Source organism: Pseudomonas sp. GV105 (genome assembly GCF_003058185.1).
In the GTDB taxonomy this organism is placed as follows: domain Bacteria; phylum Pseudomonadota; class Gammaproteobacteria; order Pseudomonadales; family Pseudomonadaceae; genus Aquipseudomonas; species Aquipseudomonas veronii.
On sequence record NZ_QBUF01000023.1, the window covers coordinates 1 to 57,671 of the forward strand.

Annotated in this window: 48 protein-coding genes and 2 pseudogenes (1 of these 50 running past the window's edge); 29 read left to right on the forward strand and 21 right to left on the reverse strand. The window is 63.0% G+C overall.

Annotation, left to right across the window (positions count from 1 at the left end; all coding sequences use genetic code 11):
- Positions 1-181 precede the first annotated feature (181 nt).
- Together C8K66_RS29410 and C8K66_RS29415 are read right to left on the reverse strand one after the other, a co-directional pair.
- Positions 182-1,675 (reverse strand): CoA-acylating methylmalonate-semialdehyde dehydrogenase, encoded by a 1,494-nt coding sequence (locus C8K66_RS29410; protein WP_017849625.1) that lies wholly within the window; start codon positions 1,673-1,675, stop codon positions 182-184.
- A 39-nt stretch (positions 1,676-1,714) separates the two neighbouring features.
- Positions 1,715-3,064 (reverse strand): aspartate aminotransferase family protein, encoded by a 1,350-nt coding sequence (locus C8K66_RS29415; protein WP_017849626.1) that lies wholly within the window; start codon positions 3,062-3,064, stop codon positions 1,715-1,717.
- A gap of 125 nt (positions 3,065-3,189) precedes the next feature.
- On the opposite strand from C8K66_RS29415, the gene C8K66_RS29420 reads away from it, so the two are divergent.
- The 6 genes from C8K66_RS29420 (at position 3,190) to C8K66_RS29445 (ending at position 9,205) form a co-directional block, all read left to right on the forward strand.
- Positions 3,190-4,110 carry a LysR family transcriptional regulator gene (locus C8K66_RS29420; protein ID WP_017849627.1) on the forward strand — a complete coding sequence of 307 codons (921 nt, stop codon included), beginning with the start codon at positions 3,190-3,192 and terminating at the stop codon, positions 4,108-4,110.
- Between the two features lie 88 nt (positions 4,111-4,198).
- Positions 4,199-5,590: a uracil-xanthine permease family protein gene (locus C8K66_RS29425; protein ID WP_046384831.1), complete on the forward strand. Its 1,392-nt coding sequence runs from the start codon at positions 4,199-4,201 to the stop codon at positions 5,588-5,590.
- Between the two features lie 87 nt (positions 5,591-5,677).
- The gene (locus tag C8K66_RS29430) at positions 5,678-6,337 is read left to right on the forward strand and encodes a TetR/AcrR family transcriptional regulator (RefSeq protein ID WP_017849629.1); all 660 of its coding nucleotides are present in this window, start codon (positions 5,678-5,680) and stop codon (positions 6,335-6,337) included.
- Between the two features lie 12 nt (positions 6,338-6,349).
- Positions 6,350-6,931, forward strand: coding sequence for a YigZ family protein (locus tag C8K66_RS29435; RefSeq protein ID WP_017849630.1), 582 nt, complete (start codon positions 6,350-6,352; stop codon positions 6,929-6,931).
- A 56-nt stretch (positions 6,932-6,987) separates the two neighbouring features.
- A complete protein-coding gene (locus C8K66_RS29440; RefSeq protein WP_079442758.1) occupies positions 6,988-7,674 on the forward strand; it encodes an SDR family oxidoreductase in 687 nt (228 codons plus the stop codon).
- 172 nt (positions 7,675-7,846) lie between these two features.
- Positions 7,847-9,205, forward strand: a complete 1,359-nt coding sequence (locus C8K66_RS29445) for an 8-oxoguanine deaminase (protein WP_108526662.1) — start codon at positions 7,847-7,849, stop codon at positions 9,203-9,205.
- Between the two features lie 89 nt (positions 9,206-9,294).
- Here the strand turns inward: C8K66_RS29445 and C8K66_RS29450 are convergent, their stop codons facing one another.
- On the reverse strand, positions 9,295-10,383 hold the full coding sequence (locus tag C8K66_RS29450) for a calcium:proton antiporter (RefSeq protein WP_108526663.1): 1,089 nt from the start codon (positions 10,381-10,383) through the stop codon (positions 9,295-9,297).
- Positions 10,384-10,575: 192 nt separating this feature from the next.
- Here C8K66_RS29450 and C8K66_RS29455 point away from each other — a divergent pair, with 192 nt between their 5' ends.
- Complete coding sequence (locus tag C8K66_RS29455; protein WP_017849634.1) at positions 10,576-11,529, forward strand: adenosine deaminase; 954 nt, start codon at positions 10,576-10,578, stop codon at positions 11,527-11,529.
- A gap of 64 nt (positions 11,530-11,593) precedes the next feature.
- Here the strand turns inward: C8K66_RS29455 and C8K66_RS29460 are convergent, their stop codons facing one another.
- From C8K66_RS29460 to C8K66_RS29470, 3 genes are all read right to left on the reverse strand, one after another.
- Positions 11,594-12,964: an MFS transporter gene (locus C8K66_RS29460; protein ID WP_046485746.1), complete on the reverse strand. Its 1,371-nt coding sequence runs from the start codon at positions 12,962-12,964 to the stop codon at positions 11,594-11,596.
- Positions 12,965-13,069: 105 nt separating this feature from the next.
- Positions 13,070-13,765 (reverse strand): helix-turn-helix transcriptional regulator, encoded by a 696-nt coding sequence (locus C8K66_RS29465; RefSeq protein ID WP_017849636.1) that lies wholly within the window; start codon positions 13,763-13,765, stop codon positions 13,070-13,072.
- 137 nt (positions 13,766-13,902) lie between these two features.
- Positions 13,903-14,829, reverse strand: a complete 927-nt coding sequence (locus C8K66_RS29470) for a LysR family transcriptional regulator (RefSeq protein WP_108526664.1) — start codon at positions 14,827-14,829, stop codon at positions 13,903-13,905.
- Between the two features lie 118 nt (positions 14,830-14,947).
- Here C8K66_RS29470 and C8K66_RS29475 point away from each other — a divergent pair, with 118 nt between their 5' ends.
- The 3 genes from C8K66_RS29475 (at position 14,948) to C8K66_RS29485 (ending at position 16,726) form a co-directional block, all read left to right on the forward strand.
- Positions 14,948-15,241 carry a putative quinol monooxygenase gene (locus tag C8K66_RS29475; protein WP_017849638.1) on the forward strand — a complete coding sequence of 98 codons (294 nt, stop codon included), beginning with the start codon at positions 14,948-14,950 and terminating at the stop codon, positions 15,239-15,241.
- 140 nt (positions 15,242-15,381) lie between these two features.
- Positions 15,382-16,395 carry a zinc-binding alcohol dehydrogenase family protein gene (locus tag C8K66_RS29480; protein ID WP_108526665.1) on the forward strand — a complete coding sequence of 338 codons (1,014 nt, stop codon included), beginning with the start codon at positions 15,382-15,384 and terminating at the stop codon, positions 16,393-16,395.
- Positions 16,396-16,540: 145 nt separating this feature from the next.
- Entirely contained in the window at positions 16,541-16,726 is a 186-nt protein-coding gene (locus tag C8K66_RS29485; RefSeq protein WP_017849641.1) for a hypothetical protein, read from the forward strand.
- Between the two features lie 6 nt (positions 16,727-16,732).
- On the opposite strand, the gene C8K66_RS29490 is transcribed toward C8K66_RS29485, so the two are convergent.
- Together C8K66_RS29490 and C8K66_RS29495 are read right to left on the reverse strand one after the other, a co-directional pair.
- Entirely contained in the window at positions 16,733-17,926 is a 1,194-nt protein-coding gene (locus C8K66_RS29490; RefSeq protein ID WP_017849642.1) for a multidrug effflux MFS transporter, read from the reverse strand.
- Between the two features lie 83 nt (positions 17,927-18,009).
- The gene (locus C8K66_RS29495) at positions 18,010-18,201 is read right to left on the reverse strand and encodes a heavy-metal-associated domain-containing protein (RefSeq protein ID WP_017849643.1); all 192 of its coding nucleotides are present in this window, start codon (positions 18,199-18,201) and stop codon (positions 18,010-18,012) included.
- 147 nt (positions 18,202-18,348) lie between these two features.
- Between C8K66_RS29495 and C8K66_RS29500 the strand changes: the two genes are divergently transcribed.
- The 3 genes from C8K66_RS29500 to cueR all read left to right on the forward strand — a co-directional run bounded on the left by C8K66_RS29500 (position 18,349) and on the right by cueR (position 21,401).
- Positions 18,349-18,729, forward strand: coding sequence for a hypothetical protein (locus tag C8K66_RS29500; RefSeq protein WP_046384837.1), 381 nt, complete (start codon positions 18,349-18,351; stop codon positions 18,727-18,729).
- A gap of 66 nt (positions 18,730-18,795) precedes the next feature.
- Positions 18,796-20,997 (forward strand): cation-translocating P-type ATPase, encoded by a 2,202-nt coding sequence (locus tag C8K66_RS29505; protein WP_108526666.1) that lies wholly within the window; start codon positions 18,796-18,798, stop codon positions 20,995-20,997.
- Between the two features lie 2 nt (positions 20,998-20,999).
- Positions 21,000-21,401 carry a Cu(I)-responsive transcriptional regulator gene (gene cueR / locus C8K66_RS29510; protein WP_026140370.1) on the forward strand — a complete coding sequence of 134 codons (402 nt, stop codon included), beginning with the start codon at positions 21,000-21,002 and terminating at the stop codon, positions 21,399-21,401.
- A gap of 395 nt (positions 21,402-21,796) precedes the next feature.
- Here cueR and C8K66_RS29515 read toward each other — a convergent pair whose 3' ends face one another.
- Both C8K66_RS29515 and C8K66_RS29520 read right to left on the reverse strand, forming a co-directional pair.
- The gene (locus C8K66_RS29515; protein ID WP_108526667.1) at positions 21,797-22,696 is read right to left on the reverse strand and encodes a PA4780 family RIO1-like protein kinase; all 900 of its coding nucleotides are present in this window, start codon (positions 22,694-22,696) and stop codon (positions 21,797-21,799) included.
- Positions 22,697-22,831: 135 nt separating this feature from the next.
- Complete coding sequence (locus tag C8K66_RS29520) at positions 22,832-24,109, reverse strand: acetyl-CoA C-acetyltransferase (protein ID WP_017849648.1); 1,278 nt, start codon at positions 24,107-24,109, stop codon at positions 22,832-22,834.
- Between the two features lie 114 nt (positions 24,110-24,223).
- Between C8K66_RS29520 and C8K66_RS29525 the strand changes: the two genes are divergently transcribed.
- Both C8K66_RS29525 and C8K66_RS29530 read left to right on the forward strand, forming a co-directional pair.
- Positions 24,224-25,576 carry a 3-oxoacyl-ACP reductase gene (locus C8K66_RS29525; protein WP_108526668.1) on the forward strand — a complete coding sequence of 451 codons (1,353 nt, stop codon included), beginning with the start codon at positions 24,224-24,226 and terminating at the stop codon, positions 25,574-25,576.
- Between the two features lie 2 nt (positions 25,577-25,578).
- A complete protein-coding gene (locus tag C8K66_RS29530) occupies positions 25,579-26,427 on the forward strand; it encodes a MaoC family dehydratase (protein ID WP_079442754.1) in 849 nt (282 codons plus the stop codon).
- A 35-nt stretch (positions 26,428-26,462) separates the two neighbouring features.
- Here the strand turns inward: C8K66_RS29530 and C8K66_RS29535 are convergent, their stop codons facing one another.
- From C8K66_RS29535 to pbpC, 5 genes are all read right to left on the reverse strand, one after another.
- A complete protein-coding gene (locus C8K66_RS29535) occupies positions 26,463-27,020 on the reverse strand; it encodes a DUF4136 domain-containing protein (RefSeq protein WP_046485731.1) in 558 nt (185 codons plus the stop codon).
- A 45-nt stretch (positions 27,021-27,065) separates the two neighbouring features.
- Entirely contained in the window at positions 27,066-27,668 is a 603-nt protein-coding gene (locus tag C8K66_RS29540; RefSeq protein WP_046384841.1) for a DUF4136 domain-containing protein, read from the reverse strand.
- Positions 27,669-27,692: 24 nt separating this feature from the next.
- Positions 27,693-28,442, reverse strand: a complete 750-nt coding sequence (locus C8K66_RS29545) for a methyltransferase (protein WP_017849653.1) — start codon at positions 28,440-28,442, stop codon at positions 27,693-27,695.
- Positions 28,435-28,743, reverse strand: coding sequence for a MazG-like family protein (locus C8K66_RS29550; protein WP_017849654.1), 309 nt, complete (start codon positions 28,741-28,743; stop codon positions 28,435-28,437). Before C8K66_RS29550 ends, C8K66_RS29545 begins: the two co-directional genes overlap by 8 nt.
- Before the next feature lie 158 nt (positions 28,744-28,901).
- Positions 28,902-31,232, reverse strand: coding sequence for a peptidoglycan glycosyltransferase PbpC (pbpC, locus tag C8K66_RS29555; RefSeq protein ID WP_108526669.1), 2,331 nt, complete (start codon positions 31,230-31,232; stop codon positions 28,902-28,904).
- Positions 31,233-31,322: 90 nt separating this feature from the next.
- Between pbpC and C8K66_RS29560 the strand changes: the two genes are divergently transcribed.
- Positions 31,323-31,616: a hypothetical protein gene (locus C8K66_RS29560; RefSeq protein WP_017849656.1), complete on the forward strand. Its 294-nt coding sequence runs from the start codon at positions 31,323-31,325 to the stop codon at positions 31,614-31,616.
- A 194-nt stretch (positions 31,617-31,810) separates the two neighbouring features.
- Here C8K66_RS29560 and C8K66_RS29565 read toward each other — a convergent pair whose 3' ends face one another.
- The gene (locus C8K66_RS29565) at positions 31,811-36,712 is read right to left on the reverse strand and encodes an alpha-2-macroglobulin (RefSeq protein ID WP_046384843.1); all 4,902 of its coding nucleotides are present in this window, start codon (positions 36,710-36,712) and stop codon (positions 31,811-31,813) included.
- A 501-nt stretch (positions 36,713-37,213) separates the two neighbouring features.
- On the opposite strand from C8K66_RS29565, the gene C8K66_RS29570 reads away from it, so the two are divergent.
- Positions 37,214-38,551 (forward strand): MATE family efflux transporter, encoded by a 1,338-nt coding sequence (locus tag C8K66_RS29570; protein ID WP_108526670.1) that lies wholly within the window; start codon positions 37,214-37,216, stop codon positions 38,549-38,551.
- A gap of 134 nt (positions 38,552-38,685) precedes the next feature.
- Here C8K66_RS29570 and speA read toward each other — a convergent pair whose 3' ends face one another.
- From speA to C8K66_RS29595, 4 genes are all read right to left on the reverse strand, one after another.
- Positions 38,686-40,599, reverse strand: a complete 1,914-nt coding sequence (speA, locus tag C8K66_RS29575) for an arginine decarboxylase (RefSeq protein WP_057005974.1) — start codon at positions 40,597-40,599, stop codon at positions 38,686-38,688.
- Between the two features lie 144 nt (positions 40,600-40,743).
- Positions 40,744-41,115: a translation initiation factor Sui1 gene (locus C8K66_RS29580; protein ID WP_017849660.1), complete on the reverse strand. Its 372-nt coding sequence runs from the start codon at positions 41,113-41,115 to the stop codon at positions 40,744-40,746.
- 322 nt (positions 41,116-41,437) lie between these two features.
- The gene (locus C8K66_RS29590) at positions 41,438-41,974 is read right to left on the reverse strand and encodes an NUDIX hydrolase (RefSeq protein ID WP_046384846.1); all 537 of its coding nucleotides are present in this window, start codon (positions 41,972-41,974) and stop codon (positions 41,438-41,440) included.
- Between the two features lie 2 nt (positions 41,975-41,976).
- Complete coding sequence (locus C8K66_RS29595; RefSeq protein ID WP_371928174.1) at positions 41,977-42,954, reverse strand: DUF2333 family protein; 978 nt, start codon at positions 42,952-42,954, stop codon at positions 41,977-41,979.
- Between the two features lie 402 nt (positions 42,955-43,356).
- Here C8K66_RS29595 and C8K66_RS29600 point away from each other — a divergent pair, with 402 nt between their 5' ends.
- The 10 genes and pseudogenes from C8K66_RS29600 (at position 43,357) to purH (ending at position 55,292) form a co-directional block, all read left to right on the forward strand.
- On the forward strand, positions 43,357-45,027 hold the full coding sequence (locus C8K66_RS29600) for a PleD family two-component system response regulator (protein WP_057005975.1): 1,671 nt from the start codon (positions 43,357-43,359) through the stop codon (positions 45,025-45,027).
- 1,499 nt (positions 45,028-46,526) lie between these two features.
- Positions 46,527-47,042 (forward strand): annotated as a pseudogene (locus C8K66_RS31780) (methyl-accepting chemotaxis protein); the annotation flags it as partial.
- Between the two features lie 296 nt (positions 47,043-47,338).
- A complete protein-coding gene (aroQ, locus tag C8K66_RS29610; RefSeq protein WP_017849665.1) occupies positions 47,339-47,794 on the forward strand; it encodes a type II 3-dehydroquinate dehydratase in 456 nt (151 codons plus the stop codon).
- 24 nt (positions 47,795-47,818) lie between these two features.
- On the forward strand, positions 47,819-48,277 hold the full coding sequence (gene accB, locus C8K66_RS29615) for an acetyl-CoA carboxylase biotin carboxyl carrier protein (protein ID WP_017849666.1): 459 nt from the start codon (positions 47,819-47,821) through the stop codon (positions 48,275-48,277).
- A 17-nt stretch (positions 48,278-48,294) separates the two neighbouring features.
- On the forward strand, positions 48,295-49,656 hold the full coding sequence (gene accC / locus C8K66_RS29620) for an acetyl-CoA carboxylase biotin carboxylase subunit (protein WP_017849667.1): 1,362 nt from the start codon (positions 48,295-48,297) through the stop codon (positions 49,654-49,656).
- A 277-nt stretch (positions 49,657-49,933) separates the two neighbouring features.
- Entirely contained in the window at positions 49,934-50,812 is an 879-nt protein-coding gene (gene prmA, locus C8K66_RS29625) for a 50S ribosomal protein L11 methyltransferase (protein ID WP_046384850.1), read from the forward strand.
- 30 nt (positions 50,813-50,842) lie between these two features.
- Positions 50,843-52,087 carry a DUF3426 domain-containing protein gene (locus C8K66_RS29630; protein ID WP_046384851.1) on the forward strand — a complete coding sequence of 415 codons (1,245 nt, stop codon included), beginning with the start codon at positions 50,843-50,845 and terminating at the stop codon, positions 52,085-52,087.
- Positions 52,088-52,272: 185 nt separating this feature from the next.
- Positions 52,273-53,286 (forward strand): tRNA dihydrouridine synthase DusB, encoded by a 1,014-nt coding sequence (gene dusB, locus C8K66_RS29640; protein ID WP_017849670.1) that lies wholly within the window; start codon positions 52,273-52,275, stop codon positions 53,284-53,286.
- The gene (gene fis / locus C8K66_RS29645) at positions 53,283-53,603 is read left to right on the forward strand and encodes a DNA-binding transcriptional regulator Fis (RefSeq protein ID WP_002555375.1); all 321 of its coding nucleotides are present in this window, start codon (positions 53,283-53,285) and stop codon (positions 53,601-53,603) included. The genes dusB and fis overlap by 4 nt, the downstream gene beginning before the upstream one ends.
- Positions 53,604-53,684: 81 nt before the next feature.
- A complete protein-coding gene (gene purH, locus C8K66_RS29650) occupies positions 53,685-55,292 on the forward strand; it encodes a bifunctional phosphoribosylaminoimidazolecarboxamide formyltransferase/IMP cyclohydrolase (RefSeq protein ID WP_046384852.1) in 1,608 nt (535 codons plus the stop codon).
- Positions 55,293-55,307: 15 nt separating this feature from the next.
- Here the strand turns inward: purH and C8K66_RS31435 are convergent.
- Positions 55,308-55,421, reverse strand: a pseudogene (locus C8K66_RS31435) (outer membrane lipoprotein carrier protein LolA); the annotation flags it as partial.
- A 21-nt stretch (positions 55,422-55,442) separates the two neighbouring features.
- Here C8K66_RS31435 and purD point away from each other — a divergent pair.
- Together purD and C8K66_RS29660 are read left to right on the forward strand one after the other, a co-directional pair.
- On the forward strand, positions 55,443-56,735 hold the full coding sequence (purD, locus tag C8K66_RS29655; RefSeq protein WP_017849672.1) for a phosphoribosylamine--glycine ligase: 1,293 nt from the start codon (positions 55,443-55,445) through the stop codon (positions 56,733-56,735).
- Between the two features lie 101 nt (positions 56,736-56,836).
- Positions 56,837-57,671 carry the beginning of a hybrid sensor histidine kinase/response regulator gene (locus C8K66_RS29660; protein ID WP_017849673.1) on the forward strand. The gene runs 1,937 nt beyond the window's last position, so 835 of the gene's 2,772 nt are visible here — the first part of the coding sequence; its start codon is at positions 56,837-56,839; the stop codon falls past the right edge of the window.

The following is a 57,671-nucleotide window of genomic DNA, read 5'->3' on the forward strand; positions in this document are numbered from 1 at the left end:
TCGAATCTTGCGTAACTCTTTGTTTACCAAGGAGTTTTCCGTTTCGACTGCGCCGGAAGTGGGGCGAATTATAGACGTCCAGGATTTGCCGTCAACACCTTTCTTCACAATTCTGTCATATCGGTCAAAAAGGCCGCAAAAACGCGAAAGCCGGCCCCAAGGGGCCGGCTTTCAACGCGTCTTACAAGCTAGGGAAGGCAAACTGTGACGCTTCATGACTGGCCCGTTGCGGCCAGCGCTGGGTAATGGCCTTGCGCCGGGTATAGAAACGCACGCCATCCGGCCCGTAAGCATGCAAGTCGCCAAACAGCGAGCGCTTCCAGCCGCCAAAGCTGTGGTAGGCCACCGGCACCGGCAGTGGAACGTTCACGCCGACCATGCCCACTTCAATCTCGTCACAGAACAGACGCGCCGCTTCACCGTCACGGGTGAAGATGCATGTGCCGTTGCCATACTCGTGATCGTTGATCAGTTGCATCGCCGCTTCCAGGCTATTGACCCGCACCACGCACAACACTGGCCCGAAGATCTCTTCTTTATAGATACGCATCTGCGGCGTCACGCGGTCAAACAAACTGCCACCGAGGAAGAACCCCTGCTCATGCCCGGCAACGCTCAAGCCACGACCATCGACCACCAGCTCAGCGCCCGCGGCCACACCGTCTTCTATATAGCCGCTGACCTTATCCCGCGCCTGGCCGGTGACCAGCGGCCCCATATCCAGGCCGCACGAGGTGCCCGCGCCAATCTTCAGCGCCTTGACCTGCGGCACCAACTTGGCGATCAATGCATCCGCCACCTGGTCACCCACACACACCGCCACCGAGATCGCCATGCAACGCTCGCCGCAGGAACCGTAGGCCGCGCCCATCAAGGCACTGACCGCATTATCCAGATCGGCATCCGGCATCAGCACCGCATGGTTCTTCGCGCCGCCCAGCGCTTGCACGCGTTTGCCGCGCTTGGTCGCTTCGGCGTAGATGTACTCGGCAATCGGCGTCGAACCCACAAAGCTCAAGGCCTTGACCTCCGGCGCTTCGATCAGCGCATCCACCGCGCCCTTGTCGCCATGCACCACGCTCAGCACGCCCTTAGGCAGGCCGGCCTCCTGCAGCAATTGCGCGATCAGCAGCGTCGAACTCGGATCACGCTCCGACGGCTTGAGGATAAAGCAGTTGCCGCAGACGATCGCCAGCGGGTACATCCACAACGGCACCATCGCCGGGAAGTTGAACGGGGTAATCCCGGCCACTACGCCCAACGGCTGGAAATCCGACCAGGCATCGATGTTCGGCCCCACATTGCGGCTGTACTCGCCCTTGAGAATTTCCGGCGCCGAGCACGCATACTCCACGTTCTCGATGCCACGCTTCAATTCCCCCGCCGCGTCTTCCAGGGTCTTGCCGTGCTCCTCGCTGATCAACTGCGAGATGCGCGCTTCGTTCTGCTCCAGCAACTGCTTGAAACGGTACATCACCTGGGCACGCCTGGCCGCCGGCGTATTACGCCAGGCCGGGAATGCGGCCTTGGCCGAGTCGATCGCGCGCTGGATAGTTTCGCGACTGGCCAGCGGCACCTGGTGAATCACCTGGCCGGTGGACGGGTTGTACACATCGGCGGTGCGACCGGATTCGCTGACCAATTGGCCGTCGATCAAATGCTGGATAAGGCTCATGCAGGGCTCCTGAAAAGTTGTTCTATATAGAAGGAGAAATCAGTCGATCTTGTTCAGCACTTCGCCGACGGCATCGAACAGGCGATCCAGGTCCTGCGGCTTGCTGTTGAAGGTTGGCCCGAACTGCAGGGTGTCGCCGCCAAAACGCACGTAGAAACCGGCTTTCCACAAGGCCATGCCAGCCTCGAACGGACGCACGATGGCATCACCGTCACGCGGGGCAATCTGGATCGCGCCGGCCAGACCGTAGTTGCGGATGTCGATCACGTTCTTGCTGCCCTTCAAACCATGCAGCGCATTCTCAAAGTGCGGAGCGACTTCGGCTACGCTCTGCACCAGGTTTTCCTTCTGCAGCAGGTCCAATGCCGCCAGGCCAGCCGCGCAGGCTACCGGATGTGCCGAGTAGGTGTAGCCGTGGGGGAATTCCACCGCGTATTCCGGCGTCGCCTGGTTCATGAAGGTCTGATAGATCTCGCTGCTGGCAATCACCGCGCCCATCGGGATCGCACCGTTGGTGACTTGCTTGGCGATGCACATCAGGTCCGGGGTCACGCCGAAGCTGTCGGCGCCGAACATCGAGCCGGTACGGCCGAAACCGGTGATCACTTCGTCGAACACCAACAGGATGTTGTGCTGGTCGCAGATTTCACGCAGACGCTTGAGGTAACCCTGTGGCGGCACCAGCACGCCAGCGGAGCCGGCCATCGGCTCGACAAAAACGGCAGCGATGTTCGACGCGTCGTGCAACTCGATCAACTTGAGCAGTTCATCGGCCAGGGCAATACCGCCCTGCTCCGGCATGCCGCGCGAGAACGCATTGCTCGCCAGCAAGGTGTGAGGCAGATGGTCAACATCCATCATCGCCTGACCAAACATCTTACGGTTGCCGTTGACGCCGCCCAGGCTGGTGCCGGCGATGTTCACCCCGTGATAGCCACGGGCGCGGCCGATCATCTTGGTCTTGGTAGACTGGCCTTTTAGGCGCCAGTACGCACGCACCATCTTCACCGCCGTATCGGCGCACTCGGAACCGGAGTCGGTGAAGAACACATGGTTGAGGTTACCCGGGGTCAGGTCGGTGATTTTTTCCGCCAGTTGAAACGACAGCGGATGACCGTATTGGAAGCCCGGCGAGTAGTCCAGCGTGCCCAGTTGCTTGGCGACCGCTTCCTGGATTTCCTTGCGGGTGTGCCCGGCGCCGCAGGTCCACAGCCCCGACAACGAATCGTAGACCTTGCGGCCCTTGTCATCGGTCAACCAGCTGCCTTCGGCGGCCACGATCAGGCGCGGGTCACGCTGGAAGTTACGGTTGGCGGTGTAAGGCATCCAGTGAGCGTCCAACTTCAGTTGGCTGGCCAGGGACGAAGGGGCGTTTTCGGACATGTTCATCAGCAAAACCTCGCAAGGCAAAAAGCAGCGCCGGGATTGAAAAGCGTTCTTGCAGCTAAATTGCCACGGGGATAAAGTCTGTGAAATCCAACTCTTCTAACCTTCAGTCAGGCCCTGACTAAACTATGAGCATCCGTCGACCCGACCCCCTGGCCCAAGTCAGCGACTTCGATATTCGCCTGCTGCGCATCTTTCGCAGCGTGGTGGAGTGTGGCGGCTTCTCGGCGGCGGAGACCGTGCTCGGCATCGGCCGCTCGGCCATCAGCCAGCAAATGAGCGATCTGGAGCAACGCCTGGGATTGCGCCTGTGCCAGCGCGGGCGTGCCGGATTCTCGCTGACCGAGGAAGGCCGCGAGGTCTATCAGTCGGCACTGCAACTCTTGAGCGCCCTGGAAAGCTTTCGCACCGAGGTCAACGGCCTGCACCAGCATTTGCGCGGCGAACTGATCATCGGCCTCACCGACAACCTCGTCACCCTGCCCCACATGCGTATCACCCATGCCCTGGCGCAATTGAAGGAACGCGGCCCGGACGTGCAGATCCAGATCCGCATGATTGCCCCCAATGAAGTGGAACAAGGCGTGCTCGACGGCCGCCTGCATGTCGGCGTGGTGCCCCAGGCCAGCGCGCTGTCCGGCCTGGAATACCAGGCGCTGTACAGCGAACGCTCGCTGCTCTACTGCGCCGTCGGCCACCCGCTGTTCTATGCCGACGACAAGCAGTTGGAGGATGGACGCATCGACGACCAGGATGCGATCGCCCCCACCTTCCGCCTGCCCGCCGAGATCCAGGCCCACTACCAGGCCCTCAACTGCACCGCCAGCGCTTCGGACCGCGAAGGCATGGCGTTCCTGATCCTCACCGGCCGCTACATCGGCTACCTGCCCGATCACTACGCCAGCCTGTGGGTGCAACAAGGCCGACTACGCGCGCTGAAACCGGCTACACGTTTTTACGATTTAAGCCTGGCATCGGTCACGCGCAAGGGGCGGCGCCCTCATTTGGTGCTGGAAAGTTTCCTCGACAGCCTGGCGGCAACCCGCTAATTCGGGCCTCGCACAAAAAGCTGAGCAAGTGGACAGCTTTTTGCAAGAGCACAAGGACCTAGAACCGTCCGACTCGAGTTTGCCCGCCATGCCACCAGAAACGTCCAGCCCCAGCGACCTGATCTACGGCCTCAACGACCGCCCAAAACCCCTGCCCGCCCTACTGGCCGCCCTGCAACATGTATTGGCCGCCTTCGTCGGCATCATCACGCCGCCGCTGATCATCGGCTCGACCCTGGGCCTGGCGGCTCACCTGCCGTACCTGATCAGCATGGCGCTGATGGTGTCCGGTGTCGGCACCTTCATCCAGGCGCGTAGGCCGTTTGGCATCGGCGCCGGCATGATCTGCCTGCAGGGCACCAGCTTTGCGTTTCTCGGCGCCGTGCTGTCGGCGGGCTTCCTGGTCAAGCAACGCGGCGGCAGCCCGGAAGACATCCTGGCGATGATCTTCGGCGTGTGCTTTTTCGGCGCCGCCGTACAAATCGTGCTGAGCCGTTTTATCGGGCAACTGCGCCGGGTGATCACGCCGCTGGTCACCGGGATCGTGATTACCCTGATCGGCATCAGCCTGATCAAAGTGGGTATCACCGACCTCGGCGGTGGGTTCAATGCCGCCGATTTCGGCGCGCCCATCAACCTGGCACTGGGCCTGTTCGTGGTGTTGACGATCATCCTGCTCAACCGCTCGAACACACCCTGGGTACGCCTCTCGGCGATCATCATCGGCCTGGCCCTCGGCAGCCTCGCGGCCTGGTTCAGCGGCAAACTGGTGCCCCAGGCCCTGCCCGACCTGCCGTTGATCAGCCTGCCGATGCCGTTTCGTTATGGTTTCAACTTCGACTGGAGCGCCTTCCTACCCATCGCGCTGATTTATCTGATCAGCAGCATCGAAACCGTGGGTGACCTCACCGCCAACTGCATGATCGCCCGCCAGCCCATCAGCGGCCCGTCTTATATAAACCGGCTCAAGGGCGGCGTACTCGGCGACGGGGTGAGCTGCATGATCGCCGCCACCTTCAGCGCGTTCCCCAACACCACGTTCGCCCAGAACAATGGCGTGATCCAACTCACCGGTGTGGCCAGCCGCTATGTCGGCCTGTACATCGGCGTGGTGCTGTTTTGCCTCGGCTTGTTTCCATCGATCGGCGCGGTGCTGCAGCAAATCCCCAAACCGGTATTGGGCGGCGCGACCCTGGTGATGTTCGGCAGCGTGGCGGCGGCCGGCGTGCGTATTCTCGCCCAGGCGCCGCTGGACCGACGCAGCATGCTGATCATCGCCACCTCGTTCGGCGTCGGCCTGGGCATTGCCGCCCAACCGAACCTGCTGCACTTGATGCCGACGCTGGTGCAAAACCTGTTCGACTCGGCCATCACCAGCGGCGGGCTGACCGCAATCGCGTTGTGCCTGTTACTGCCGGAAGCCAAAGCGAGCCCCGCAGCAAACGGCGCGCCACATGGCGATACGCTGGAACCGCTTTGAGGGTTTTATTGCATCAGGACTTGTCTGAGGCTTGAGGGTGGGTTATCTGTGCATACATCGTCTCTATCGATCAGCACGGAAACCTCCATGAGCCTCGAAGTTCCTGCCCACAGCACCCACGCCGGGAAGCCCGCCAGCCGCATTCGGCAAAAGAACGAGCAAGCGATTCTTCAAGCGGCCGAAGACGAGTTCGCGCGTCACGGCTACAAGGGCACCAGCATGAACACCATCGCTGCCAGCGCCGGGTTGCCGAAGGCCAACTTGCACTACTACTTCACCAACAAGATGGGCCTGTACGTCGCGGTGCTCAGCAATATCCTCGAACTGTGGGACAGCACCTTCAACGCGCTGACCGCCGAGGACGACCCGGCCGTAGCCCTCACCCGCTACATCCGCACCAAGATGGAGTTTTCCCGACGACAGCCCCAGGCCTCGCGGATCTTCGCCATGGAGATCATCAGCGGCGGCGAATGCCTTACCGAATACTTCGGCCAGGACTACCGCGCCTGGTTCAGCGGCCGGGCGGCCGTGTTCCAGGCCTGGATCGATGCCGGCAAGATGGACCCCATCGACCCCGTCCACCTGATCTTCCTGCTGTGGGGCAGCACCCAGCACTATGCCGACTTCGCCAGCCAGATCTGCCGCGTCACCGGGCGCACCAAGTTGACCAAACAAGATATGGAAGACGCCGGCACCAACCTGATCCACATCATTCTCAAAGGCTGTGGCATCAAGCCCGCCCTCTAGACGACACCGCCTATGCCTTTCACCCTCACCGGCCTTTGCGAATTCCGCGAAGAAATTCGCAAAAGCCGCTTCATTACCCTGGCCGCACCGATCACCAGCGCGCAAGAAGCCCAGGCGTTCATCGAGCAGCACAGCGACCTGAACGCCACGCACAATTGCTGGGCCTGGAAACTCGCCGACCAGTACCGCAGCAACGACGACGGCGAACCTGGCGGCACCGCCGGGCGACCGATCCTCGCCGCCATCGAGGCCCAGGGCTTCGATCAGGTGGTGGTGCTGGTGATTCGCTGGTACGGCGGCATCCAACTGGGCACCGGCGGGCTGGCGCGGGCGTATGGCGGCGGCGCGAACAAATGCCTGCAAACCGCCGAGCGCATCGAGCTGATCAGCCGCGTGCCGTTGAGCTGCGACTGCGGGTTTTCCGAACTGAACCTGGTCAAGTTGCGGGTCGCCGAACTCGGCGGGCTGGTGCTGGAGGAACACTTCACCGCCAACGGCGTGGAGCTGCAACTGGCCCTGGGCGAAGCACACATCGACACCCTGCAAAACCAGCTTGCCGACCTGAGCCGGGGGCGTATCCTGCTGCAACGTTGAAACTGCTAATGTTGTTCGCTGAACGCCCTGAACCGCGACGTCAAAGGAAGCTCTGCATGTCTACGCCAAAAACCGCACTGATCATCGGCGCCTCACGCGGGCTGGGCCTTGGCCTGGTCAAGCAATTGCTCAAGGATGGCTGGGACGTGACCGCCACCGTGCGTGACCCGAACAAGGCCGACGCCCTGAAAGCCGTGGGCCCGGTACAGATCGAGAAACTCGACATGGACGATCAGCAAGCTGTGATCGCCCTGAGCCAGCGCCTCAAGGAACGGACATTCGACCTGCTGTTCGTCAACGCCGGCGTCAAGGGCCCGGCGAACCAGGAACCTGGCCACGCCACCCTGGCGGAAGTCGGCCAGTTGTTCTTCACCAACGCCGTGGCGCCGATCAACCTGGCCCAGCGCTTTGTCGGGCAGATCCGCAAAGATTCCGGCGTGCTGGCGTTCATGAGTTCAGTCCTGGGCAGCGTGACCATCCCTGACGGTTCCGAGCTGGCGCTCTACAAGGCGAGCAAGGCCGCCCTCAACTCGATGACCAACAGCTTCATCACCCAACTCGGCGAGCAAAAAATGACCGTGCTTTCCCTGCACCCGGGTTGGGTGAAGACCGACATGGGCGGCGAAAACGCACTCATCGACGTCGAGACCAGCGTGCGCGGCCTGCTCGATCAGGTAAATGCCTACACCGGCAAAGGCGGCCACCACTTCGTGGACTACCGAGGCCATACCATTCCCTGGTAAGCCGCCATCAAAGGTGGGAACACGCTTCTCGAAAGCAGCGCGTTCCTACCGGTAGACCGGATCTAGAACTACACGTAATCTAGCCACCTCGCCTTCACTGGCGACCCTGGATCAGCAGACAGGGCAACACTGAGCTGGCAAACCTGAACCCATCATTCAGAGGAGCCGGCCCATGCCTGCGACCCGTATCTGGTTAAAAAACCCCCTCGCGATTTTCACTGCCAATGGCCTCGATGCCCGTGGCGGCCTGGTGCTGCAAGACGGTGTGATCAGCGAACTGCTGGGCATCGGGCAAGCGCCTGCACAGCCCTGTACGCAGGTGTTCGACGCCCGCGAACATGTGGTCCTGCCGGGGCTGATCAATACCCATCATCACTTCTACCAGACCCTGACTCGCGCCTGGGCGCCGGTGGTCAATCAGCCGTTGTTCCCGTGGCTGAAGACCCTGTACCCGGTGTGGGCGCGGCTGACCCCGGAAAAACTCGCCCTGGCCAGCAAAGTCGCGTTGGCGGAATTGCTGCTCTCGGGCTGCACCACGGCGGCAGACCACCACTACCTGTTCCCGGACGGCCTGGAACATGCCATCGACGTGCAAGTCGACGTGGTGCGCGAACTGGGCATGCGCACCATGCTCACTCGCGGCTCCATGAGCCTGGGCGAAGCCGACGGTGGCTTGCCGCCGCAGCAAACCGTGCAACAGGGCGCGGTGATTCTGGACGATAGCCAGCGCCTGATCCGCCAGTACCACGAACGCGGCGACGGCGCGCAGATCCAGATCGCCCTGGCGCCCTGCTCGCCGTTTTCCGTCACCCCGCAAATCATGCAAGCCAGCGCCGAACTGGCCGCGAGCCTCGACGTGCGCCTGCACACGCACCTGGCGGAAACCCTCGACGAGGAAGACTTCTGCTTGCAACGCTTCGGCCTGCGCACCGTGGACTACCTCGACAGCGTCGGCTGGCTCGGCCCGCGCACCTGGCTGGCCCACGGCATTCACTTCAACCCGGATGAAATCGCCCGCCTGGGCGCCGCCGGCACCGGGATCTGCCATTGCCCAAGCTCGAACATGCGCCTGGCCTCCGGCATCTGCCCGACCCTGGACCTGCTCGCCGCCGGTGCCCCGATCGGCCTGGGCGTGGACGGTTCGGCCTCCAACGATGCGTCGAACATGATCCTCGAAGCCCGCCAGGCGCTGTACATCCAGCGCCTGCGTTATGGCGCGGAAAAAATCACCCCGCAAGGCGTGCTGGGCTGGGCGACCAAAGGCTCGGCGCAGTTGCTCGGTCGTTCGGATATCGGTGAGTTAGCCGTAGGAAAGCAGGCCGATCTGGCGCTGTTCAAGCTGGACGAACTGCGCTTCTCCGGCAGTCACGATCCGATTTCGGCGCTGCTGTTGTGCGGCGCCGACCGGGCCGACCGGGTGATGATCGGCGGGCAATGGCGGGTGATCGACGGCCAGGTCGAGGGCCTCGACCTCAAAGGCTTGATTGCCGATCACAGCCAGGCCGCCCGTAACCTGATCAACCCTTTGTAGGAGCGAGCTCGCTCGCGAAAAACATCAACGCTAACGCAGGTGTTCTGATTCACACGGCGCTCTCAGATTGTTCGCGAGCAAGCTCACGCCTACACCCCTAACAGCGACAACATGATAAAGGTCGCAAACAACACAAAGTGGGTCATCCCTTCGATGGCGTTGGTTTCGCCATCGTTGAGGTTGATCGCACTGACGATCAGCGTGATCAACACCATCACGCTTTGCACCGGCGTCATCGCCATCTGGAACGGCTGGCCGGTGTAGAGCGCCATCGCTTCCATCACCGGCACCGTCAGGATCACCGTCGACAACGATGCGCCCAGTGCAATGTTCACCACCGACTGCATGCGGTTGGCCAGGGCGGCGCGCAAGGCGGTCAGAATCTCCGGTGCCGCCGAGATGGCCGCGACCACAATCGCCGTCACCACCGGCGGCGCGCCCGTGCCTTCCAGGCCCAGGTCGAGGGTCTTGGACATCACCTCGGCCAGCGCGCCAATCACAATCACCCCGAACACCAGCGTACCGATGGAAAATGCCAGGTTCACCGGCGGCGCCTGTTCTTCCGGCAACGTCTTGCGGCGTTTATCCGGGTAGCTGTAGCTGAAGAAATAACTGTGCGGGCCCACCTGCATGCGCAGGAACAGGGTGTAGAGCACCACCATCGCGCCGATGGTGAAGGCCGAGTAAATCTTCCAGTCCGCTTCGGGGATGAATTCCGGCACCACCATCGACACGCCCATGGCGGTGAGGATCATCACGCTGTAGGTGCGCGCCGAGTCGTCATTGTAGGACTGTTCGCCGTGCTTGATGCCCCCCATCAGCGCGGCCAGGCCGAGGATGCCATTGATATCGAGCATCACCGCCGAGTAGATGGTGTCGCGCACCAGGGTCGGCGACGGTTCGTTGCTCATCATGATCGCCAGGATCACCACTTCCACCAGCACGGCGGCCAGGGTCAGGATCATGGTGCCGTAGGGGTCGCCGACCTTTTCCGCCAACTGCTCGGCATGGTGAGCGACGCGCATCGACGCCACCACGATAAAGCCGATCAGCGCCAGGCCGGCCAGCAGCGCGACCATTTGCCCGTTGTGGAGCATCCAGTGCTCCAGCGGGTACGCGGCGACGGCGGCGATCAGCGCCAGCAGCATGAATTTTTCTTGCTTGAGAGAGGTGAGCATTGCGGGCCTTTTGTGCGGCAAATCAGTCATTGACGGGGTACAGACTGCAGTACATCGCTAACGTTTCGTTACATCTTAGTTCGCAGCGCCCCTGCGCGAATAGAACCAATACTCTCCTCTTGGTCAGGTTTTGCCGATTATTTCAGTCATGGCCTGTAGAATGCCGCCATTGCACCCGATGAGATTTTAGACATGTACGATTGGCTCAACGCCCTGCCCAAGGCTGAACTGCACCTGCACCTGGAAGGCTCGCTGGAGCCTGAGCTGCTGTTCGCCCTGGCCGAGCGCAACAAGATTGCGCTGCCATGGAACGACGTCGACACCCTGCGCAAGGCCTACGCCTTCAACAACCTGCAAGAGTTTCTCGACCTGTATTACCAGGGCGCCGATGTATTGCGCACCTCCCAGGATTTCTACGACCTGACCTGGGCCTACCTGCTGCGCTGCAAAGCGCAGAACGTGATCCACACCGAACCCTTCTTCGACCCGCAAACCCACACCGACCGTGGCGTGCCGTTCGAAGTAGTGCTCAACGGCATCGCCGCCGCGCTCAAAGATGGCGAGCAGCAACTGGGCATCACCAGCGGCTTGATCCTCAGCTTCCTGCGCCACTTGAGCGAAGCCGAAGCCGAGAAAACCCTCGACCAGGCGCTGCCGTTTCGCGATGCGTTCGTGGCCGTGGGCCTGGACAGTTCGGAAATGGGCCACCCGCCGAGCAAGTTCCAACGCGTGTTCGACCGTGCCCGCAATGAAGGCTTCTTCACCGTGGCCCACGCCGGCGAAGAAGGCCCGCCCGAGTACATCTGGGAAGCCCTCGACCTGCTGAAAGTCCAGCGTATCGACCATGGCGTGCGCGCCATCGAAGACGAGCGCCTGATGCAACGGATCATCGACGAACAGATCCCGCTGACCGTGTGCCCGCTGTCCAACACCAAGCTGCGCGTGTTCGACGACATGGCCCAGCACAACATCCTCGACATGCTCGAGCGTGGGGTGAAGGTGACGGTGAACTCGGACGACCCGGCGTACTTCGGCGGCTACGTCACCGAGAACTTCCATGCGCTGTACACCGCCCTGGGCATGACCCAGGACCAGGCCAAACGCCTGGCGCAAAACAGCCTGGATGCGCGGCTGGTGAAGCCCTGACGGCGTAAACCGCGACTGACAATGTGGGAGCCAGCGCGCTCCCACATTCGTTGTGGATTGCCGGTTAAATCTCGCTCAACTCTTCCAGGGTCTTGCCCTTCGTCTCCATCCCAAACACCCACACCACCAGCGCCGCCACCGCAAAGCACAATGCGCCCAGGGCAAACACCCCGCCCTGCCCGGTAATCGGGAACACCAGCCCGGTCACCAACGGCCCGAGCAACGACCCGACCCGCCCGATCGCCGAAGCGAACCCGGCCCCCGTCGCTCGCGCCGAGGTGGGGTACAACTCCGGCGTGTAGGTGTACAGCACCGCCCACATGCCAAACAGAAAGAACTGCATCAACAACCCCGAGGCGATCAGCAGGCCGACATTGCCGCCAAACACCGCGCTTTGCCCATACAGAAACGCCATCACCCCGCCGCCGAGCAAGGTCACGACGCATACCGGCTTGCGCCCCCAACGCTCCACCAGCCAGGCCGCCATCAGGAAGCCGGGAATCCCGCCCAGGGAAATGATCACCGTGTAATACACCGACTGGGTCACCGCAAACCCCGACTGCTGCAGCAAGGCACTCAACCAGGAAGTGAGCCCATAAAAGCCGAGCAAGGCGAAGAACCACACACTCCAGATCATCATCGTGCGCTGGCGATACTGCGCCGACCATAATTGCTGGAACGCCGAGAAGAAGTTGCCCGGCACACTCTCCACCCGCGGCAGGCGAATCGGCTGCGGCAACTCGGCGCGGCCCAGGGAGTCGCGCACTTTCGCCTCGATCCCCAGCAACACCTTATCCGCCGCCGCATGCCGCCCGGCCTGCTCCAGCCAGCGCGGCGACTCCGGGATAAAAAACCGGATCGCCAACACAAACACCGCCGGCACCGCCAGCACCAGGAAGATGTCGCGCCAGCCGATCAGCGGCAGCAAAAAGTACGACAGCACCCCCGCCGCCACAAAACCCAACGGCCAGAAGCCATCCATCAACGCGATATAGCGCCCGCGCCCCTTGGCCGGAATCAGCTCCGAGAGCATCGACTGCGCGATCGGAAACTCCATGCCCATGCCAATGCCGAGCAGGATGCGAAACAACGTCAGCGTCTCCACCGTCTGCGCCGTGGAACATAAGTAGCTGGCGATCCCCCACAACACGATGCTCCACTGGAACACCGGCTTGCGCCCGAAGCGATCGGCGAGCATCCCGGACAACGACGCGCCCACCACCATGCCGAAAAAACTCGAACTGGCCAGCAAGCCAGCCTGGGCCGTGCTCAGGCCGAACTCGGCTTTGATCGAGCCGAGCAGGAAAGTCATCATCGCCAGATCCATGGAGTCGAAGAAAAACGCCAGGGCGATGATGATAAAAATGACTCGGTGGTAACCGCTGATGGGCAACCGTTCCAGCCGTTCTGCCGCGCTATAGCCGTGCGTACCCATGCCCCATCCCCTGTGTGAATAATCCCCTCTGGGAGTGTGGGCCATGGTTTTTCCGGGTTATTGCTGGGTGCGACCTGATCGCAACTCTGAACGACGTCATCCAGGTCAGAGCGCGTCGGGCACGGCCAACCGGGTGATTTCCGCCAACCCGGTGTCGCTGACGAGCAAGGCGCGGGACTCGTTGACCGCACGGATCCAGTTCGACTGCAAAAACAGTTGCAATAGCCCGGCTCCCAGCGCGCCGCCCAGGTGCGGTTGCTGCTGGCTCCAATCGAAACAGTCGCACACCAGCGGCAAGGCCAGCGCCTGGGTGAAAATGCCCAGGCCGGCCAGGTGCTGCGCGCCTTTGACCGTGACTTGGGTGCGGAGCTCGTGGCGCTCGATCCAGCCGGCCGCGATCATCCGCTGATACAGTTGCGCCGCCAGCTCGCCGCCGAGGTGCCCATGGCATAACCGCGCATGGCGCAGCGGGGCCGGCGCCGCCAGGGTCAGCGGTGAAGCCTGCGGAGAGCTGCGCGCCGCACTGGCCATGGTGGTGCTGGCCAAGGCATCGATGGCGGTGCTGACATCCGCCGCCGCCACACGAAACAACCGCTTGCCGCGACGCGCTTCGACACGCAGCAAACCGCCGCCGGTAAGCCGCGCCAGATGGGCATTCGCCGAGGCCGGCGACAACCCCGTGAGCGTCGCCAGTTCCTGGGAAGACTTGGCCGAGCCGTCCATCAAGGCCCAGAGCATGGCGGTGCGTTTTGGCTCGGCGAGCAAGCTGGCAATCTGACTGATGCAAGGTGCCTGTTCCATGTGTTCACTCCTTGTTAAATCATTTCTCTGCTGTGGTTGGCGCCAAAGTATAGGTGCGCAAGCAGCCAGTTCCCCGGCGTCTGACAGCGCGGATAGGGACAGGATCTGAGTGAAATTTCCGGCTTTAGTGGAGGCTATTACGCACTGGTGAATTGTTCCGACCACTGCGCGGTCAATGTCGCACAACGGGACACGAGCATTTCCCGCAGCAGGTTGATGGGCTTACTCAACTGCGCGCGATGCGCGCATAACAGGTTGAGCGGCGTCCGCTCGCCGCGCAGCTCAGGCAGAATCACGCGCAAGCGTCCGGCGCGGACGTCGCTGCTCACATCCAACCAGGACTTGTAGGCGATGCCCACCCCGGCGACAGCCCATCGCCGTACCACGTCAGCATCGTCACTGAAGCGGTCGCCGCCGACAGTCAGGCTGACTTCGCGTTTGCCGTCATGAAACGTCCAGAGGTCATGCACGCGAGTGCCGAGCATATACAGCAGGCAATTGTGCTGGGCCAGTTGCTCCAGATGCCGCGGTTCGCCGTGGCGCTCGAGATAACTGGGGGCCGCGCACAGCACGCGCACGTTATCCGGCGCGACGGGCAGCGCGACCAGGCTGGAATCCTCCGGTTCGCCATAGCGCAGGGCGATATCCACCGGCTGGCGGAACAGGTCGGCAATGCGGTCGCCCAGCAACAGGCGCACCGTCAGTTGCGTATAGTCACGCTGGAACTCGTCGAGCCAGGGCAACAGCTGGTTGCGACCAAAATCCGAGGGTGCCGACAGTTGCAGCACACCGCTGACATGGTCCTGGCCACTGGCCAATAACCGCCGCCCTTCGTCCAGCGAGCTCAGCGCGGCGCGCGCATATCCGAGAAAACCGTCCCCTTCAGCGGTGAGGCGCAGGCTGCGAGTGGAGCGCGCCAGCAAGCGCGTGCCCAGTTGCTGTTCGATACGCTTCAACGCCGCGCTGGCCACCGCCGGCGACAGGTCCATGACCCGCGCCGCGGCCGACAGACTGCCCAGGTCCGCTGCGCGCACGAACAACTGCAAATCATCAAAGCGCAGCATCCAATTCCACCCATTATCAAAATATTATTGAAACAGACTGCTGTTTTAGCCGCTTTTATCTGCATCGGAAATAGCCAATCATCTGCCCATCTCATACAGCCCGTGTCAGGAGTCGAATATGTCCGCTGCCTTTAACGTCATCGCCACGCTGATCGCCAAACCTGGCCAACAACACACCCTCGAGTCGCTGCTGCGCGGCCTGCTGGAACCGACCCGCCAGGAAGCCGGTTGCGAACAGTACGACCTGCACCAGGACCTGCAACATCCCGAGACGTTCTACATGCTCGAACGCTGGCGCGACGACGCGGCCCTGGCCGACCACGACCAGAGCGCACACATCCAGAGTTTCCGCGCCAAGGCCGCCGACGTACTCGCGCACTTCGAACTCAAGCGCCTGAAATTTCTTGCCTGATCACCGCCCTTTTTTGTAGGAGCGAGCTTGCTCGCGAAAATCGTAAACGATGACGCCGCGCTTTTGATTCAGCGCGGCCCCTGTGAGTTTTTCGCGAGCAAGCTCGCTCCTACAGTCAACTCCCTACTTCTGGAGCCCCCATGAAAGCCATTGCCTACTACACCTCACTGCCGATCACCGATCCGCAATCCCTGCAAGACATCGAGCTGCCGGAACCGGTCGCCGGCCCGCGCGACCTGCTGGTGGAAGTCAAAGCCATCTCGGTCAACCCGGTGGACACCAAGGTCCGCCAGAACGTCGCCCCGGAAAACGGCGCCGCCAAGGTGCTCGGCTGGGACGTGGCCGGTGTGGTCAAGGCCGTCGGCAGTGAAGTGACGCTGTTCAAGGCCGGTGACAAAGTGTTCTACGCCGGCTCCCTGGTACGCCCGGGCGGCAACAGTGAACTGCACACCGTGGACGAGCGCATCGTCGGCCACATGCCCAAGAGCCTGGGTTTTGCCGACGCGGCCGCCTTGCCGCTGACCGCCATCACCGCCTGGGAACTGTTGTTCGAACGCCTGCAAGTGCGCGAGGGTAAAAAGGACGAAGGCCAGAGCCTGCTGATCGTCGGCGCTGCCGGCGGCGTGGGGTCGATCCTGACCCAATTGGCCAGCCAGCTCACCGCACTGAAGGTCATCGGCACCGCGTCGCGCCCGGAAACCCAGGCCTGGGCCAAGGCCCTTGGCGCCGACCTGGTGATCGACCATAGCCAGCCGCTGAGCGAAGCCCTGAAACACGCCGGTGTGGCCCAGGTGACCCACGTCGCTAGCCTGACCCAGACCGACCACCATTTGGATCAACTGGTCGAAGCCCTGCAGCCCCAAGGCAAGCTGGCGCTGATCGACGATCCGAAGGCCCTGGACGTGAGCAAACTCAAGCGCAAGAGCCTGTCGCTGCATTGGGAGTTCATGTACACCCGCTCGATGTTCCAGACGCCGGACATGATCGAGCAACACAACCTGCTCAATCGCGTCGCCGAGCTGATCGATGCCGGCACCCTGAAAACTACCGTGGGCGAGCACTTCGGCGTGATCAACGCCGAGAACCTACGCCGCGCCCACGCGCTGCTCGAAAGCGGCAAGGCCAAGGGTAAGATCGTGCTGGAAGGGTTCTGAAAGAGGTCTGTCAGTGTCGTCCGTCATTCGTGTAAGTGATGGACGACACCACTAGTCAGGGAATTGACCTTTGTCATCATTGTGAACGTATTCGGGTTTATATTGGCGGCCTTTGCCACGATTCTTTTACGTGAGGAAGTCAGCAATGAAGATCCTGATAAAAGCGTTAGCAAAATCCCCGGGCAATAAATGGCAGGTCCGTCTCGACGGCGAAGCCATCACCTTCCGCAGTGAGGCCGAAGCCCGCGCCTTCGCCGAGACCCTGCAAGCGCGCATCCAGGCGCCCCACCGTTTCCCACTCGACCAGCAACGCTCCGCTGCCGCTGGCTGACGTCTTTCAGACCTGCGCCTGTAGGGCACGTGCCCGTTGCAGGCGCTGGGTCGACAGTGCAATCGTCACCGCCAAGACCCCGCACAAGCTGATGACCATCGCCATCGGCATCGCCGTGCCGTCGTGCAACACGCCCACCAACGAAGCCGCCCCCGCTGCCACGCCGAACTGAATGCAACCGAGCATCGCCGAGGCGCTACCGGCTCGCGCGCCCTGCCCGCTCATGGCGCAGGCCGAGGTGTTGGGCAAAATGCAGCCCAGGCTGGCGATGCAGATAAACAGCGGCAGCAGCAACGGCCACAACGCATCGGTGCGCAAGGCCGCGACGCCGAGCAGCGCCAACGCCGCCAGCATGTAGAGCCACACCGTGCGCGACAGCAAGAACGCCGGCCCGCGCTTGGCGAGCAAGCGCGCATTGACTTGGGCCATCAGGATAAAGCCGGCGGCGTTGGAGCCGAATACCCAGCCGAAATGCTCGGCGGGCACGCCATAGAGTTTGATGAATACGAACGGTGAACCGGCAATGTAGGCAAACATCCCGGCAATCGAAATGCCCCCGGTCAGGGCGTAACCGAGGTAGACCCGGTCCGACAACAGGTCGATATAGCGGCGCAGCGACCCGGACAACGGTTGCCGAGGCTGATGGGCCGGAAAGGTTTCCGGCAAACCGACCGCCACCGCGATCGCGGCCATCACGCTGAACACCGTCAGCGCCAGGAAGATCGACTGCCAGCCCCACACCCCGACCATCAGCCCGCCCGCCAATGGCGCAAGGATCGGCGCCAGGCCGGTCACCAGCATCAGTTGCGAATACACCTTGGCCGAAGTCACCACATCACACTTGTCGCTGACCACCGCGCGGGAAATCACCATGCCCGCGCAACCGCCGAGGGCCTGCACGAAGCGTGCGCCGATCAGCCATTCCAAAGACGGCGCGTAGGCGCAGGCGAAGGAGGCCAGCGTAAACAACGTGACCCCGCTGAGCAGCGGCACACGACGACCAAAGCGGTCCGCCAGCGGACCGTAGATCAATTGGCCGATGGCCAGGCCGCCGAAATACACCGCCAAGGTCAGCTGGATATGTTTTTCATCGGTGGCGAACGCCGTCGCCATCGCCGGGAAACCCGGCAGGTAAAAGTCGATCGCCAGCGGCGCGAAGGCGCTCAAGGCGCCCAAAATCAGGAGTATGCGCAGGTTCATCAGGCACCCAAGTATGTCGGCAGCCCGACAGTCTAGCCGCGCTTGGGTGCGTTGAACATTACGATAGCTCGCTAACTATTAAATCAGGCGACGCTGTAGCCTTCTTCACGGATCAAGCCGGCGATCACGTCGCGGCTCAACTGGCTTTGCACGCTGACTTGCTTGGCCGCCAGGTCGACTTTCACTTCGGCTGCCGGGTCCTGATTCTGCACCGCCTGGGTCACTGCCCGGACGCAATGGCCGCAGGTCATTCCTTCAACGTTGAATACTTGCATGACATGACTCCTTTAATGAGGGTGGACGCAGTGTCGACCTTGCCACGATGGCAAGGTCAAGCGGCAAAAATAGCCGCCGGGCTGGTATTCAGTGACGCAGTCGGCCAAGCTTCACCCATCTTTGATGTGAACCACGGAGCATTCGCCATGCGCTGGTCGTTTTTTGGCCTTGTCGGCCTGATGAGTTTGTCTGCCGCTGCGCCCATGGCCAGCGCCGCCGAAGACTACGCGGTGTTGATCATTTCCCGCGAACGCCTGGAAGTACCGACCAACTGCGAGATCGGCCTGTACATCCAGGACCAGTTGGCCGGGCGCCTGTTCCAGGAACAGTCCACCTCGTTCAACCTGCCGGCCGGCAATGTGTCGCTGCGCCTGAAGCTGCTACCGGGCCAATCGTCGGGTTGCCTGCCGGGCCTGTTGGCGCCACCCGCGCAGAACATCACGCTGAAGGCCGGTGACGTGCGCAAGTTGCGCATCGCCCAAGGCCCGGAAGGCATGTACCTCAAACCTGCGGCATTGGAATACTAAAGACGCTTGACCTTCCCCACAGGTCAAGGTTGATCCTAGGGGCAACTTCTTCAGGAGGACTGCCCCATGAATGGAACCACCACGTTTGACCTGCCCATCGGCGGCATGACCTGCGCCAGCTGCGCCGGGCGTGTCGAGCGCGCGCTGGGCAAGGTGCCGGGGGTGCAACGTGTCAGCGTGAACCTGGCCAACGAGCGCGCCCATATCGAGGTGCTCGGCCAGATGGACCCCGCCGTGCTGATCGCCGCCGTCGACAAGGCCGGCTACAGCGCGTCGCTGCCCCAAAGCGAAACCAAGACCGATGCCGATCAAGCCCAGCGCCTGCACCACGAGCGTTGGGCGCTGCTGCTGGCGATTGTGCTCGCGTTGCCGCTGGTGCTGCCGATGCTGGCACAGCCCTTCGGCCTGCACTGGATGCTGCCGGCCTGGGTCCAGTTCGCCCTGGCCACACCGGTGCAGTTCATCTTCGGTGCGCGCTTTTACATCGCCGCGTGGAAAGCCGTGCGCGCCGGCGCCGGCAATATGGACTTGCTGGTCGCGATCGGCACCAGCGCCGGTTACGGTCTGAGCCTGTATGAATGGCTCACCGCGCCCGCCGGCAGCATGCCGCACCTGTATTTCGAAGCCTCGGCGGTGGTGATCGCCCTGGTGCTGCTCGGCAAATACCTGGAAAGCCGCGCCAAACGCCAGACCGCCAGCGCCATCCGGGCCCTGGAAGCCTTGCGCCCGGAGCGCGCGATTCGGGTGGTTGACGGCCGCGAAGAAGACGTCGCGATCAACGCGCTCAAGCTCGGCGACCACGTGCTGGTCAAACCCGGCGAGCGCTTCCCGGTGGACGGGGAAGTGGTGGACGGCCAAAGCCATGCCGACGAAGCGCTGATCAGCGGCGAAAGCCTGCCAGTGCCGAAACAACCGGGCGACAAGGTCACCGGTGGCGCGATCAACGGCGAAGGGCGCTTGCTGGTCCGAACCGTGGCCCTCGGCGCGGAAAGCGTGCTGGCGCGCATCATCCGCCTGGTGGAAGACGCCCAGGCGGCCAAGGCACCGATCCAGAAACTGGTGGATAAAGTCAGCCAGGTGTTCGTGCCGACGGTGCTGGTGCTGGCGTTGCTCACGCTGCTCGGCTGGTGGCTGTACGGCGCTTCGCTGGAGACTGCGATCATCAATGCGGTCGCCGTGCTGGTGATCGCCTGCCCGTGCGCCCTCGGCCTGGCCACACCAACTGCGATCATGGCCGGCACCGGCGTGGCGGCGCGTCACGGCATCCTGATCAAGGATGCCGAAGCGCTGGAGCGCGCCCACGCCGTCAGCGCGGTGGTATTCGACAAAACCGGCACGCTCACTTCCGGCACGCCGAAGATCGCCCACTTGGCGGCAGTCGACGGCAACGAACCGCTGCTGCTGCAACAGGCCGGCGCCTTGCAACGCGGCAGCGAACACCCGCTGGCCAAGGCGGTGCTGGATGCCTGCCACGAACGAGGGCTGAACGTGGCCGATGTGAGCGCCAGCCAGTCCCTGACCGGGCGCGGCATTGCCGGCACCCTCGACGGTCGGCCGCTGGCCCTGGGCAACCGCCGTCTGCTGGAAGACAACGGGCTGGACGCGGGCGCACTGAACGCTTCGGCCAAGGCCTGGGAAGCCGAGGGCCGCACCTTGTCCTGGCTGATCGAGCAAGGCGCGCAACCGCGGGTACTCGGGCTGTTCGCATTCGGCGACACTCTCAAGCCCGGCGCGCTGGAAGCCGTGGCCCAACTCAAGGCGCGGCACATCAGCAGCCATTTGCTCACCGGCGATAATCGCGGCAGTGCGCGGGTAGTCGCCCAGGCGCTGGGCATCGACGACGTCCACGCCGAAGTGCTCCCGGCCGACAAAGCCGCCACCGTCGCCGAACTGAAAAAAACCGGCGTGGTGGCGATGGTCGGCGACGGCATCAACGACGCCCCGGCCCTGGCCGCCGCCGACATCGGCATCGCCATGGGCGGCGGCACCGACGTGGCCATGCACGCTGCCGGCATCACCCTGATGCGCGGCGATCCACGCCTGGTGCCGGCCGCGCTGGAGATCAGCCGCAAGACCTACGCGAAGATCCGCCAGAACCTGTTCTGGGCCTTTGTGTATAACTTGATCGGTATTCCCCTGGCGGCGTTCGGCCTGCTCAACCCGGTGTTGGCCGGCGCGGCGATGGCCTTGTCCAGCGTCAGCGTGGTGAGCAATGCGCTGTTGTTGAAAACCTGGAAACCCAAGGATCTGGAGGACCCACATCCATGAGCATGAACATCGGCCAGGCGGCGCGTTCAAGCGGTTTGAGCGCCAAGATGATTCGCTACTACGAATCCATCGGCCTGCTCAAAGCCGCCCATCGCACCGAGAGCGGCTATCGCGTGTACGGTGCCGACGATTTGCACACCCTGGCGTTCATCAAGCGCTCGCGGGACCTGGGGTTTTCATTGGAAGAAGTCGGCAAGCTGCTGACGTTGTGGCAGGACCGGCAACGGGCCAGCGCCGATGTGAAGGCCTTGGCGCGCCAGCATATCGAGGAGCTGAACCAAAAGATTCTGGAGCTGGGGCAGTTGCGCGATACGTTGCAGGACCTGGTGGAACACTGCCACGGCGATCATCGGCCGGACTGTCCGATTCTCAAGGAATTGGCGTCGGGTGGTTGCTGCGCCTGAAGGGGTAAGGGGTGTACACAAAACCAATGTGGGAGGGGGCTTGCCCCCGATAGCGGTGGACCAGTCAATATACGTATCGACTGACACGGCGCTATCGGGGGCAAGCCCCCTCCCACATTTTTAGATCTTCTATTGCCTGAAGATCACTTCTACACGTCGGGAGGTTGCTGCGCCTGAAGGGGGTAAGGGGTGTACACAAAACCAATGTGGGAGGGGGCTTGCCCCCGATAGCGGTGGATCAGTCAATATACGTATCGACTGACATGGCGCTATCGGGGGCAAGCCCCCTCCCACATTTAGATCTCCAATTACCTGAAGATCACTTCTACACTTTTTAGATCTCCAATTGTTTGAAGATCACTTCCACACTGTTTATATCGACAACAGCTTGGGGGTCACTGCATCCAAGGCGGTGGCGGTGGTTCGTCAGGCGTTTTGCTCGGTGGCGCATCATCCGCCGCGCGAGCCGCCTGGCGCCGCTCTTCGTCCAGTCGCGCCGCTTCGATCTCGCGGATCACGCCGCCCACGTCGGCCAGTTCTTCCGGTTCGTCGAACTCGCCGGTCAAGATGCTGGCCGGGTGCAAGGTGCCGGCTTCGTACAGCGCCCACATTTCCTTGGCGTACTTGGTCTTCTTCAGCTCCGGGGCAAAGCGCCCGAAGTAGGAAGCCATGTTGCCCACATCCCGCTCCAGCATGTTGAACGCGTGGTTGTTGCCCGCCGCATCCACCGCCTGGGGCAGGTCGATGATCACCGGGCCGGTCGGCGTGAGCAGTACGTTGAACTCCGACAGGTCACCATGCACCAGGCCGGTACACAGCATCAGCACGATCTGGGAGATCAGGAACGCGTGGTACTCGCGCGCCTGGTCCGGCTCCAGCGCCACGTCGTTCAGGCGCGGTGCCGCATCGCCGTACTCGTCGGCCACCAGCTCCATCAACAGCACGCCTTCAAGGAAGTCATACGGCTTGGGCACGCGAACGCCCGCGCCGGCCAGGCGGAACAACGCCGCGACTTCGGCGTTCTGCCAAGCATCTTCGGTTTCTTTCTTACCGAATTTGGAGCCCTTGGCCATGGCCCGGGCCTGCCGGCTGTTACGGACCTTTCGGCCTTCCTGGTATTCGGACGCTTGACGAAAACTTCGTTTGTTCGCCTCCTTGTAAACCTTGGCGCAACGCAATTCGTTGCCGCAGCGCACCACATAAACAGCTGCTTCTTTACCACTCATGAGTGGGCGCAGCACTTCGTCGACCAGACCGTCTTCGATCAGGGGTTCAATGCGTTTAGGAGTCTTCATCAGCTTTTATTGTGGGTCCTTTATTACCAAACACGCGTATGGCACTCGTTATACGGCAATCGGCTCGCCTCGGGGAGGGGCTACCGAGCTTTGACCACCGAAGAATGCATCCAATATGCCAGTTTTCCACGCAATTCAGCGTTCAATGATCGCTGTCACGCCCTGCCCTCCGGCGGCACAGATTGAAATCAGCCCGCGCCCCTTGCCCGCGACGTCCAACAGCTTGGCCAGGTTGGCGACGATACGCCCGCCCGTCGCGGCAAACGGATGGCCGGCGGCCAGGGAACTGCCCTTGACGTTGAGGCGGCTGCGGTCGATCGAACCCAGCGGCGCGTCCAGCCCCAGGTGCGTCTTGCAGTAGTCCGCATCTTCCCAGGCCTTGAGCGTGCACAACACTTGGGCAGCGAATGCTTCGTGGATCTCGTAGTAATCGAAGTCCTGCAGTGTCAGGCCATTCCTCGCCAGCAAACGCGGCACGGCGTACACCGGCGCCATCAACAGGCCTTCGGCGCCGTTGACGAAATCCACCGCCGCCGCTTCGCCATCGCGCAGGTAAGCCAGGATCGGCAAGCCGCGCTCCCTGGCCCAGGCTTCGCTGCCGAGCAACACCAGGGAGGCGCCGTCCGTCAGCGGCGTGGAGTTGCCAGCGGTGAGCGTGCCTTTGGCGCTGCGCTCGAAGGCGGGCTTGAGGCCGGCAAGTTTTTCCAGGGTCAGGTCGGGGCGCAGGTTGTGGTCGCGGGTCAGGCCCAGAAACGGGGTGAGCAAATCGTTGTGCCAGCCTTCGGCGTAGGCCGCAGCCATTTTCTGGTGGCTCTCCAGGGCGAGCTGGTCTTGCTCGGCGCGCGGAATCTGCCAGGTCTGCGCCATCAGCTCACAGTGCTGGCCCATGGATAAACCGGTGCGGGGTTCGCCATTGCGCGGCAGCTCCGGCTTGAGGTGATGGGGACGGAGTTGTAACAAAAGTTTTAGTTTGTCCGCCAAGGATTGGCTGCGGTTGGCCTGCAGCAGAATCTTGCGCAGCCCTTCGTTCACCCCGATCGGTGCGTCGGACGTGGTGTCCACCCCACCGGCAATCCCGCATTCGATCTGGCCCAGGGCAATCTTGTTGGCCACCAGCAACGCCGCCTCCAGCCCGGTGCCGCAGGCCTGCTGAATGTCATAGGCCGGGGTTTGCGGCGACAGGCGCGAACCCAGCACGCATTCGCGGGTCAGGTTGAAGTCGCGCGAGTGCTTGAGCACCGCGCCGGCGACCACCTCGCCCAGGCGCAGGCCGTGCAGGTTGTAGCGCTCGATCAGGCCTTCGAGGGTCGCCGTCAGCATCGCCTGGTTGCTCGCCGTGGCATACGGGCCATTGGAGCGGGCGAAAGGAATGCGATTACCGCCAATGATCGCTACACGGCGCAATTGAGTCATGGAAAGCTCCCTGTCGGTTGTGGGGTAAGTCGTTCAGACTAGCCTAGGCTCAATCGAACGACTGCCGCCGCGAGGTGGTCAACCCTTTGAACCCCAGCCTTTGGAGAGCGTTCCATGTCTGACCGTTATATCGACTTCGCCAACTCAAGCCTCGGCCATCGCCTGGTCGCCGCCATTGGCCTGCCGTCACCGGTACGCCTGGAGCGCTGGCAAGCCGGGCGTCTGCGCCCGGTCGACGGCGCGCTGCTGCTCGGCGGCGGGGCACTGGCGGCCAAGGTGCTGGCGTTTGCGCACAAACTCACCGAGGCCATTTATAGCTACGGCGCCGGGCCGCTGGAAGCCCCGGCCTGGATTCCCGGGCATGGCCCCAAGCTCAAGGCGCTGGTGTTCGACGCCAGCGACTTGCAACACACCGACCAGCTCAAGCAATTGCGCGAGTTCTTTCAGCCCCTGCTGAAAAACCTCGATCACAGCGCGCACCTGGTGATCCTCGGCCGCGCGCCGGAAAGTCTCAGCGACCCGTTCGCCGCCAGCGCCCAGCGCGCCCTCGAAGGGTTCAGCCGCTCCCTGGCCAAAGAACTGCGCAACGGCGACGTATTGCAATTGCTGTCGGTCGGCCAAGGTGCCGAGGACCAGTTGGAAGGGGCGCTGCGGTTTTTCCTGTCGCCCAAAAGTGCCTACATCTCGGGCCAGGTGATTCGCCTGGAAGCCTGCGCCACCCCCGTCGAAGACTGGACCCGCCCGCTTGCCGCGCGTAAGGCGCTGGTCACCGGCGCGGCGCGCGGCATTGGCGCCGCCATCGCCGAAACCCTCGCCCGCGACGGCGCCGAGGTGATTCTGCTGGACGTGCCCCAGGCCAAGGCTGACCTCGAAGCCCTGGCGGCGCGCCTGGGAGGGCGCAGCATCGTGCTGGACATCTGTGCCGAAGACGCCGCCCGCCAGTTGATCGAACAACTGCCGGACGGCCTCGACATCCTCGTCCATAACGCCGGCATCACCCGCGACAAAACCCTCGCCAACATGACCCCGGAATACTGGGACGCCGTGCTGGCGGTCAACCTCAATGCGCCGCAAGTGCTGACCAAGGCCCTGCTCGACAGCAGCACCCTGCACGACAACGCACGCGTGGTGCTGCTGGCCTCCATCAGCGGGATTGCCGGCAACCGCGGGCAAACCAACTATGCCGCGAGCAAGGCCGGGCTGATCGGCTTGGCCCAGGCCTGGGCGCCGCTGTTGAAAGCGCGAGGGATCAGCATCAACGCCGTGGCTCCCGGTTTTATCGAAACCCAGATGACCGCGCATATCCCCTTCGCCCTGCGTGAGGCCGGGCGCCGCATGAGCTCCCTGGGCCAGGGCGGCTTGCCGCAGGACGTCGCCGAAGCGGTCGCCTGGCTCGGTCAGCCGGGTTCCGGCGCGGTCAGCGGCCAGGCACTGCGGGTGTGTGGGCAAAGTGTACTGGGAGCGTAAGCATGGACTGGACCACCCTGGACCACCCGCCGCAGCTTATGCCGTTGTACTGGCGCGCGGCGCTCAAGCGCAGGATCACCGGCAGCCATTTGCCCGAGCACGGGTTTCGCTGCCGCGTGAGCGTCAACCCCGAGCAGGTGGCAGCGTATCGCCACGTGTGTGGCTTTGCCGACAGCCCGATGCTGCCGGCGACGTATCCGCAGGTGCTGGCGTTCGGCCTGCAGTTAAAACTGCTGACGGCGCCATCGTTTCCGTTCCCGTTGTTGGGGCTGGTCCACCTGCGCAATCGCATCCGTGTGTATCGGCCCTTGGGGGCGGTGAGTGAGCTGACCATCGCCGTCCACGCACACCATCTCAAACCCCACGCCAAAGGCGCAACGTTTGAGCTGGTGACCACCGCCGAAGATGCCCTCGGCCTGCTGTGGGAAGCGCAGAGCCGCATGCTCTGCCGTGGCGTGAAGCTCGACGGCGCAGCGGCGGACGACGCCTTGCCCACGCCCACCCAGGTCAGCGAACTGACCCGCTGGAAAGCCCCGGCCGATATCGGCCGTCGTTACGCCCGGGTGTCCGGCGACTACAACCCGATCCACTTGAGCGCCCTGACCGCCAGACTATTCGGTTTCCCCCAAGCCATCGCCCACGGCCTGTGGAACAAGGCGCGCACCCTCGCCGCCCTCGGCGAGCACCTGCCTGCGGCGAATATCGAAATAGAGGTCGAATTCAAGAAACCGGTGCGTCTGCCCAGCGAGGTCACCCTGCACGCCAGCGTCGCCGGTTCCAGTGGCCAGTTGTGGTTGAAAGGCGCGGGGGAGATTGAGCACATGGTCGGCCGGTGGCAGCCGATTGGCTGAAACCGGCCGCTCATCCCTCTCGGGGCAACAGCGTGTCAGCGCGGCGGGTAGCTGGAAAGGATTCGCGCGATCGTCTTGCGGATGGCGTTGCTGCGATCCTGCGGCTCGGGCGAGCTGGCCATGATCTGCTCGTCGCTGCCGCGCCAGACGAGTTTGCCGTCCTTGCCGTCGAGCAGATCGATCTGGATGGTCGCCACCTTGTAGGTGATGTTGCGCGTTTCGTTGTACATCGGCGCGCCCCAGTAGCCATTCCACGGCCCGCCCCAGGCGCCGCCGTAGTTGGTGCTGACTTGTTGCTGGCGGTCTTCGACGATCAGGTAGGCCTGCGCATTCAGGTCCGCCCGGGTGCCCGCCGCCGCAGGGCGCAGGCCGCGTTGGTCGAGTTGTTCACCGACGGCCTGGCGGATACGTTGTTCGGTGAGGTCGCTCTTGATCCGCGGATCATCGGGACGGTATTGCAGCGCCGGGTCTTTCCAGGCCCAGCTGCGGTAGGCGCCGAAGTCCCGGCTGGCATCGAAATCGTGGTTGACCTGGCTGGTCTGGCAACCGCCCAGCAGCACGACCAAAGCGAGCGTTGCGATACGTCCAAACATGATGGTTCTCCAACGAGCGACCCGGGCATTAAATGAGAATAGCTGTTAACTGGGAGGATACGCCGTCATTGCCTTTTGCACAGCCTTGCGCAACGCATCCGCTCGCTCACTGAGGCTGCCCTGACTGCCGGTTTCGGCGCTGGCGCTCCACACCGGCTGACCGCTGCGTGCATCGAACAGATTGACCCGCACCACCACGACCTGAACTTCATAGGTACGCACGATCGGCGCCGAGTTGTACATGCCGTAGCCATTGCCATAACGATTGTAGCCACCGTACCCATAGCCGTAGTCATCCTGGACCTGCTTGAGGCGCTTCTCCAGATGCACGTCGGCGCTCACCAGCAGGTCGGGCGCGCGGTTGTCGTGCAGGGGGCGCAAGCCTCGCTGGTCGAGGGCGCCGCTGACCGCTTCGGCAATCTGCGCCGAGTCCGCCCAGGCCGTGCCCGCTGGCAACTGGCCGTTGCGCCAGGCCCAAATGCGGTAGGCGCCGTAGTCACGCACCGGCGCGGGGTAGGCGCTGGCATCAAAGGTCCTGGCCGCCTGGGCCGGAGCCGGCGGCATCGGCGCCGAGGTGGCCACGTAGGGATTGGGGCTGGAGCAGGCGCCCAGCCCAAGGAACAACAGGATTAACCCGAAACGACGCATTTCGACCTCCACTGACTGGGCCGCTTAAACCGGACGGCAGATCCAGTGCAAATAACGCCCAAGTCCGGCAAAGCTTGGGTGACGACGATGGGCGAGCTCCATCTCCAGCACATCCTGCAACGCCACGCGGGCCTGGAATTCCACCGGCATATAATCGTGGAACACCCGCACGCCGCTCTGGCTTTCGACCTGCCAAAGCCCCTCGAGTTGCGCCGCCAGCTCTCGCGGGTCGAGCGGCTGCTGCGGGGTCAGGCTCTGTTTTTCGCCGGCCATGTCGTTCTTGCGCATTTTGCGGAAGTGGCCTTTGAGCAGGTTGCGGTAAATCAGCGCATCGCGATTGTAGAACGCCAGGGACAGCCAGCCGCCAGGCACCGTCAACTGGTGCAGCACGGGCAGGATAGCGTGGGGTTCGGCCAGCCATTCGAGGACCGCGTGGCACAGCACCACATCGTAGGGTTCGGTGAGTTGGCCGAGCAGGTCTTGCCAGGGCGCATGGATGAAGGTCGCGCTCTGCCCCGCCTCGGCGAAGCGTTGGCGCGCACCGCTCAGCATCGGCTCGGCGGGTTCGGCCAGGGTCACCTGATGCCCGCGCTCGGCCAGCCACAGCGACATGTGCCCCAGGCCCGCGCCGATATCCAGCACACGCAACGGCCGTTGCGGCAGGGCTTCGGTGAGGTCGGCCTGCAACACCGCCAGGCGAATCGCGCCCTTGGCGCCGCCGTAGATCTTCTCGGCAAAACGCGTGGCCAGTTGGTCGAAGTGACGATCACTCATGGATAAACCGCCGTTCGCTGTCGGCCAGCTTGGCGCGCACCACCTCGTTCATGTCCAGGCCCAACTCGCTGCACAGCAACAGCAGGTACAGCACGATATCGCCGACTTCCTGGCCGGCATGGGCGAGTGTGTCGGCGGGTAACTGGCGCGACTGGTCTTCGGTGAGCCATTGGAAGATTTCCACCAACTCGGCCATTTCCACGCTGGCGGCCATGGCCAGGTTTTTCGGGCTGTGGAATTGTTTCCAATCGTTGGTATCGCGGATGCGATGCAGGCGTTCGGTGAGGTGTTCGAGGTTCATGAGGGGCTCCTGAAGGGGTATAGCTTCGGGGGGATCAGGGATGAAGGCAAGTGAATCCGGGGGGATGGACTTTAGGGCGCTATCGCAGGCAAGCCTGCTCCCACATTTGAATGGATTCGCAAATCAGAATGTGGGGGCTGGTTTGGCGGTGATGGGGTCTAGTCGACGACGCTGAATTCGATTCGGGCGGTTTGGCCGGCCTCGTCGAGAACGCTGAGCTGGTAGCGGCCCAATTGCTCGAAACTGGCGTTGATGCTGTCCTGGTTGGCGCTGTCGCCCAACGGCGCACCGTTGAGGAACCACCAGCGCCGGCCGCTGCCGCCCAGCGCCGAGATCTTCAGGCGCAGCGCCTGTTGGCTGGCGGCGGGCAGGCGCAGTTGATCGCCTTCGCGCACGCCGACGATCGACAACGGCGAGGACGCCGCCAGGGCCGGCGGCGGACAATCGGGGTCCGCGGCCGGCAAGCGTGCGTCGCGGCGTTCGGCCCGCGGTAGCCAGGGTTCCAACGGCGCGGGCCACAGGGCAATGTTCTTCAACTGCGCGCCCGGGCAATGGGCGTCCACCCTCAAACCCTTGGGGTTGACCCAGACGCTTTCCATCAAGCCCACACCCAGCGGTTGATCCAGTGCCAGCAAGGTCGGCGGTGTGGTGTTGTCCAGCGTCCAGGCGAAACGCTGGCGCCGGCAATTCGGATCGCTGCGGCTCATGGGCTGGCCCAGCGGCCAGCAGATCGCCGCCACGCCGACGTTTGCCGGCACCGGTTTGACCGGCGCGCTGATGCCACGCTGGCTGTCGCGGTTGGTCAACACATCGTGTACCTGCAACATCAAGGGCGCGGCCGAGGCCAAGCCGAACTGCCCCGGCACTGGCGTGCCGTCGGGGCGGCCGATCCACACGCCGATCAAATAGCGCGGCCCCACGCCGATCGCCCAAGCATCGCGGAACCCGTAGCTGGTGCCGGTTTTCCAGGCCAGCACCGGGCGCTGCACCAGTTCAGCACGCGGGTCGCGGTCGGGCCGCGCCTGGCCGCTGAGGATACGCCGCACAATCCAGGCGGACCCTGGCGACAGTAAAGGCCGTTCTTTAAGCGTATCGTCCGGCTGTAATCGAATCGTGGCGCTCCTGCCGTCGCGGGCGAAAGCGCTGTAGCCGCTCACCAGATCTTCCAGCCGACTGCCCGCGCCGCCCAGGATCAGCGCCAGGTTCGGCTCGGCCAACGCCGGCAGCGCCAGCGGCACCCCGCCGATACGCATCTGCGCGGCGAAGCGCTTCGGCCCGTAGGCTTCCAGCAACTGCACCGCCGGCAGGTTGAGCGAACTGGACAACGCCGTGCTCGCCGGCACCGCGCCGGTAAAGCCCATGGAAAAGTTGCCCGGCCGGTAATCGCCATAGCGCCTGGGCACATCCTGCAACAGCGATTCGGAGTGAATCAGCCCGTCGTCCAGGGCCATGCCATACAGGAAGGGCTTGAGGGTCGAGCCCGGCGAACGCAGGGCGCTGATCATGTCCACATGGCCGAAGCGCTTGGCATCATTGATGTCCACCGAGCCGAGGTAGGCGCGCACGGCCATGCTGTCTTCCTCCACCACCAGGATCGCCGCCGAGGTGTATTCCGGCAAACGCGCGCGCCAGCCCAGCAGCAGGTCTTCGAGACGGCGTTGCAGGGTGGCATCCAGGGTGGTGCGGATCAGCGGCGGGCTGTCGGGGCGGTTCAGGCGACGGGCGAGCAAGGGCGCCAGGCTGGGCTCCAGGCGCGGCGCGAGCAGCAACGGTTCTTCCAGCGCTTCGGCCACTGCCGATGACGGCCATACCTGGAACTCGCCGAGGCGGCGCAGCACCTTGTCCCGCGCTTCCTGGGCGCGCTGGGGGTGGCGGTCGGGGCGCAGGCGGCTCGGCGCCTGGGGCAACACCGCGAGCAAGGCGGCTTCGGCGTGGGTCAGTTGCGCCGGCGACTTGCCCAGATACGCCCAACTGGCCGCCGCCACGCCTTGCAAGGTGCCGCCAAACGGTGCGCGGTTCAGGTACAGGTTGAGAATCTCGGCCTTGGACAAATGCCATTCCAACTGCGCAGTGCGCCACAGCTGGCGCAGCTTGCCGTGGAACGTGCGCGAATGGGGATCGAGCAAACGGGCGACCTGCATCGACAAGGTGCTGCCGCCCGACACCACCCGCGCACCGGTCAGGTTCTGCCACGTCGCCCGCGCCAGCGCCAACGGGTTTACGCCGGGGTGCTGGTAGAACCAACGGTCCTCGTAGGTGAGCAACGCATCGAGGTAATACGGCGACACCTCAGCGGTTTGCACCGGGTAACGCCACACGCCATTGGCATCGGCAAACCGCCACAACGGCGTGCCATCCTCGGCCAGCACCACCCGCGCCAGGTCGTCCCTGGGCAGCGGCAGGGGCCAGATGCGGTCGGCCAACCACAGCAGGGCAATCATCAGGAGCAGGCTCGCGAGGGTCCAGCGAGCAACTAAACGCAAACTCAAACGGGCAAACCTCTATGCTTGTAGGGAACTAGCCTGTCGCAATAACAACCAAAGGCACAGACACGCCCACCTTCTCATCAGGACACACACATGCAGGTAGAAAGCTTCTTCGAATGGTTGGGCCAGGCGCTCGGTTCCGTCATCCGTTTTATCGTCGACGGCCTCAGCGGCATCTTCGGTGCCTTGACCCACGCCGGTGGCAACTTTATCGATGGCCTGTCGCGTACCTTGGGCATGGACACTTCCATCATCAGCATCATTACCCTGATCCTCGGCCTGATGCTGCTGTACTCGGCGGTACGCGCCTTCATGCGCGCATCGATCATCATGGGCATCATCTGGCTGATGCTCGGCCTGTGGCTACTCAGCTGGGTAGTCCACTAACCCCAAAAAAACCCCACCAATCCCTGTAGGAGGGGGCTTGCCCCCGATAGCTGTATTTCAGTCAATGCATCAGGTGACTGACCCACCGCCATCGAGGGCAAGCCCCCTCCCACATTTAGCCCTCATTCCACATTTAGCCCCATTCCCAGATTTAGCCTCCACTGCACATTTAGCCCCCATTCCACATCGAGCTTTCAACGCCCCTTGATCACCAGATCCACCGGCGTCTCCCCCACCGCCTGCCAGTTCGGCCGATACATCGACTCCACCTGCGGCGGCGGCACCCGATACGTCCCCGGCGTCACCGCCCGCGCCAGATACAACAAGTGCGTGGTGCCATAGCCATCCAGGTTCATCGCCGCCACGTAGCGGTCATCACGAAACTCCTGATGCTTGAGCGAGGCGTTCTGCATCGACTCGCGCCATTCCTTCACCTGGCTGCTGGCGTTTTCCAGGCTTGCGGCGCTTTGCGCGAGGTTCTGGTTTTCCAGCTCCAGGCCTGCCGGCAGCAGGTCCACCACCAGGGCATCCGGTACACGCTGCTTGGCGCTGACCGCCAGATGCACCAGCACCAGGTCGCCGCTGTTGAGGCTACGCAGGTTCAGCGGCTGGCCGTTCATGCCCAGGTATTCGCGGCGGATGCTCAGGTTGTCGCCGCCAGCGGCCGGTGGCACTTGTGGATAACCCGAGATCGTCAACTGCTGGTACACCGGCGTCTCGCCCTGATTGCGCAGGCTCAGGTCGCTGGACAGCAGCGCGCCCGTCAACGCCAGCGTCGACTGTTGATTATTCAATTCGCGCACGCCGCCGCTGCCGGTGAGCGACACCTGCCAATTCGACTCGGGCTGGGCGAACCCGAGGCGCCCGGCCAGGAACAGCGAGTTGCGTTCCTGGGTCGACAGGTACGGGCTGGCCGCCAATTGATCCGACAAGGTGAACAAGCGCTCTTCACGCTTGCCCTTGGCCAGGTCGTTTTCTTCGAGCAACGCCAGGATCATCGCCTGGTCGCGCAGCGGGCTGCCGTAGTCGGCCAGCCATTCCTTGGCATTGCGCTGCGCCGCCAGCCCTGCGAGCAAGGCTTGATCGGCGCGCGGCTGGTCGCCCATCTTCTGCAAGGCGATGGCCAGTTGCACCAGTGGCAACCCGGAGCGCGCATCGCTGCGCCGCTCGAACAGACTGCGCAACGCGCCCAACGGCGCCTGCTGACTGCGCGCCAGTACCAGGCCGGCGTAGGCCTGCACAGCGAAGCGGGTGTGCTCGGCGTTGTCGCTGTAATCAACTTCGATCAGGTTGCGCTCCTGCACATAACGCAGCAGACGCTCACTGGCTTTCTTCAAGGCTTGCGGCGGCACGGCGAAGCCCTGGTCGCGGGCGCGCAGCAGGAAGTCGGTGACATAGGCGGTCAGCCAGTATTCCTCTTCGCCATCGGCGCCCCACAAGCCAAAGCTGCCGTTGTAGCGCTGCATGCCCAGCAGGCGTTCGATGCCCAGCTCGATCTTGCGTTTGCGCTCGGTGTCCGGCTCACCCTTGATGCCCAGGCGCTTGAGCAAGGCATCGTCGGCATACAGCGACGGGTACAGGCCGCTGGCGGTCTGCTCCAGGCAACCGTAGGGGTAAGCCTTGAGCGCACTGATTTGCGCGCCGAGGTTCAACGGCGGCCGGCTCGACAGGCTCAACAACGCCTCGCGCCCCGCGCTGTCGAATTGATCGAGCGCCCCCGCCGGCAAGCTCCACGGCTGCTCCTTGAGCACCGCACGATAGTGCTTGAGCAAGGCCGGATAGGCCGGGCGCACGCCCAAGGTCCATTCGCGGCTGAACGGCGGCAGGTTTTCACCGGGCAGGTCCAGGCCATTCACCGTGACCTTGAGCTTGCCCTGCCCCAGACCGCCCCAGGCTTTCACCGGGATGCGCAGCGTGGTGCGCTGGCCCTGTTTCAGTTCAAGCGATTGCGCGGCGTTGTCGACCAGTTCCAGTTGCCCTTCGGCGCTCAGTTGCACGTCGAGCTTTTGCGCCTTGCCCGACAGGTTGGACAGGTCCAGCGCCAAGCTGGTCTGGTCGCCGCCCGCGAGGAAGCGCGGCGCCGACAGTTCGGCAATCAGCGGTGCGGCGATCACGGTTTTGGCTTCAGCCATGCCGTAGCGGTCATCGCTCCAGGCCTGGGCCATCAGGCGCAACTCGCCGTTGAAGTCGGGGATATTGACGCTGACTTCACCCTCGCCCTGCGCGTTCAACGTCACCGGTGCGCTTTGCAGGGCGACGATGGTCACGCTGGTGTCCGGGCGTTTGCCGCCCTTGGCCAATGCGGCGTCACCGCCGAAGGCCAGGCTCGCCAGGCGGCCCTGGCCGGCTTCGATCAGTTGACCATAGATGTCGAACTGGTCCACGCCATACGACTTGCGGCCGAACAGGCTGGAGTACGGATCGGGCGTCGGGTATTCGGTGATATTGAGGATGCCCACGTCCACCGCCGCCACCAGCACATGCACCTGCTTGGGCACGCTGCCGTCGGCATTTTTCGCGGTAACTTTCACCGTCAGCGCTTGTTTGGGGCGCATTTTTTCCGGCGCGGTGAGGGTCAGCCCCAGTTTGCGCTGGGTGCGATCCAGCGGCAGGTGCAGCAGGCCCACCGCCCGTTTGGGGGTGATGTTGGCTTTGCGCTCGCCGGGGCGGATCACCAGGGCACTGACGTAGAGGTCATGGCGCGCCCATTTCGGGTCGAGTTTCACGGCGAAGCTTTTGCCCTCGGCCGGCACGTCGATCGCCTGCCACCACAGCGGCCCCTCGGCGGACTCGACCAGCAGGTAGCCTTTACCGGCCGCCGGCGGCGTCACCGTGACGTTGGCGGTATCGCCGTCGCCATAGGCGGGTTTGTCCAGCGCCAGCTTGACCTGATCGGGGCGCACGGCGCCGCCTTCGGTGTTGTCCTGGGCCTGGTAGCCGGCCCAGAAGCGCAGGCTGCTGACCAGCCCGGTCTGCGGGTCTTCGACCTCGACGCGGTACGGGCCCCACTCCACCTGGAAGCTGACTTTGGCGGTGTCGCCGGCCTTGATGTCCAGGCTCTGTTCGTCGAGGTTGAGGAATTTCTCGTTGTAGTGGTAGCTCCAGCCGTCGCTGTCCGAGTAATTCCAGTAGTAGTCACGGCGCTCGCGCACCAGGCGGACCTTGAGGTTTTTCGCGGCGAGTTTCTGCCCGTCCTGGTTGGCCAGCAGCACTTCGAATTCCGCCGGGCCGTCGCCGTTGGTTTCCTTGCCGTCAAACAGCCCGCGCAGGCCCGGCAACTGCTCGGCCGGCCAGATCGGCTGCACCAGGCGCCGGGTGATCGGCCGCCCGCCCGACTCATGCAGGCTGGCTTGCACGATCAGTTGCAGCGGCGACTTGGCGTCGGCCCATTTGCTTTCCAGGGTCAGGGCTTCCTGGCCCTTGGCGTCGAGCACGCTTTCATCCAGTTCGAAATCCTGGCTCAGCTCTTCTTCGGTGACGGAGCCGAACTGGTAACCCGGCAGCGATTTCACCGCCTCGCGCAGCGGACGCACATACACCTGCCCGCTGACCCGGTTGCCCGACGCCGGCGCGCCGTAGAGGTAGCGGCCGTTGACCTGAATGACCGGGTTATCCGCCGGGCTCAATGCCGTGTCGCTGCCCTTGAGTTCGAGCGCCAGGCGCTCGGGCAGGAAGTCTTCGACGAGGAACTCGTACAACTGCGGCTTGCCGTCGCCCAGGTCGAACACCAGTTGCCAACGCCCGGTCGGCGCTTCGCCGGCCAATTGCAGTTGATATTGATAGAGGCCGGAGGCGTCGGCGTCCCAGACGAATTTGCGGCTGACCTGCTCATCCGGGCGGCGCACTTCGACGCTCACTGGCTGCGGCTTGACCGCGTTGCCGTCCTTGTCGCGCAGCAAGGCGTTAAGCAGCACGGTTTCGCCAGGGCGATACAGATCGCGTGGGCCGAACACAAAGAACTGCAGCGGGTGCGACGGTTGGCCGCCGATATCGAACTCCGCCAGATCGAGCGCGGCGCTGTCCAGGCGCAACAGGCTGGTTTGTTCGCCCTGCTTGGCCAGCAGCACCTGGGCCTTTTTCGGCAACGGCAATTCGGCGTGACCGCCCTGCTCGGTCTTGCCCTGCCCCACCACCCGGCCCTCGGCGTCGAGCACTTCGAGGTCGACGCCATCCAGCGCCTTGCCACCGTCCAGCGCCTGGGTAAACACATCCAGGCGATTGGCGTAGCGGTGAACCGACAGGCCGATATCACTCAAGGTGAACAGCGTGGCCGGTTGCGAATAGTTGTAGGTGCCCGACGCCCGCATCACCGCCAGGTATACGCCCGGCTGCTGCAGTTGCTTGAGGCCGGCGATCGGCAGCAACAGGGTTTCGCGGGTATTGCGCGCCGGGTTCAGGTCGAAGCGGCCGCCGTAGACCAGATCGGCCAGCGGCAGCAGTTCGCGCGATTCATAGCTTTGCAGGCTGGTATTGCGCCCCCACTGGGCGAGGAACGATGGCAGGGATTCGGGCTTGATCCGGAAGAATTCGACGTCGATCTTGTCGACATTCAGCGCAATCACCGGCAACCCCTCGGCCAGGCGCGTGGGCAACAGCGTGCCACGGCTGGCGAAACCGACGGTGGCTTGCAGGTCACGGGTTTCCAGGCGGGCGACGTACTCGGCGGGCAACAGGTTGTCATTCACCGCGCGCACGCCCGGGTCGACCGTCAGCACCAACTTGCGCTGCGGCTCCAGGTGGCGCAGGCGCAACTCCATCAGGTTATCCGACAGCTCCCAGGCGCCGTCGACCTTGCCCGACTTGCTGTCCACCAGATGCAGCTTGTCGGCGAACTTCTGCTCCGGATCCAACGGAATGGAAAAGCTCACCGACAAGGTGCTGGCGCCGTCCAACTGCACCTCGGACACGTCCACCACACTCAACTCACGCCCGGCGTAGCGCTGCTTCAGCGCCGCCACATCCACCGCCGCCTTGGCCGGCTTCGGCGCCACGCTGCTCGCGGCTGCCGGCGCGCTCGGCGCAGTCGGTTTATCGGAAGAATCGCAGGCGCTCAGCAGGGCCAGCGCGCAAGCCAGGAACAGTCCTTTGTTAAGCATGGGGCACTCGTCGTCAGAGGGAACCGAGGGATGAACTATATATCAGCGCCAGCCAAGCCGATGTGGCGCTGGTCACATTGACCGACGGAGGGCAGTTTGGTTCTTCGCGTCACGCGATCCAAGCCAAATCCCACAAACACAAAAGATCAAAATCACAAAAAATCAAAATGTGGAATGAGGGCCAAATGTGGAATGAGGCCAAATGTGGAATGAGGCCAAATGTGGAATGAGAGCTAAATGTGGAATGAGGCCAAATGTGGGAGGGGGCTTGCCCCCGATGGCGGTGAGTCAGTCAGCTTATTTGTAGCTGATCCACTGCCATCGGGGGCAAGCCCCCTCCCACATTTGACCCTCCTCATATTTGGCCCTCCTCACATTTGGCCCTCCCCACATTTGGCCCTCCTCACATTTGCCCCCCTCCCACATTTAACCCCCCATTCCACATTGGTTCTGCGGCGTGCTGGGGGGACAGTTACAATGCCGCTCCCCCAAGGAGCCTGCATGTCCACCTTACTGACCGACTGGCGCCACCGCCCCACCCACCGCCGCGTCTGGGCCCTGGCCGCGCCGATGATCCTGTCGAACATCTCGGTACCGCTGGTGGCCCTGGTCGACAGCATGGTCATCGGCCACCTGCCCCACGCCCACCAACTGGGCGCCGTGGCGGTCGGGGGCAGCCTGTATACCTTCCTGGCCTGGGCCATGGGGTTTCTGCGCATGGGCTCCACCGGTTTCGCCGCCCAGGCCGCCGGGCGCAACGATGGCGCGGCGCTGCGGCAAATCCTGCTGCAAGGTCTGTTGCTGGCGCTGGGCCTGGCGATGTTGCTCGGTACAGTGGGCATCCCGCTGAGCCACCTGGCCCTGGAATGGATGCAACCCTCCCCCGAACTCAATCAACTGACCCGCGAGTTCTTCCACACCCGCCTGTTCGGCCTGCCCGCCGCGTTGGCCAGCTATGCCTTGGTCGGCTGGTTCCTCGGCACGCAAAACGCCCGCGCGCCGCTGGCGATCCTGCTGACCACCAACCTGGTCAACATCGCCCTCAACCTGTGGTTCGTCCTCGGCCTGGATTGGGGCGTCGTCGGCTCCGCACGCGCCTCGGTGATCGCCGAATGGACCGGCGCCCTGCTCGGCCTGGCCCTGACGCAAAAAGCCCTGCGCGCCTACCCCGGGCATATCGCCTGGGCCGCCTTGCAACGCTGGCACAGCTGGCGCCCGCTGCTGGCGGTGAACCGCGATATTTTTATCCGCAGCCTGGCATTGCAGTCGGTGTTTTTCATGATCACGGTGCAAGGCGCACGCCTGGGCGACGCCACCGTGGCCGCCAACGCGCTGTTGCTCAACGGCCTACTGCTGACGGCCCACGCCCTGGACGGCCTGGCCCATGCGGTCGAAGCCCTGTGCGGCCATGCCATTGGCGCGCACGACCGTCAGGCGTTGCGCCGCTCATTAGTGGTCGCCTGCGGTTGGTCGCTGATCGCCAGCGTCGGTTTCGCCCTGCTCTTCACCTTCGCCGGCCACCTGTTCATCGCCATGCAGACCGACATTCCCAGCGTGCGCGAAACCGCCGACATCTACCTGCCATACCTGGCGGTGCTGCCGTTGATTGCGGTGTGGAGTTATCTGCTGGACGGGCTGTTCATCGGCGCCACGCGCGCGCGGGAAATGCGCAATGGTATGCTGCTGACGGTGCTGATCCTGCTGCCATTCGCCTGGCTGTTGCAGGGCTACGGCAACCACGGCCTGTGGATCAGCTTCCTGCTGTTCATGGCCCTGCGCAGTCTTACGCTTTGGACGATTGCCTGGCGTTTGAACCGACAGAATCAGTGGCTGGCATAAGCCCCCCTCACTGTCACTGTCACTGTAGGAGCGAGCTTGCTCGCGAAGATCGTCAACGATGACATGGGCTGTCTGGATGCCCGTGTTGCCTGAACGTTTTTCGCGAGCAAGCTCGCTCCTACAAGGATGGGTGCTTAGGAGGACAGGTAAGACGAACGCGTCAGACCCAAGCGCAACGCATCCAGAAACTGCGTGCGCTCGCTGGCACTGATCTTCGCGCTGGCGCACTTGTCACGGTAATGCGTCATCAACTCCTCCGGCGACAAGTGCACATAACGCAGCATGTCTTCAATGGTGTCGTGGGTCTCGATCCCGGCGCTGTACACCGAACCGTCTTCACGCTGATAGATGTTCACCGAGTCGGTGTCACCGAACAGGTTGTGCATGTCACCGAGGATTTCCTGGTAGGCGCCAACCAGGAAGATACCCAGCAGGTAGTCTTCGCCCTCTTTCAGCGCGTGTACCGGCAGGCTGGTCTCGATGCTCTGCTCGTCGACGTATTGCTTGATCTTGCCGTCGGAGTCGCAGGTCAAGTCCTGCAATACCGCGCGGCGCATCGGCTCTTCGTCGAGGCGGTGCAGCGGCAGGATCGGCAATACCTGGCCGATGGCCCAGGTGTCCGGCAGGCTCTGGAACACCGAGAAGTTGCAGATGTATTTATCCGCCAGCTTGTCGTTGAGTTCGTCGAGCACCTGGCGGTGCGAACGCTGGCGCGCTTTCAGCGAGTTATGCAGGCGGCGGCACACGGCGAAGTAGCACTGTTCAGCCAGGGCTTTTTCCGCCAGGGTCAGTTTGCCGTCGGCGTACTGGGTGGCCACGTCGCTCATGTAGTGAGTAGCGCGCCAGTAGGTTTCGGTGACCATCTCGATGTCGGTCGGACCGAGCAGGTCCACCAGCCATTGCACGGTTTCCGGCAGGTTTTCCTTGTTCTCGATCTGCGGCATTTCGTCGTTGTGTTTCTCGACGTCGGTGACTTGCACCACCAGCATGGCGTGGTGGGCGGTCAGGGAACGGCCGCTCTCGGAGAAGATGTTCGGGTGCGGCAGGCTCTGCGCGTCGCAGAACTCCTTGAGCATGCCCACGACGACACCGGCGTAGTCGTCCATGTCGTAGTTGATCGAGCTGGCGTTGCGCGAGTGAGTACCGTCGTAGTCCACGCCCAAGCCGCCGCCGACGTCGATGTGGTCCACCGGCAGGCCGAGGTTGCGCAGTTCGCCGTAGTAACGAATGGCTTCCTTGAACCCGTGCTGGTAGTCGGCCAGGTTGGCGATCTGCGAGCCCATGTGGAAGTGCAGCAGGCGGATGCCCTGGTCCAGGCTGGCGGCGCGGAAGCGCTCGACCACCGACAGCAGTTGCGCCGCCGACAGCCCGAACTTGGATTTCTCACCGCCGGTGTCGGCCCACTTGCTCGACGCCAGGGACGACAGGCGCACGCGCAGGCCGACCTGTGGCTTGACCTTGAGGTTGGCGGCTTCTTCGATCACCAGCTCAACTTCGGACTCTTTCTCGATCACGATGAACACGTTGTGACCCAGCTTCTGGCCCATCAGCGCCAGGCGGATGAATTCGCGGTCCTTGTAACCGTTGCAGACGATGGTCCCGCCTTTCGGCGCCAGGGCCAGCACGGCCAGCAGTTCCGGCTTGGAGCCGGCTTCCAGGCCGATGGACACGTCCTGGGTGGCGATGATGTTTTCGATCACCGCCTCCTGCTGGTTCACCTTGATCGGGTACAGCGCGGTGTATTTGCTCTGGTATTCCAGACGCTCGATGTTCGAATCGAACGCACCGGTCAACTGGCGCACGCGGTCTTGCAGGATGTCAGGAAAACGCACCAGCAGCGGCAAGGACAAGCCGCTTTTGCGCAACTCGTCGACTTGCTCGTACAGGTCGACAGGCGTGCTTTTCGGGCCGTTCGGACGGACTTCAACGCGACCGGCATCATTGATCGCGAAATACCCGGCCCCCCAATGACGAATCCCGTAAACACTGCGGCTGTCCGCAACTGTCCATTGGCTGCCATCGTCTTTGCGTGTGCGTCGTACGGACATTGAAGTCCCCTATAAATGAAGTCGAAGGCGCCGCCCCTCGTTGGAGGCTGGCGCAGTCTAAAGAATGAAAATGACGATTTGCCTGTGAGTAAGGTCAGACCCCACTCGCAGGACAGAGTTTAGACACTGGTTGGAAAGAGGCTGTCAGCCGCCGGACTTCTTGGCCTTGTACCCGAGCTTGATCAGCTCGGCCAACAGCAACTCGACGTGATCGCCCTGGATCTCGATGACCCCGTCTTTCAACGCGCCACCGGTGCCACAGCGCTTTTTCAGCGTGGTGGCGAGTTCCTTCAGCGCGTCTTCGGCCAGCGGTACGCCGGTGATGGTGGTCACCGTCTTGCCGCCACGGCCTTTGCTCTCGCGTCGCACGCGGGCAATGCCGTCGCCTTCGGGGATCAGGGTTTGTTTGCAGGTACAGGCGTCCACGGGCTGACGACAGTCCGGGCAGTGTCGACCTGCGTCGGTGGAAAATACCAGGCCACCGAGGGCGGCGAAGGATGCGGCTTTTTTGGCCACCGGCAATCCTCTTGTGAGGACAAAGACTGATCGGCAAACGCTCAGGCGGTTGCCGACCGCGAAGCCCCACTCAGGCAGGGGCAGCGCTACCGCCCCCCCCATGTCATTGCCCCCGATTCCTGTAGGAGCGAGCTCGCTCGCGAAGATCGCCAACGATGACGCGGACATTCAGGATGCCCACAGCGCGCTTGAGGTTTTCGCGAGCGAGCTCGCTCCTACAGGAATCAGGGGGTGGAACAAGGGTGGTTCGGGTGAAAAGTCGCGCAGTGTAACCACAAAAAGCTCACTTGCTAAGAGCCAAATCGCGCCAATTTATACAACTTTAGCGACGTGAGGCCAGATAGCGCCGCAAGCCCTCTTGCGCGTCAGGGCAGTAGGGCTTTTGTTGCGCTTCCTGCAGGACAATTTCAAGGGGTAAAAAGCGCGCTTCCATGACTTCTTCAGGCTGCAGGCACAGCGCACCGTCCCACACGGCGGAGTAGGATCTGCACCAAAGTCGGCTGTCGCCGTCCTCGAAGTAGAAATGGTCATGCTCGACCAACTCCACCCCGCCCACGCCGAGCTCTTCTTCAAGCTCGCGGGCGGCCGACTCGGCATAACTCTCGCCGTCCGCCACCATCCCGCCTGCCGCCGTGTCCCAGAAACCGGGGTACAGGGCTTTGCTCAGGGTGCGTCGGTGTACGCACAGTTCACCTGCCGAGTTGAACAGGAAGATAAAGGTGCAACGGCCGATCAGGCCGCGCTGGCGCAGGTCGGAGCGCACCAGGGCGCCGAGCGGGTTGTCGTGCTCGTCGACCCAGCAGATCAGTTCCGCATCGGAGGCTGCGCGGTGCGCGGCCTCCTTTTGAGTCACGTCCATCATCACCCTTGGTTAAGCAACTGACGCAAGTCGATCACCGCCGCGTTGGCCCGGGAAATGTAGTTGGCCATCACCAGCGAGTGGTTGGCCAATATGCCAAAGCCGCTGCCGTTGAGGATCATCGGGCTCCAGACCGGCTCTTGCGAAGCCTCCAGTTCACGAATGATCTGGCGCACGCTGACCGTCGCATTCTTCTTGGCCAGCACGTCGGCAAAGTCGACTTCGATGGCGCGCAACAGGTGGGACAAGGCCCAGGCCTGGCCGCGGGCTTCGTAGAACACGTTGTCGATCTGCATCCATGGGGTTTCCACCACTTCTTCATCGAGCTGCGGCACTTCACCCGGCGCCAGCGCTTCGGTTTTCAGTGAGGTGTTCAGCTTGACCCGGCCGACACTGGCCGACAGACGTTGCGACAACGAACCCAGGCGTGTGGCGACATCGCCCAGCCAGTTGTTGAGGTTGTCGGCGCGCGCGTAGAACAGGGCGCCGCGCTGGTTCGGGTCGGACAGGCGCACTTCATAGCGATTCAGGGAGTTGATGCCTTCCTGGTACTCCGACTCGCTGGAAGGCAGCACCCAGCTCTTGTTGTCGAAGTTGAAACGCGGCTCGGCCTTGGCCAGGTCGGCGTCTTCCGCCGACTGCGACTGAGAACGGGCGAAATCCTTACGCAAGGCGCGGGTCAGGTCACGCACCTGCACCAGTACGCCGTATTCCCAGCTTGGCATGTTGTCCATCCACAGGCCCGGCGGGAAACGGTCGTTGGAAATATAGCCCCCGGGCTTGTTGAGCAAGGTGCCGGCCACGGTCTTGAGGGTTTCCACAGTGGTGTAACCCAACACCATCTGCTTGCCTTCCTTTTCAGCGGCAAGCTGGGCGTTCTGCTGGACCGGGAACAGCGCCGGCTCTTCGCTCCAGTACCAACCCAAAGCACCGGTGACCAACAGATACAAGCCGAGTACGCTAAGCACCGCTCGGCTCATCAGCACGCTACGCAAATAGCTGCGGTTGGCCGACTTGGGTTCAGGGGCGGGGCCTTTGGCACTGCCTGCACGGTTTTTCCAGTCCAGCATGGCGATATCCTTTCAATCACTTGAGTTCATGCACTTCAATCGACGGCGTGCGTTCAAACACTCCGACAGCAACCCTACCCCATCGTGCCCGTCAATGCGGGGCTTTTCGCCCTACAACTATGATCCAACGGACGCCCAGGGGGCATTCGACTATAAAGGATGCGCGCGTTTTCCGCTGCACGACCAATTAGTCACTAAATGAATGCCAGGGACTCGCAGTTAATTGACGTATGACACTCATGTAACCGAAAAGAGGTGCTAGCATAGAGCCACCAGTCGACCTCAGCACGCACCTTCACTAGTAGTCAGGATATGACCGAGCCAGAAGACCCCAGCCGTGAGCGTCTCAAGCAGCACTTTGCCCAGCGGGTAATTCATCAGGCACGTCAAATTCTTGAGATCTGGCAGCGCCTGCAACGCAGCGAATGGTCCGACGCCGACTTCTCCGAACTCAGCGAAGCCAACCTGCGCCTGCTGCGCTTCGCCGAACGCTTCGAACAGCCCGAACACGGCCAACTGGCGCAGCACATCGGCGAGTCGCTCAAAGCGGTGGACGCCAATCGCGGCCGCCTGAGCAGTCAACTGATCACCGAAATCAACCGCTTGATGCAACGCCTGTCCCGCACCGGCCTGCGCCAGGGCGATCAGCTTGAGCAAACCTTCCTGCCGCCGATGCGCAAGCCGATCTACGTGATGCTGGCCGATCATGATCGCGCCGAGCGTCTGGCCAAGCAGCTGGAGTTCTTTGGCCTGAGCGCCCAGTCCCTGGACAACGTGGCGGCGTATCGCGTGGCGATGGCCGAGCGCCTGCCGTCGGCGATTGTGATGGACGTGGATTTCTGCGGCCCGGGCCTCGGCCTCCAACTGGCCGCCGAGGCCCAGCAAGGCCTGGAGCAAAAGCTGCCGTTGCTGTTTTTCAGCCTGCATGAAACCGACACCCCGACCCGCCTCGCCGCCGTGCGCGCCGGCGGCGAGGAGTTCCTGACCGGCACGCTGGAAGCCTCGAGCCTGCTGGAAAAGATCGAAGTGCTGACCTGCGTCGCCCAATACGACCCCTATAAAGTGCTGATCATCGACGACTCACGGGCCCAGGCGCTGCACACCGAGCGCCTGCTCAACAGCGCCGGCATCATCACCCGCACGCTGATCGAGCCGATCCAGGCCATGGCCGAGCTGGCGGATTTCCAGCCCGACCTGATCATCCTCGACATGTACATGCCCGCCTGCACCGGCACCGAACTGGCCAAGGTGATTCGTCATAACGACCGGTACGTCAGCGTGCCGATCATCTACCTGTCGGCCGAAGACGACCTGGATAAACAGCTGGACGCCATGAGCGAAGGCGGCGACGACTTCCTCACCAAGCCGATCAAGCCGCGCCACCTGATCACCACCGTGCGCAACCGCGCGGCCCGTGCGCGCAACCTCAAGGCGCGGATGGTGCGCGACAGCCTGACCGGCCTGTACAACCACACCCATATCCTGCAATTGCTCGAAGACTGCACCTTCCGCGCTCGTCGCGAGAACAAGCCGTTGAGCTTTGCCATGCTCGACATCGACCACTTCAAGCGCGTCAACGACAGCCACGGCCACCCCATGGGCGACCGCGTGATCAAGAGCCTGGCGCTGTTCCTCAAACAGCGCTTGCGCAAGACCGACTACATCGGCCGCTACGGCGGTGAAGAGTTTGCGATTGTGATGCCCGATACCGACTTGGAATCGGCCTGCAAGGTGCTGGATGAAATCCGTGGGCGCTTTGCCGAAATTCACTACCCGGCCCAGCCGCATGACTTGTGGTGTACCTTCAGCGCCGGGCTGGTGGAGCTGTGCGACGATTCCGACAGCCTGATGATGGCCGCCCAAGCCGACGAGGCGCTGTACCGCGCCAAGGATGCCGGACGCAATCGGGTTCAAGCCGCGCACACATCAAGTCAAAGTGCCATCTTTTCACCAGAATCCAGCGATTCCGTCATAACTTTGTAATAGAAACGCAATAACTTCAGGCACTTAACTTTTGCTGTCGGTTGAAACCACGCATGCGCCTGAAGCTGCTGACCAATCTCAATACCCTCCTTCTGGTGGCCGTGTGCCTGGCACTCGGGGCGACGCTCTGGTGGTCGCAACGCGCGCTGGAACGGCCTTATTTGCTGATGGAACGCTACCTGGGGTTGTCGCAGACCTTCCAGAACCAGGCCGCACGCAACATCGACGACTACCTGGCCAGCGGCGACGCCCTGCGCTTGAGCAGCGCCAGCCAGAGCCTGGAAAGCCTGCTGCAGCACCTGGACGAATTGCCCGCCGACCTCGCACAAAGCCTGCGCCCCAGCCTGAAGGAGCTGGACACCTTCAGCAAAACCGACCTGCTCGCCGCCGGCAAACTGGCCGGCGACCCGCAAGCGCTGCTGTTGCAGGCCGAGCGAGAACTGGGCGCGAACCTCGAGCAACTGAGCCAGTACGCCATCGGCGTCGATTCGCCCGCCGCGGCGCGCTACCTGCCGCCGCTGCTGGCGGCGTCCCAACACCTGGGCAAGCTGTCCCTGGCCCGCGACAAGCTGGTGAGCAGCGGGCGCGCCGAACTGGCGGATGATGTGGAGCGCGAAGTCAGCAATATCCGCGGCCAGGCCGACCTGCTGGAGCAACTGCCCTTACTTGGAGTCAAGGCCAACGCCGGTTCGAACACCGATGACTTTTCGGCGCTGATGGGCCTGGAAAACAGCGAAAAAACCGAAACACAAGACACCGGCGTCGACCTCAAGCGCGAACTCAACAGCCTGCTGACCCGCTACCCGGCCGAACTCAAGCGTACCCGCGAGCAGATCCAGCGGCGCGCCGACCTCGCCGCCGGCACCCACCTGAAAATCGCCGGTGTGCAACAGGCCATCGCCGGCCTGGAGCCCGTCGTGCGGGCGCAACACGCAAAGATCCAGGGCGAAGTGCGCCTGATGCAAGGGGTGATGATCGGCCTGATCCTGCTGATCGCCCTGCTGATCGATACCCTGCAACGGCGCCTGGCACGGGTGCTGACCAACCTGGCACCGGCCCTGTCGACCTGGGCCGAAGGCGACTTCAGCCAACCGATTGCCTTGGGCAAGACCAACCGCGAACTGCGCGACATCGAAGCCTCCCTCAACCGCTTGCGCGCCTATCTGGTGGACCTGGTGGGCACCATTCGCGGCAATGCCGAGGAAGTCGCCGGCAGCAGCCGTGCCCTGGCCGAGCTGAGCAGCGGCCTGCATGATGGCGCCGAACGGCAGGCCGGGGACACCGCGCAGATCCGCGATTCGTTGGGCGAATTGGAAGCGACCATTCAACAAGTCGCCGGGGACGCCAGCCAGGCCGCCGGCGCCAGCCGCAGCGCGGGCCAGGCGGTGAAGCACGGCCAGCGGGTGATCGGCCTGAGCCTGACCGGGCTGCATGCGCTGGTGGGCGAAGTGCAGCAAAACGCGCAGATGATCGAGAAACTCGCCGAAGAGTCCGCAACCATCGGCGGCGTGTTGACGGTGATTCGCTCGATCGCCGACCAGACCAACCTGCTGGCGCTCAATGCCGCCATTGAAGCCGCCCGCGCCGGAGACGCCGGGCGGGGGTTTGCCGTGGTCGCCGACGAAGTGCGCTCCCTGGCCCAGCGCACCGCTGGCGCCACCGCCGAAATCCAGGGCCTCATCGCCGGCCTGCAAACCGCCGCCCGCCAGTCGGTGGAAGGCATGCGCGCGCAGGTCGAACACGCCGAAGCCACCGCCCAGCAAGCACAAGCGGCCGACGGCGCGCTGGATGAAATCGTCGGGGCGATCCAGACCATTTCCGACACCTCCGTGCGTATCGCCGATGTGACCGCGCAGCAGAGCGGTGCGGTGAGTGAGATTCGCGATAACAGCGAACGGATTCATCAGCTGGGTGAGGACAACCTGCTGCGCATCGGCCAGGGCCGCAGCCAGGGTGAGCACCTGCTGGTGCTGGGCGGCCAACTCAACACCGCCGTCCAAGCCTTCCGCGTCTGACCCGACCTAGCGCCATACGAAGAACCAATGTGGGAGGGGGCTTGCCCCCGATAGCGGTGGATCAGTTGCAGATATTGAGACTGGCACACCGCTATCGGGGGCAAGCCCCCTCCCACATTTGATCGCCACAGGTTTCAAGACGGTATTACCAATGACCGGATCCTGGGCCGCAGTCACAAATTTCGCGCAATCCTCGCTAATCGTGCTGCCTACTGCATAGAACTGGACAGTCATAAACGCTTTGCGGCATAGTCGCCGGGTTCTGCCGTACCCACATCAATAACAAGGAACAGCCGATGGCGACCTTACTGGTTCTTCACGGACCCAACCTGAACCTGCTCGGCACCCGCGAACCGGGCGTCTACGGGGCAGTGACCCTGGAACAGATCAACCTCGATCTGGAGCGACGGGCCCGTGAAGCCGGCCACCATTTGCTGTACCTGCAAAGCAATGCCGAGTACGAATTGATTGATCGCATCCATGCCGCGCGCGGCGAAGGCGTGGACTTTATTCTGATCAATCCCGCCGCTTTTACGCACACAAGTGTTGCATTACGTGACGCGCTGCTGGCGGTGAGCATCCCATTCATCGAAGTGCATTTGTCGAACGTGTACAAACGCGAACCTTTCCGCCATCACTCCTACTTCTCCGACGTAGCGGTAGGTGTGATCTGCGGCCTTGGCGCCAGCGGTTATCGACTGGCCCTGGAGGCCGCCCTGGAACAACTTGAACAACCGGCCAAGCGCCCCTGACCGACCCTTGGGAGTTGACGATTCATGGATATCCGTAAAGTTAAGAAACTGATCGAACTGCTGGAAGAATCCGGCATCGACGAGCTGGAAATCAAGGAAGGCGAAGAGTCTGTACGCATCAGCCGTCACAGCAAGACCCCGGCCCAGCAATTCTACGCGCCGCAGATGCAAGCACCGGCACCTGCCGCTGCCGCTCCGGTCGCCGCTGCGCCTGTCGCCGCCGCCGAGCCTGCTGCGCCCAAGCTGAACGGCTTCGTGGCCAAGTCGCCAATGGTCGGTACGTTCTACCGCACCCCGGCACCGGGTTCGCCAGCCTTCGTTGAAGTCGGCAAAACCGTGAAAGAAGGCGACACCATCTGCATCGTGGAAGCGATGAAAATGATGAACCACATCACGGCCGAAAAAGCCGGTGTCATCGAATCCATTCTGGTAGAAAACGGTCAGCCGGTTGAGTACGACCAGCCGCTGTTCACCATCGTTTGAACCGCGGAGCGCCTTCGATGTTGAAACCTGCGAAGAAACTGCAAAAAGTCCTGATCGCCAACCGCGGCGAGATCGCGCTGCGTATCCTGCGCGCCTGTAAGGAAGAGGGCATCAAGACCGTCGCTGTTTACTCGACGGCCGATACCGAACTGATGCACGTGAAACTGGCGGACGAAAGCATCTGCATCGGCCCGCCACTGGCTGCGAACTCGTACCTGAAAGTCTCGAACATCATCGCCGCTGCGGAAGTGACCGGCGCTGATGGCATCCACCCGGGCTACGGCTTCCTCGCGGAAAACGCCGATTTCGCCGAACAGGTGGAAAAATCCGGGTTTGCCTTCATCGGCCCGAAAGCCGAGACCATTCGCCTGATGGGTGACAAGGTTTCGGCCAAGGACGCCATGATCGCGGCCGGCGTGCCGACCGTTCCAGGCTCCGACGGCCCGCTGCCCGAGGACGAGACCACTGCGCTGCGCATCGGTCGCGAAGTCGGTTACCCGGTGATCATCAAGGCCGCAGGCGGCGGCGGTGGTCGCGGCATGCGCGTGGTACACAAGGAAGAAGACCTGATCGAAGCGGCCAAGCAGACGCGCTCCGAAGCGGCTGCCTGGTTCGGCAACCCGATGGTCTACCTGGAGAAGTACCTGACCAACCCACGTCACGTGGAAGTGCAGGTGCTGTCCGACGGCCAGGGCCACGCCATCCACCTGGGCGACCGCGATTGCTCGCTGCAACGTCGTCACCAGAAGGTATTGGAAGAAGCACCGGCACCGGGCCTCGACGAGAAAGCCCGTGCGGAAGTCCTGGCGCGTTGCGTCAAGGCGTGCATCGACATCAACTACCGTGGCGCCGGCACCTTCGAGTTCCTCTACGAGAACGGCCGTTTCTACTTCATCGAGATGAACACTCGCGTGCAGGTAGAACACCCGGTTTCGGAGATGGTCACCGGTATCGATATCGTCAAGGAGATGCTGAGCATCGCCGCCGGTAACGAGCTGTCCTTCACCCAGGACGACGTGAAGATCCACGGCCACTCCCTGGAGTGCCGGATCAACGCCGAAGACCCGAAAACCTTTATCCCGAGTCCAGGCCTGGTCAAGCATTTCCATGCGCCAGGCGGCAACGGCGTTCGCGTCGATTCGCACCTGTACAGCGGCTACAAGGTTCCGTCCAACTACGACTCGTTGATCGGCAAGCTGATCACCTGGGGCGCCACCCGCGACGAGGCCATGGCCCGCATGCGTAACGCCCTGGACGAAATCGTGGTCGACGGCATCAAGACCAACATCCCGCTGCATCGGGATCTGGTCCGCGATGAAGGCTTCTGCGAAGGTGGTGTGAACATTCACTACCTGGAACACAAACTGGCCAACCAGTAAGTGCTCCACCCAACAAAGCCGCCTTCGGGCGGCTTTGTTGTTTGTGGCCCCTCCATTTTGAAGATGTACACAGTCCAAATGTGGGAGGGGGCTTGCCCCCGATAGCGGTGGGTCAGTCACCTAATCTATGACTGAGCTGCCGCCATCGGGGGCAAGCCCCCTCCCACATTTGGTCGGCGTACTGTCAGTACAGTCGTCTTCTTCTCCACGCTCGCGTAAACTTGCGCGCTTTCGCAGCCCTCCCCGCTGCACACTCATTTTTTCAAAGGTGCCCGCCATGCCTTGGCTGCAAGTCCGTCTCGCCATCAGCCCAGAACAAGCCGAAACCTACGAAGACGCGTTCCTTGAAGTGGGCGCCGTCTCGGTGACCTTCATGGACGCCGAAGACCAGCCGATCTTCGAGCCGGAACTCAACACCACCCCGCTGTGGTCCCACACCCACTTGCTGGCCCTGTTCGAAGACGGCACCGATGCCGCCAGCGTCCTGGCCCATATGGAACTGCTCACCGGCGGCCCGCTGCCCGAGCACCACAGCGAAATCATCGAAGACCAGGACTGGGAACGCAGCTGGATGGACAACTTCCAGCCGATGCGTTTCGGCCAGCGCCTGTGGATCGTGCCGAGCTGGCACGCCGCCCCCGAGCCTGACGCGGTGAACCTGCTGCTGGACCCGGGCCTGGCGTTCGGCACCGGCACGCACCCGACCACCGCGCTGTGCCTGGAATGGCTGGACGGCCAGGACCTGAACGATTGCCACGTGTTGGACTTCGGCTGCGGCTCGGGGATTCTGGCGATTGCCGCCCTGTTGTTGGGCGCCAAGGAAGCCGTCGGCACCGATATCGACGTACAGGCCCTGGAAGCCTCCCGCGATAACGCCGGGCGCAACCACATTGCTGAAGGCAAATTCCCATTGTACCTGCCGGAGCAATTGCCCCAGGTGCAGGCCGATGTGCTGGTCGCCAATATCCTCGCCGGCCCGCTGGTGGCCCTGGCGCCGCAGCTGTCGAGCCTGGTCAAGCCGGGTGGCCGCCTGGCGCTGTCGGGCATCCTCGCCGAACAGGGTGAAGACGTGGCTGCAGCCTACGCCCAGGATTTCGAGCTCGACCCGATCGCCAATCGTGATGGCTGGGTACGCATCAGCGGGCGTCGGCGCTAGAATGAGCGCTTGCCTGAATCGGATGGCCGCATGACCGACAGTTTCGTCACCCAGTGTCCCCATTGCCAAACGCGCTTTCGCGTCAGCCACGCTCAGTTGAACGTGGCGCGCGGCGTGGTGCGCTGCGGCTCGTGCCTGCAAGTGTTCAACGCCGCGCGCCAGTTGCTGGAGCAGCGCGCCCACGCGCAAGCGCCGAAGCCTGAACAGCCGGCCGCAGCGGAGCACGCCGCCGAGGCGCCGCGGGCGATCAGCCAGAAACAGTGGACGGCGCAAGAGCTGGACCTGGACAACCTGGACCTGGACAAAGAACTGGCCAAGCTGGAACGCCGCGAGATTCAACACACCCAGCCGCTGGGCGCGGAACGCCGGCAAGGCAGCGCCGACCGACGCAAAAAGGAAGATGCCCTCAGCGCCAGCCGCGACACGATCAAGGCCGAGGAAGAAAAATGGGCCGCCAGCCTGTTCAGCGAACCGCCTGAAGAACGCGCCAAAGCGCCCGAAGACGAACCTGAACCGGCAAATGCCCCTGCGACTAAACAGCGCACCGAACCGTCGATGTCCCTCGCCACCGACGACATCGACGATGAACCGCCGCTGCGTTCCACACCTGCCGATGAAGACGACGAACTCGACCCACCCGTGAGCGCGGTCAGCGACGACGTGGACGCGCCGGAACCCGACGAGCGCCCCCAAGGCCGCAAGCGCTCGCGCAGCGCCGCCAGCGCCCACGACGAACTGCTGCAGGACCTCGAAGATGACCCGCTGCACTTGTACGCCGGCAAACGCCCGTCAAGCTGGGGCCGTCGCCTGCTCTGGCTGTTGCTGGTGCTGATCGCCGCCGCCGGCCTCGCCGGCCAGTACATTGCCTACCAGTTCGACGACCTGGCGCGCCAGGACGCCTATCGCCCGTGGTTCCAGCAACTGTGCCCGACATTGGGCTGCACGGTGCCGTCACGGGTCGATATCGCGCACATCAAGAGCAGCAACCTGGTGGTGCGCAGCCATCCTGAATTCGCCGGCGCGCTGGTGGTAGATGCAATCATCTATAACCGCGCGACGTTCTCCCAGCCGTTTCCGTTGCTGGAACTGCGCTTTGCCGACCTGAACGGCAACCTGATCGCCAGTCGGCGCTTCAAGCCCGCCGAATACCTGAGCGGTGAGCTGGCCGGGGTCAGTGAAATGCCGTCGCAGACGCCGATCCATATCTCCCTGGACATCCTCGACCCCGGCAACAAAGCGGTGAATTACAGCCTGAGCTTTCATTCGCCCGAGTGAATCGGCGCGGTCATCGAGGTTTGACGACGGATTATTGACTGGACCGCCGGCAACCAAACCGGTGGCGATAAAGAAATAACTGTTCAGATTTTATCCAATTCAGCCTTTATCCAGTCATCGAGAGCGGGTATCATGCCAACCCTTTTTCGAACTCTAATGATCCGGCCCCACAACAGGGAAGTCCTATGTCGGCGGTACGCATCGGCCCATACACATTGCACAATGGTTTGATTCTCGCGCCAATGGCGGGGGTCACCGACCAGCCCTTTCGTCAGCTGTGCAAGCGTTTGGGCGCGGGTCTAGTAGTCTCGGAAATGGTCACCAGCGACATGAGCTTGTGGAACACCCGCAAATCGCGGCTGCGCATGATCCACGAAGGTGATCCCGAGCCCCGCTCGGTACAGATCGCCGGTGGCGACGCACAGATGCTGGCGGAGGCGGCCCGGGCCAACGTGGAGCTGGGCGCGCAGATCATTGACATCAACATGGGCTGTCCGGCCAAGAAGGTCTGCAACAAGGCCGCCGGTTCCGCGCTGTTGAAGGATGAGCAGTTGGTCGCCGAGATCCTGCAGGCCGTTGTCGCCGCAGTGGATGTACCGGTCACCCTGAAGATTCGTACCGGCTGGGACCGGGACAACAAGAATGGCCTGACGGTGGCGAAGATCGCCGAACAGGCGGGTATTTCAGCGCTGGCGGTGCATGGCCGCACCCGCGCCGATCTTTACACCGGCGAAGCCGAGTACGACACCATTGCCGCGATCAAGCAGGCCGTGTCGATGCCGGTATTTGCCAATGGCGATATCGACTCAGCCGAGAAAGCCCGGCGCGTGCTGCATGCGACCGGTGCCGATGGCCTGTTGATTGGCCGGGCCGCCCAGGGGCGGCCATGGATTTTTCGTGAAGTCGAACACTTTCTGCGTACCGGCGAGCTGTTGCCGGCACCGGGGTTGATCGAGGTGGAACGTATTCTGCTAGAGCATCTGGCCGCCCTGCACGCCTTCTACGGAGACGTGATGGGAGTACGCATTGCTCGCAAGCATGTCGGCTGGTATCTCGCAACCCTGCCGGGCGCCAGGGAGTTTCGCGCCCACTTCAATCGTTTGGATGATACGGAAGCACAGTGCGCCAACGTTCGTGAGTTCTTCAGCGAACGTGACAAGAGCCTGGTGACAGGGGACGGAGAGGGGGTGGCCGCATGACGATGATGACCGAGACTTTAGTGAGTGGAACAACACCCGTGAGCGACAACGTCAATTTGAAACAGCACCTCAACACGCCGAGCGAAGAAGGCCAGACCCTTCGCGGGAGTGTCGAGAAGGCGCTGCACAATTATTTCGCCCACCTTGAGGGCGCTTCCGTCACGGACGTGTACAACCTCGTGCTCTCCGAAGTCGAGGCGCCCTTGCTCGAAAGCGTGATGAACTACGTCAAGGGCAACCAGACCAAAGCCAGTGAGCTGCTGGGCCTCAACCGTGGCACCTTGCGCAAAAAGCTCAAACAATACGATTTGCTGTAAGCATTCAATCCGACCAGAAAGGCGCCCGCGTAAAACCGGTCGCCTTTTTTGCTGACTCCTTTGCTTTTGATGGAAATTGAAATGACCGACCAGACTACCCGCCTGCCGATCCGCCGCGCCTTGATCAGTGTCTCCGACAAGACCGGGGTTCTCGAATTTGCCCGGGGGCTGGAAGCCCTGGGCGTGGAAATCCTCTCCACGGGCGGGACCTTCAAACTGCTGCGAGACAACGGCGTGGCCGCAGTAGAAGTCGCGGACTACACCGGTTTCGCAGAGATGATGGACGGTCGGGTCAAGACCCTGCACCCGAAAATCCATGGTGGCATCCTCGGCCGTCGCGGTATCGACGATGCCATCATGAACGAGCACGGCATTAAGCCGATCGATCTGGTGGCCGTCAACCTCTACCCGTTCGAAGCCACCATCAACAAGCCGGGCTGCGACCTGCCGACCGCCATCGAAAACATCGATATCGGCGGCCCGACCATGGTTCGCTCGGCCGCCAAGAACCACAAAGACGTGGCCATCGTGGTCAACGCCAGCGACTACGCCCAGGTGCTTGAAAACCTCAAAGCCGGTGGCCTGACCTACGCCCAGCGTTTCGACCTGATGCTCAAGGCATTCGAACACACCGCCGCCTACGACGGCATGATCGCCAACTACATGGGCACCGTGAACCAGGCCGCCGAGACCCTCAGCACAGAAGGTCGCAGCCAGTTCCCGCGGACCTTCAACAGCCAGTTCATCAAGGCCCAGGAAATGCGCTACGGCGAGAACCCGCACCAGAGCGCGGCGTTCTACGTGGAAGCCAAGCCGGCCGAAGTGGGCATCGCCACCGCGACCCAGCTGCAAGGCAAAGAACTGTCCTACAACAACGTGGCCGACACCGACGCCGCGCTGGAATGCGTGAAGAGCTTCGTCAAGCCGGCCTGCGTGATCGTCAAGCACGCCAACCCGTGCGGCGTGGCCGTGAGCCCGGACGCTGAAGGCGGCATCCGCCAGGCCTACGAACTGGCCTACGCCACCGACACCGAATCGGCCTTCGGCGGCATCATCGCCTTCAACCGCGAACTCGACGCCGCGACCGCCAAGGCCATCGTCGAGCGTCAGTTCGTCGAAGTGATCATCGCCCCGTCCGTCAGCGAGGAAGCCCGCGCCATCGTGGCCGCCAAAGCCAACGTGCGCCTGCTGGCCTGCGGCGAATGGTCGGCCGAACGTGCCCCTGCCTGGGACTACAAGCGCGTCAACGGCGGCCTGCTGGTGCAAAGCCGCGACATCGGCATGATCAGCAGCGCCGACCTGAAAGTGGTGACCAAGCGCGCACCGACCGAGCAGGAAATCAACGACCTGATCTTCGCCTGGAAAGTGGCCAAGTACGTCAAGTCCAACGCCATCGTCTACGCCAAGAACCGCCAGACCATCGGTGTCGGCGCCGGCCAGATGAGCCGTGTGAACTCGGCGCGCATCGCCGCGATCAAGGCTGAACACGCCGGTTTGCAGGTAGCGGGCTCGGTGATGGCGTCCGACGCGTTCTTCCCGTTCCGCGACGGTCTGGACAACGCCGCCAAGGCCGGCGTCACCGCAGTGATCCAGCCAGGCGGCTCGATGCGTGATGCCGAAGTGATTGCTGCGGCTGACGAAGCCGGCATCGCCATGGTCTTCACCGGCATGCGCCACTTCCGTCACTAAACAGCACCGCTTCCCGACTGTAGGAGCGAGCTTGCTCGCGAAAAACTCAAAAACGCCACGAGGTGTCAGGTTTCCCTCGTTATCGTTGACGACCTTCGCGAGCAAGCTCGCTCCTACAGGGAAGCACAGCGTTTCTCAGAGGTTTTTGAAATGAATGTTTTGATTATTGGCAGCGGTGGCCGTGAACACGCCCTGGCCTGGAAAGTTGCCCAGGACCCACGCGTCCAGAAAGTATTCGTAGCCCCCGGCAACGCCGGCACCGCCATTGAAGCCAAGTGCGAAAACGTCGCCATCGACGTGCTGGCCCTGGAACAACTGGCGGATTTCGCCGAGAAAAACGTTTCCCTGACCATCGTCGGTCCGGAAGTGCCGCTGGTTGCCGGTGTCGTCGACCTGTTCCGCAGCCGCGGCCTGGACTGCTTCGGCCCGACCGCCGGCGCGGCCCAGCTGGAAGGTTCCAAGGCATTCACCAAGGATTTCCTGGCGCGCCACAAGATCCCGACCGCCGACTACCAGAACTTCACCGAGATCGAGCCAGCCCTGGCTTACCTGCGTGAAAAAGGCGCGCCGATCGTGATCAAGGCCGACGGCCTGGCCGCGGGCAAAGGCGTGATCGTCGCCATGACCCTGCAGGAAGCCGAAGACGCCGTGCGCGACATGCTCGCCGGCAACGCCTTCGGTGAAGCCGGTTCGCGCGTGGTCATCGAAGAATTCCTCGACGGCGAAGAAGCCAGCTTCATCGTGATGGTCGACGGCAAGAACGTCCTGCCGATGGCCACCAGCCAGGACCACAAGCGCGTCGGCGACGGCGACAGCGGCCCGAACACCGGAGGCATGGGGGCTTACTCCCCGGCCCCGGTCGTGACCAGCGAAGTGCATCAGCGTGTGATGGACCTGGTGATCTGGCCGACCGTGCGCGGCATGGCCGATGAAGGCAACGTCTACACCGGTTTCCTCTACGCCGGTCTGATGATCGACAAGGCCGGTAACCCGAAGGTCATCGAGTTCAACTGCCGCTTCGGCGACCCGGAAACCCAACCGGTGATGCTGCGCCTGCAATCGAGCCTGGTGCTGCTGGTGGAAGCCGCGCTGGCCCAGGCCCTGGACAAGGTTGAAGCCCAGTGGGACCCACGCCCGAGCGTCGGCATTGTGCTGGCAGCTGGCGGTTACCCGGCCGACTACGCCAAGGGCGATGTGATTGAAGGCCTGGACGCGGCGGCGACGCTGGAAGGCAAAGTGTTCCATGCGGGCACTGCGCTGCAGGACGGCAAGGTGGTGACCGCAGGTGGCCGTGTGCTATGTGCCACCGCGATGGGCGCCAGTGTCGACGCTGCACAGCAACAGGCCTACAAACTGGCGGCGAAAATCAGCTGGAACGGCTGCTTCTACCGTAAAGATATCGGCTATCGCGCGATTGCCCGTGAACGTGGCGAGACTCATTAAGTCGCTATCCGTTCGGTTAGGTAAGGGCCTCTGGCCCTTGCCGTACTCGTATGACCCCGCGCATAGTTAACCCGTGCTTCAACCTACGAAGGGATTTCGCCGTGCGCTGGCTCAGGATCGCCATAGGTTTCACTGTCAGTCTGCTGACACTGCTCTGTTTGCTCCCGGCCCAGGCCGCTGCGCAAGGCAGTGGCTGGGCAGTATTGCTTGATGAACAGGCCGACCTGCAACTGAGCGATATCCGTTCGCCCCGCTACACCAATCAATTCAGCCCCATCGAACTGGACCGGATCACTGCCGCCGAGCCGGACGGTGCGTTGTGGGTACGCTTCAAGCTGCAACCCGGCCAGCACGAGCAAGTGCTGCGGGTGTTCGCCCCGGACGTCTCCCTCCTGAGTCTGTATGTGCTGGATGGCGACACCCTGGTGGAACAGCAAACCACCGGCACGCGCCAGCCCCAGGCCGAGCGCCCGCTGCCCAGCAGCGACTTCATGCTGCCGATGCCCCAGAGCCCGAAGCCCCTTGAGGTGTACCTGCGCCTGGTCTCGGAACACGAACTGCGCCCCTATATCACCCTGGAGCCGGCCGTACTCGCCGCCGCCGACCAAAGCCAGACGCTGATCTACGGCCTGCTGTTCGGCTGTCTGCTGATGCTGATCCTGCACAACCTCTCCCGCTTCGCCTACCACCGCTCACGCAGCAGCCTGTGGCTGGCGGCCTGCGAAGTGCTGCTGCTGCTCAGCCTGGCGTTGCTGCTCAACCTGCTGGGGCCATGGCTGCAGAACTGGCACGCGATCCAGACGCCGGGCGCCTACCTCGCCCTGCTGCTGACCGCACCGTGCGGGCTGATGTTTGCCTATCGCTTCTTCATGCCGCTGGGCCCGCACCCGCTGAACAAACTGTTGATGGCCGACATTCTGTTGATCGTGCTGTGCG

Bases quoted from the DNA above. Each gene is read 5' to 3' on its own strand.
- C8K66_RS29410 (WP_017849625.1), bottom strand. From the start codon at position 1,675: ATGAGCCTTATCCAGCATTTGATCGACGGCCAATTGGTCAGCGAATCC.
- C8K66_RS29415 (WP_017849626.1), bottom strand. From the start codon at position 3,064: ATGAACATGTCCGAAAACGCCCCTTCGTCCCTGGCCAGCCAACTGAAG.
- C8K66_RS29420 (WP_017849627.1), top strand. From the start codon at position 3,190: ATGAGCATCCGTCGACCCGACCCCCTGGCCCAAGTCAGCGACTTCGAT.
- C8K66_RS29425 (WP_046384831.1), top strand. From the start codon at position 4,199: ATGCCACCAGAAACGTCCAGCCCCAGCGACCTGATCTACGGCCTCAAC.
- C8K66_RS29430 (WP_017849629.1), top strand. From the start codon at position 5,678: ATGAGCCTCGAAGTTCCTGCCCACAGCACCCACGCCGGGAAGCCCGCC.
- C8K66_RS29435 (WP_017849630.1), top strand. From the start codon at position 6,350: ATGCCTTTCACCCTCACCGGCCTTTGCGAATTCCGCGAAGAAATTCGC.
- C8K66_RS29440 (WP_079442758.1), top strand. From the start codon at position 6,988: ATGTCTACGCCAAAAACCGCACTGATCATCGGCGCCTCACGCGGGCTG.
- C8K66_RS29445 (WP_108526662.1), top strand. From the start codon at position 7,847: ATGCCTGCGACCCGTATCTGGTTAAAAAACCCCCTCGCGATTTTCACT.
- C8K66_RS29450 (WP_108526663.1), bottom strand. From the start codon at position 10,383: ATGCTCACCTCTCTCAAGCAAGAAAAATTCATGCTGCTGGCGCTGATC.
- C8K66_RS29455 (WP_017849634.1), top strand. From the start codon at position 10,576: ATGTACGATTGGCTCAACGCCCTGCCCAAGGCTGAACTGCACCTGCAC.
- C8K66_RS29460 (WP_046485746.1), bottom strand. From the start codon at position 12,964: ATGGGTACGCACGGCTATAGCGCGGCAGAACGGCTGGAACGGTTGCCC.
- C8K66_RS29465 (WP_017849636.1), bottom strand. From the start codon at position 13,765: ATGGAACAGGCACCTTGCATCAGTCAGATTGCCAGCTTGCTCGCCGAG.
- C8K66_RS29470 (WP_108526664.1), bottom strand. From the start codon at position 14,829: ATGCTGCGCTTTGATGATTTGCAGTTGTTCGTGCGCGCAGCGGACCTG.
- C8K66_RS29475 (WP_017849638.1), top strand. From the start codon at position 14,948: ATGTCCGCTGCCTTTAACGTCATCGCCACGCTGATCGCCAAACCTGGC.
- C8K66_RS29480 (WP_108526665.1), top strand. From the start codon at position 15,382: ATGAAAGCCATTGCCTACTACACCTCACTGCCGATCACCGATCCGCAA.
- C8K66_RS29485 (WP_017849641.1), top strand. From the start codon at position 16,541: ATGAAGATCCTGATAAAAGCGTTAGCAAAATCCCCGGGCAATAAATGG.
- C8K66_RS29490 (WP_017849642.1), bottom strand. From the start codon at position 17,926: ATGAACCTGCGCATACTCCTGATTTTGGGCGCCTTGAGCGCCTTCGCG.
- C8K66_RS29495 (WP_017849643.1), bottom strand. From the start codon at position 18,201: ATGCAAGTATTCAACGTTGAAGGAATGACCTGCGGCCATTGCGTCCGG.
- C8K66_RS29500 (WP_046384837.1), top strand. From the start codon at position 18,349: ATGCGCTGGTCGTTTTTTGGCCTTGTCGGCCTGATGAGTTTGTCTGCC.
- C8K66_RS29505 (WP_108526666.1), top strand. From the start codon at position 18,796: ATGAATGGAACCACCACGTTTGACCTGCCCATCGGCGGCATGACCTGC.
- cueR (WP_026140370.1), top strand. From the start codon at position 21,000: ATGAACATCGGCCAGGCGGCGCGTTCAAGCGGTTTGAGCGCCAAGATG.
- C8K66_RS29515 (WP_108526667.1), bottom strand. From the start codon at position 22,696: ATGAAGACTCCTAAACGCATTGAACCCCTGATCGAAGACGGTCTGGTC.
- C8K66_RS29520 (WP_017849648.1), bottom strand. From the start codon at position 24,109: ATGACTCAATTGCGCCGTGTAGCGATCATTGGCGGTAATCGCATTCCT.
- C8K66_RS29525 (WP_108526668.1), top strand. From the start codon at position 24,224: ATGTCTGACCGTTATATCGACTTCGCCAACTCAAGCCTCGGCCATCGC.
- C8K66_RS29530 (WP_079442754.1), top strand. From the start codon at position 25,579: ATGGACTGGACCACCCTGGACCACCCGCCGCAGCTTATGCCGTTGTAC.
- C8K66_RS29535 (WP_046485731.1), bottom strand. From the start codon at position 27,020: ATGTTTGGACGTATCGCAACGCTCGCTTTGGTCGTGCTGCTGGGCGGT.
- C8K66_RS29540 (WP_046384841.1), bottom strand. From the start codon at position 27,668: ATGCGTCGTTTCGGGTTAATCCTGTTGTTCCTTGGGCTGGGCGCCTGC.
- C8K66_RS29545 (WP_017849653.1), bottom strand. From the start codon at position 28,442: ATGAGTGATCGTCACTTCGACCAACTGGCCACGCGTTTTGCCGAGAAG.
- C8K66_RS29550 (WP_017849654.1), bottom strand. From the start codon at position 28,743: ATGAACCTCGAACACCTCACCGAACGCCTGCATCGCATCCGCGATACC.
- C8K66_RS29560 (WP_017849656.1), top strand. From the start codon at position 31,323: ATGCAGGTAGAAAGCTTCTTCGAATGGTTGGGCCAGGCGCTCGGTTCC.
- C8K66_RS29565 (WP_046384843.1), bottom strand. From the start codon at position 36,712: ATGCTTAACAAAGGACTGTTCCTGGCTTGCGCGCTGGCCCTGCTGAGC.
- C8K66_RS29570 (WP_108526670.1), top strand. From the start codon at position 37,214: ATGTCCACCTTACTGACCGACTGGCGCCACCGCCCCACCCACCGCCGC.
- speA (WP_057005974.1), bottom strand. From the start codon at position 40,599: ATGTCCGTACGACGCACACGCAAAGACGATGGCAGCCAATGGACAGTT.
- C8K66_RS29590 (WP_046384846.1), bottom strand. From the start codon at position 41,974: ATGGACGTGACTCAAAAGGAGGCCGCGCACCGCGCAGCCTCCGATGCG.
- C8K66_RS29595 (WP_371928174.1), bottom strand. From the start codon at position 42,954: ATGAGCCGAGCGGTGCTTAGCGTACTCGGCTTGTATCTGTTGGTCACC.
- C8K66_RS29600 (WP_057005975.1), top strand. From the start codon at position 43,357: ATGACCGAGCCAGAAGACCCCAGCCGTGAGCGTCTCAAGCAGCACTTT.
- aroQ (WP_017849665.1), top strand. From the start codon at position 47,339: ATGGCGACCTTACTGGTTCTTCACGGACCCAACCTGAACCTGCTCGGC.
- accB (WP_017849666.1), top strand. From the start codon at position 47,819: ATGGATATCCGTAAAGTTAAGAAACTGATCGAACTGCTGGAAGAATCC.
- accC (WP_017849667.1), top strand. From the start codon at position 48,295: ATGTTGAAACCTGCGAAGAAACTGCAAAAAGTCCTGATCGCCAACCGC.
- prmA (WP_046384850.1), top strand. From the start codon at position 49,934: ATGCCTTGGCTGCAAGTCCGTCTCGCCATCAGCCCAGAACAAGCCGAA.
- C8K66_RS29630 (WP_046384851.1), top strand. From the start codon at position 50,843: ATGACCGACAGTTTCGTCACCCAGTGTCCCCATTGCCAAACGCGCTTT.
- dusB (WP_017849670.1), top strand. From the start codon at position 52,273: ATGTCGGCGGTACGCATCGGCCCATACACATTGCACAATGGTTTGATT.
- fis (WP_002555375.1), top strand. From the start codon at position 53,283: ATGACGATGATGACCGAGACTTTAGTGAGTGGAACAACACCCGTGAGC.
- purH (WP_046384852.1), top strand. From the start codon at position 53,685: ATGACCGACCAGACTACCCGCCTGCCGATCCGCCGCGCCTTGATCAGT.
- purD (WP_017849672.1), top strand. From the start codon at position 55,443: ATGAATGTTTTGATTATTGGCAGCGGTGGCCGTGAACACGCCCTGGCC.